The organism is Streptomyces vulcanius, from assembly GCF_042653945.1.
Classification (GTDB): Bacteria; Actinomycetota; Actinomycetes; order Streptomycetales; family Streptomycetaceae; genus Streptomyces; species Streptomyces mangrovi.
Genome location: NZ_JBHSFK010000057.1, coordinates 1 through 57671 on the forward strand (window position 1 = coordinate 1; position 57671 = coordinate 57671).

Genomic DNA, 57671 nt, shown 5'->3' on the forward strand with positions numbered 1-57671 from the left:
GGCCCTGATCGCACTCGCCCGGCGCAAGGTCAACGTCCTCTACGCCATCCTGCGTGACCGTCGGCCCTTCGAAGCCCGGCCAACTCTTCGTCTCGTGGCTTGACTTCAGCATTAGGCAGCGGCCTCCCTCGTGAGATACGTCTTCAGGGCGAGGGCGACGACGAGAATCACGCCCTGCACGATGAGCTGGTAGAAGGGCGAGATGCCCGTGAACAGCAGCAGGTTGGTCAGCAGGCCGATGACCAGCGCGCCGAGTACGGTGCCGCGCATCCGGCCGACCCCGCCGAAGAAGCTGATGCCGCCGAGCACCGAGGCGGCGATGGAGTTGAGCGTGTAAGGGGTGCCGATCGTCGGGTCGGCGGAGCCGGTCTGGATGGCCAGCCCGATCCCGGCGAGCCCGGTGAACGCGCCGGCCAGGGCGTACCCCGAGATCTTCACCGCCCGGGTGTGCAGCCCGCTGGCGTAGGCGCCGTGCTCGTTGCCGCCGACGGCGTAGAGCGCGAGCCCGTGCCGGGTGGTGCGCACCAGCTTCCAGACGACGAGCACGACGGCGACGGCCACGGCGGGGACGGCCACCCCGTTCCACCCGTTGTTGTACGCGTCCACCAGCCCGCCCGGCACCTTCCCGCCGGGCTGCGGCAGCACCACGAGGGTGACCCCGCCCCAGAGGAACGACGCGGCGAGCGTCACCACGATCGGGGGCAGTCCGGCGTACGCGACGAGCGCGCCGTTGACGGCTCCGGCGGCGACGGCCACGGCCAGGGCGAGCACCGCGGCCGTCGCCACCCCGCCCGCGCCCTGGGCGTCGTACGTCGCGAAGACGGCCATGGCGAGCCCGAGCACCGCACCCAGCGAGAGGTCGATCCCGCCGAGCAGCATGACCGTCGTCTGTCCGGCCGCGGCCAGGATCAGCGGCAGGAACTGCGCGGACAGGATGGTGATCGACGCGGGGGTGAGCAGGCTGGAGTCGTAGTGCTGGTAGGCGACCAGCAGCATCAGCAGCAGTGCCGCCAGGGCGAGGAGGTCGGTGTTGCCGCGCGCGGCAGCCGTGAGGCGCTCACGCACGGACCACGCTCCCGGTGCCCTCGGCTTCGGCCGTCCCCATGACCGACGACCTGACCAGGCGTTCCTCGGTCAGCTCGGGTCCGCTGAGGCGGTCCACGACCGTCCCCTCGTACAGGACGGCCACCTCGTCGCACAGGCCGACCAGTTCCATGGTGTCTCCGGAGGTGACGAGCACCGCGAGGCCGTCGTCGGCCAGGCGGCGCAGCAGATGGTAGATCTCGCGCTTGGTGCCGATGTCGATGCCCCGGGTCGGCTCGGCGAGCAGCAGGACGCGGGGTCCGGTCGGCAGCCACTTGGCCAGCGCGACCTTCTGCTGGTTGCCGCCCGAGAGCCGACGCACCTCCTGTGCGGGGGAGGCCGCCTTGACGCGCAGCCGCTCGATCAACTCCTCGACCAGCGCGGCCTCGGCACCACGCGAGACTGTGGTGAGCCGGCCGGCGGGGGCGAGGGCGCGCATGCTGGGCAGCGCGAGGTTGTCCCGCACACTGCGCACGGTGTGGACGCCCTCGACCTTCCGGTCCTCGGGCACGTACGCGATACGGTGCCGGATCGCGTCCCGCGGCGAGGACAACCGCACCGGCCGCCCGTCGAAGACGACCTCCCCGGTGTGCCGCACCAGCCCGAACAACGCCCGCAGCACCTCCCGCTGCCCCTGGCCCTGGAGGCCGCCGAGTCCGGTGATCCGTCCGGGGACCAGGTCGAGGTCGACACCGGAACAGGCACGGGGGACGGTGAGTCCGCGGACGCGGAGGAGGGGGGCGGGAGTGTCTGTCTTCTTGGCGCCGGTCTCCTTCTCGGCGCCGGTCTCCTTCTCGGTGGCGGGCGCCGGCTTCGCCGGGAACAGGTCCGACAGCTCCCGGCCCACCATCAGCCGCACGATGTCGTCGTGATCCGTGTGCCCGCGCTCCCGGGTCGCCATCACCGCGCCGTCCTTCAGGACGGTCAACCGGTCGCTGGCGGTGAAGAGTTCGGCCATGCGGTGGCTCACCAGGATCACCGAGCCGCCCTGGTCGCGGAGGGCGCGGATCACCCGGAAGACGGCGGCGACCTGGTCCTCGTCGAGTGCGGAGGTGGCCTCGTCGAGGATGAGCAGACGCGGCTCGCCCGCCAGCGCCTTGGCCAGTTCGACCAGTTGCTGCCGGCCCAGCGGCAGCCGCCCGGCCGGCGTGCGCGGGTCGACGTCGAGGCCGACCCGCGCGAGCAGCGGCTCGGCGCGGGCCGCGAGGTCCCGGCCCCGGACCAGCCCCCGCCGGGAGGGCCAGGACCCGAGGAAGACGTTCTCCGCGACGCTCTGGTGCGGGTTGAGGCTCAACTCCTGGTGCACGGAGCCGATCCCGGCGGCCCGGGCGCGGTGGGGAGACCACGCCCGGGCGACCGGAACGCCGTCGAAGACGACGCGGCCTGTGTCGGGTGTCAGGAGCCCGGTGATGAGGGAGAGCACGGTGGACTTGCCGGCCCCGTTCTCCCCGACGAGGGCCAGCACCTCCCCGGGCCCGACCTCGAAACTCACGTCCGTGAGCACCCGGTTGCCCGCGAACGACTTCGACACCTTCTCCACGCTCAGCAGCGCCACGGTCGTCACCCGCTCACTTGCCGATGAGCTTGTCGATCTCGGACTGGGAGATGTCGTTGATCGGGTAGGAGTCGTCCGGCTGGTCGGGCTTGGCGTACTGGGCGAGGTTGCTGTCGGTGATCTCGGGCAGCGGCACGGTGATGTCCTGGGGGACCGAGGCCCCCTCCCGCTTGGCGACGGCGGCTTCCAGGGCGATCACGGACAGGTAGTTGGGCTGGGCGGTGGCGATCGAGGAGAAACCTTCCTTCTGCTTGGTCTGCCACATCTTGAGGAAGCCGTTGTAGTTCTCGCCGGTGATCGGGACGAGCTTCTTGTCCTGCTTGACCAGCGTCTGGAGCGCCGCCGCCGACAGCGCGCCGCCCTGCGAGAAGACGCCGTCGATGTCCGGGTGGGCGGAGTAGGCGGAGGCGAAGGCCTGGGCGGCCGGGGCGAGGTTGTACTCGCTGTGCACATTGCTGACGATCTTGATGCCGGGGTACTTCTTGAACACCGCCTCGGCACCGGACCACCGGTCCTCGCTCACCGCGACCCCGGCGGGCCCGTTCATGGCGATGATGCTGCCCTTGCCGTCCAGCTTCTTGGCCAGCCAGGTGGCCATCATCGAACCCCAGGCCTTCTGGTCCGTGCCGACCCGGATCACCTTCGTGCTGGTCGGCAACGAGTCGAAGGCGACGACGGTGATCCCGGCGGCGACGGCCTGCTCGAGCGCCGGGTTGAGCGCGGTGGACGAGCCCGCGTCGACGAGGATCACGTCGTACTTCTGCTGGATCATGGCGCGGATCTGCGCGATCTGCTGCGAGGTGTCGCCGTTGGCGTTGAACGTCTTGAACGCGGACACCTTGCCGCTCGACTTCAGCTTGTCCACGTCGGTCTGCAGCATCTTCAGGGTCTGCTGCATCCACGACGGGGTGAGGTAGATGGTCGACCAGCCGACCTTGAGGTCCTTGGCCTGCGTGGCGTTCGCGGAGCCACTGGCGCCGGCCGCGGCCGTGCTGCTGTCGTCACTGTTCTGGACGTCGCAGGCGGTGACCCCGGCCAGCGCACAGAGGGAGGCGGCGACCGCCACCGCACCACGTACGGAACGTGCGTTCATCGAAGTTCCTCGAATCCCTCGAAGGTGCCCGGACGGCACCGGATGACAGGTGAGTTGGGGAGAGGGCAGGGCACCGGGTCCGCGCACGGAACATCACTGTTCCGGTCGTGGGAGGGCGGTTCGCCCGGTGAGGACCGGTCTGTTGAGAGGGGAACGTAGGAGGTACCCCCGGCCGGGCACCACGTCTGCAACACAAAATTTCGCATTGCACAACACGCGTGCTCGGGGGTCTGCGACGGCGGTGTCCGGGGTATCGCCGCGGCACCGTCGACCGGCACGACGGACACACCTGCCCCGCGGACCGGTCCGTGGGCCCAGGGGAGAAAGGAAAAGGGGGCAGGTAGTTCGGGACGGCGCGGGCAATGCGGCGGGTGCGAGAGTCAATTCACGGGAACTGAAAGTCACTTCCCCTGGAACGGGGCCGAACGGCGTGGCTGACAAACCGCAGTACGATCCCCGAGCTCGCGGGCCTCTAGAAGGACATCAAGTCCAAGGCCAAGGAGCCGGCCTTCTTCGTCGACATGCGCGACACCTCCAAGGGCCACGGGGCGTGCGGCTCCGACCCGTGGATCAACGAGGCCACGGGCTGACCCCCGGCATGGCTTTGCCATCTCTTTACAACCTGTCCCCCCGCCCCCTCGTCTCTCCGCTCGATCCGTCAACGGGCCGCTGACCAACGGCCCGTCGGCGATGGACCGACGAGAGAGAGCGACACATGCGATTCATGTCCCGAACCGGGCTCGCTGCCCTGGCCCTCACGGGTACCGCCCTGCTGGCGGGGGCGGCGCCGGCGTTCGCCGACGGGGGGACACCCACCCCCGTGCCCAGCAAGGTGGCCGAGGGCCAGTCCACCGCCCCCACGCCGGGCGCGGTGCCGGAGGGCGAGAGCACCGAGCCCGCGCGCGACCAGGTCAGTGTCGTCCCGCGGGGTGCCGCCGACACCGGTGTCACGCAGGAGTCGTCCGGCGGCAACGGCACGCTCGTCGGCGGCGGTGCCGCGGCCGCGGTGCTCGTCGCGGGTGGCGCGGGCCTCTTCGTCGTACGGCGCCGGAGGGCGACCGGCGCATGAGCCCGCTCTCCAGGCGCGCCCTGGGCGCCGTCGCCCTGACGGCTCTGCTGGTGGGCTGCGGCGGCCATCCCGCAGCGGACCCGGGAGACCGGGACCGGGCCACGACGGCCGCCGTCCGTGGACACAGCACCCCTGGTGCCGACAGCACCCCGTCCCCGGCCGCGCGTTCCCTCGCGCGGTCGGTGCCGGTCGGGTTGCGGATCCCCGCGATCGGGGTCGACACGTCCGTCATGCGGCTGGGGCTGGCCGCCGACGGCACGGTCGAGGTGCCTCCCGTCGAGGCGCACGACCGGGCGGGTTGGTACGAGAACTCGCCGACCCCGGGGCAGACCGGACCGTCGGTGATCCTCGCCCATGTCACGGTCGGCACGTACGGCGACGGCGTCTTCCGGCACCTGGATCAGCTGCGCGCGGGTGACCGGATCGCGGCGCGCCTGGAGAACGGCGGTACGGCCGAGTTCGCCGTCACCGGCGTGCGGACCGTCGACAAGGGCGAGTTCCCGACCGAGGACGTCTACGGGAACGTGGACCGGCCGGAACTCCGTCTCATCACGTGCGGCGGGCCCCGTACCGGGGACGGCTACCGGGACAACGTGATCGTCTTCGCCGCCCTCACCTCTGCGAGTTCTGCGGGAGAACGTTGAAACGGCCTTCTCGGTCCCGGGAGAGGGCGGCGTCCGAACTGTTCGCCGCCCTCTACCCGCGTCTCGCCGGCTGGTGCCGCCGGCTCGTCGACGACGACGGGACCGCCCACGAGATCGCCTCGGAGGCGTTCACCCGCCTCTGGGCCCGCTGGACCTCCGTCGCCGAACCCCAGGGCTTCCTCTATGTCACCGCCGCCAACCTGGTCCGCGACCACTGGCGCAAGCTGGAGCGCGAACGCAGGGCGATACGGCGGGTGACCGCCGAGGCCGCGGTGAGCCCGGACGCCCAGCCCGACGACCCCTCGGTCCGGCTGCTCGTGCAGTCGTTGCCGGACCGGCTGCGCGTCCCGATCCTGCTGCACTACTACGCTGACATGCCGATCCGGGAGGTGTCCGTGCTGACCGGGCGCAAGGAAGGAACCGTCAAGGCCGACCTGCACGCGGCCCGCGAACTGCTCCGCGCCCATCTGAGGAGAAGCCTTGATCACACCCGCTGACGACGACTTCGGCGACGGCGCGGACACCGGATACCGATACCGACTCGAACCCGACCACGCACCCGACCCCGACGACCCGCTCACCGTCGTCCTGCGGTCCACCCACGGCCATCTCGTCCCGCCCCCCGGACGGTACGAGGAGATCCGCCGCGGTGCCTCCCGTCGCCGCACCCTGCGGGCCGCCGCCGGAGCCGGACTGACCTGCGCCGTCATCGCGCTCGCCGTGCTGGTGCCGCTGCGGATGACGGCTCGCGACACCCAGGCGCCCCCGGCGGTCCCGCTCGCCCCGCCCCCCGCGAGCAGCCCGAGTGCCGGTGCGACCACCCCCGCCGAAGACTCGCCCCGCCCGGCGAAGCCCACCCCTACCGTGGGGACCGTGACCCCGGTCCCCGACACCCGCACGCCGGGTGCCCGCGACGACACCGCTGCCCCCAGCAAGGCCCCCTCCGAGCAGAGCACGGCGGCGGAACGCCGTACCGCCCCGACCACGTCCTCGGCGGCGGATACGCGCCGTTGAGGCCGATTCACGCACCGTAGCCGACTGTCGGTGGTCGCCCGTACCATGGAAGGCGCCGTCGGGGGAGGGTGGGGGACGTGTCACGCAGTACACCGCAGCCGTCGGGGCGTCGGCTGGAGGACTCGATCGCCTGGGCGGTCCGGAACGCGGACGGGGTCGTGGCCATCGCGGTCGCCCTGACCGTGGGCCTGCTGGACATCACGAACAAGAACTTCGACGACAACATCGTCACCGGCTCCGTGCTGCTCGTTCTCGCCGCGCTGGTCTACGGCTCGCTGACCGAGCGCCGGCGACGGATGGCCGACATCCGCGCCGCGACCGCCGCGACCGGCCGCGCGATCGAGGATCTGGCGATGGTCCGCACCCTGGCCGGCCCGGAGGTGGGGCTGGCGCACGAACAGGCCAGACGCTCCACCGGCCGCTGGGTGTTCAAGGGCGGCACCGGCACCTATCTGCGGGCCGTCACGCTCCCGCAGTGCGCGCTGGAGGCACAGCGGCAGCGCCGCGCCCTCAGCATGAAGATCGACATCGTCAACCCGGGCGACGACCGTGTCTGCGAGGCGTACGCCCGCTTCAGACGCACCTTCGGCCACGAGGGCGGCGCGGGCACCGCCGGCTGGACCACCGAGCGCACCCGCAAGGAGTCGTACGCCACCGTCCTGGCCGCCGGCTGGTACCGGCAGCGGCTGGACACCCTCGAGATCGACGTGCACCTCAACTCCGTGGCGCCGGCCCTGCGCTTCGACCTGTCCGACACCTGCCTGATCATCACCCAGGACGACCCGCGCCGCGTCAGCCTGTACGTGGAGCGGGACCGCCCTCTGTACGACTACTACGTCACCGAGTTGCACCAGAGCCGGGAACAGGCGGTCAAGCTCGACCTGCGGGACGCCACCCCGCTGAGCGAGGAACCCACCGTCGACGAGGTCAGACGCTTCCTGGACCGGCTCGGTCTGCCGCTGCCGACGAGCTTCACCGACCGCGACGTCGGCGACATCATCGACAAGGCGCTGCACGCGGAGGACCCCTACCGCAGGTGAGCGCCGCGGGGCGAACAAGGGCCAACAAGGGGGAGCGATGGACTATCCGGCCCTGGAACGGGCCGCCCGGCGGGGTGAGACCGCCGAGCTGGTGCGGCACGCCGCATCGGAACTGGAAGAGGTCGCCACCGGCCGCCGTGTGCTGCGCGCGGTGCGCCATCCACTGGGGTTCGTCTGCCTGCCCGTGCTGCGGGACGGCGCGGAGGGCGTCTGCGTGCACGTCTTCGGCCCGACGGACCGGCTGCTGACGGACCATCAAGTGCACTCCCACAGCTGGGACCTGATCAGCACCGTGCTCTACGGGCGGCTGAGCAACCGGCACATGGACGTCGAGGAGGGCGTCGGCGCCCCCACCCACCGGCTGTTCGAAGTGCACAGCGAACCGTCCGGAGTGGACGAACTGCGCCCCACCAGACGGCTGGTGCGCTGCTCGCCGGGCTCCGAACAGACCAGCTCCCGCGGCCAGACGTACGCCCTTCCGGCGGGGGCGTTCCACACCACCGTCGTCCCGGACGGCCGTCCGACCGCCACCCTCGTGCTGGGGCGGACCCTGCCGGGCCGGGCGGACCTCTCCCTCGGCCCCCTGCGCGCCCCCGGCCACCGGGTGGTGCGCAGGATGTGCGACGCGGCCCAGACCGCCCGGATCGCCCGGGCCGCCCTCAGGAGGATCCATGACCCCGACCCCGGATGACTTCCGCTTCGAGTGCCGTACGGCCGTGGCCGCCGCCGAGGCGGCGGGGGCCCTGCTGCGCTCCCGCTTCCCCGACGGTTTCACCGCCCGTCCCAAGGGCCCGCTCGGCGACGTCGTCACCGACCTGGACCTGCTGGCCGAGCGGCTGGTCGTCGACCGGATCCGCGCGGACCACCCGCACGACCGGATCCTCGCCGAGGAGACGGGCGAGCCCGCCGCGGGTGACGGAGACGGCGCCCGCACCTGGCTGGTGGACCCCCTCGACGGCAGCAACAACGTGGTGATCGGCCTGCCCGTCTACGTCGTCGGCATCGCTCTGTGCATCGACGGGGCACCGGTGGTCGGCGTGGTCCACGACCCGGTCACCGGCCGCACCTGGTCGGCCCGGCGCGGCGCGGGCACGTACGGCCCCACCGGGCGGCTGACCCCGTGCGCGCGCCCGTTGCCCTCCTCGGGCCCCCTCCTCGCCTGGACCCAGGGGCACGCCGTGGGCCGCGACGACCCCGCCGCCCGCGCCCTGCGCCACACCCTGGAACTCCGCTCCCGCCGACTGCTCCAGCTCTGGGCCCCGCTCGTCGCCTGGACCATGCTGGCCCGGGGCGACATCGACGGCTTCGTCGGCTACCGCGCCGAGGCCATCGACCTCCCGGCCGGCGCCCTGCTCGCCCGCGAGGCCGGGGTCACCCTGTGCCGCCCGGACGGCAGCGACTTCACCCCCACCCACACCGGCCCCGACACCGACCGCACCTTCGTCGCCGCCCGCCCGGAAACCCTGCCCACTCTCCTGGACCTGGTGGCCTGCGCACCCCCACTGCTCGGCGGGGTGCCGTAGCGACCGGGGCGGCGCGCGGCTTGCCGCAGGACCCCCGGGCCGGGCCCGGCGCCACCGCTCGGCGAGGTGCCGCCTGCTGTGCTGTTCGGCTGTGTGGCGGCGTCGGTGAGGGCCTCGCGGTCCGGGCAGGGGCGGCGGGCCGCGGGACCCGGGCTCCGGGGCGGGCCCGAGGCCGCCGACCGGCGGAGTGCCGCCGGTGGTGGGTCCGTGCCGGGTGGCCGGCTCCGGCCGGTCAGGTCGTGCCGCGTCGGCGACAGCGCCCGGCGGAGTGCCGCCGAGCCGGGTCCGCGGCGGGTGTCCGGTTCCGGCTAACGCGTGAGCGACAGCGCTGCCACCGATGCCGCTACCGAGGTCACCGCGAGTACCGCGCCCGTGGCCATCAGCCGGCCCATCGGAATCCGGACGCCGTACGCGACGCAGCGCTCGTACCAGAGCAGGGTCGCCAGGGAGGCCCACGGGGTGATCACCGGGCCCGCGTTGGTGCCGATCAGGAGGGCGAGCAGCTGGTCGTGGTTGGCGACGGGGACCGCGGACTCGCCGGCCAGGTAGACGGGCAGGTTGTTGAGGACGTTCGACAGCCCGCCGCCGACCGCCGCCGCGCGGAACTGGCCCAGCACGCCGCCGTCGTCGCCGACCGCGGCGGCCAGGAGGTCGTGCAGGCCGTGCGCGTTGACCGTCTCGACGACCAGGAACATGCCCGGCACCATCACCAGCAGCCGCCACGGCACCAGCGACCACCGCAGCGCCGGGCGGTCGCGCAGGGCGAACACGGCCACGGTCACCGCCGCCGCCGTCGCGGACGCCACCCACAGCTCCACGTCGGCGACCAGGATCGCCACGAGGAATCCCGCGCAGGCCAGGGCACAGACACGGAACAGCACGGGGTCGGCGGGGCGGTGTACTCCGGGCGGCTCGTAGCGGTCGGCGCCTTCCGGGCGCACGCCGTCCCGCCGCAGCACGCCGTCTTTGCGCTGTACGCCGTCCTTGCGCTGTACGGCGTCCGCCACCCGCACCGCCCCCGGTCCGTCCCCCGGCAGAACCGCCGACTCGGTCGTACGCCGCCCGCGCCGCCAGTAGAACCCCCACAGGCAGGCCATCGTCACCAGGATCGCCGCCAGCTGCGGTGCCCACATGCGACCGGCCAGCCCCAGCGAGGACAGTGCCACCCGGTCCGCGGCCAGCAGGTTCGTCAGGTTGGAGACGGGGAGGAGGAGGCTCGCGGTGTTGGCGAGCCACACCGTCGTCATCGCCAGCGGGACCACCGCGATGCCGACCCGGCCGGCCAGCGCCAGCATCACGGGCGTGAGGAGCACGGCCGTGGTGTCGAGGTTGAGGGAGATCGTCGTGACGGAGGCGAAGGCCACGCAGAGCAGGAACAGGAGCGCGTAACTTCCCCGGCCCGCCCGGGCCACCCGCGCCGCCACCACGTCGAAGACCTCGGCCCTGCTGGTCAGCTCGGCCAGCACGATCACCGTGCCCAGGAACGCCAGCAGCGGAGCGATCCGGGTCATCGCGTCGCCCGCGGACGCGGTCGGCAGCAGCCCCGAGGCCACACAGACCAGGCCGACCACGAGCAGCCCGATCGCCACCCGGTCCAGCACATGCAGACGCCTCAACACAAACACGCAGGGAAGGGTCGCACACTTGTCCTCGGCTGTGACCAGGGACTGCTGCGAAAACAGCCCATATCGCTGCCGACTCGATGCATCATGAATACGTGACACGGGGGACATGGGGGCGCGTCGGATGACCGGTGACACCGGGCCGTTGGACTTCTTCGTCAGTTACTCGCCCGCCGACGAGCGGTGGGCGTCCTGGATCGCCTGGACGCTGGAGGAGGCCGGGTACCGGACCGTCCTTCAGGCCTGGGACTTCGTGCCGGGGACGAACTTCGTGGACTTCATGGACCGGGGGGTGAGCGAGTCCGCGGCCGTCATCGCCGTACTGTCGAGGAACTACGAGCGGTCCCGGTACGGGCGGATGGAGTGGCAGGCCGCCCTGCGCGCCGACCCGGACGCGCCCGAGCGGCGGCTGATCACCGTGCGGGTCCAGGACATCCCGGTGGAAGGGCTGCTCGCCACCATCACCTACGTGGACCTGGTGCCGGTCGCCGATCCGGTCGCAGCCCGCGAGCTGCTCCTCACCCGGGTCCGGCAGGCGCTCGACGGGCGCGCCCGGCCCAGTCTGCGGCCCGACTACCCGGGCGGCAGCGGGCAGCCCGTGCCGCCCCCGCCGCCTCCGGCGCCCGCCGCGCCCTCCGCCGGACGGCCGCTCGGCCGTCCCGGGTGGGCCGGGCGGCGCAGGCCCGCCGCGCCGCCCGGGTATCCGCCGGTCGCCGGAGACCCGGCCGCCCGCGAGGCCGTCACCGTGCTGCAACTGGCCGGGCCCGCCTTCGGGCGGGGACAGGACCCGGCCGAGCTGCAGGCCGCCATCTGGGGGGATCTCGTCGAGCTGACGGACGCGGGCGCGCCCGCGCCCGACCTGCTCGTCGTCACCGGGGACCTCACCGCCTCCGGCAGCCCCCGCGAGTTCGACCAGGCCCTCGCCTTCCTCACCGGGCTGCGCGCCCTGCTCGGCCTCGAACCGCACCGGATCGCCCTCGTCCCCGGCGGCCGTGACGTCAACCAGGCCGCCTGCCGGGCCTACTTCAGCACCTGCGAGGCCGACGAGATGCCGCCCCGGCCGCCCTACTGGCCCAAGTGGCGCCACTTCGCCCGGCTCTTCCAGGAGCTGTACCAGGGGCTCGACGTCGTCTTCGACAGCGATCAGCCGTGGACCCTGTTCCCGGTGCCCGAACTGCACACCGTCGTCGCCGGCCTCAACTCCTCCCTGGCCTACAGCCATCGCCTCGACGACCAGTACGGCATGGTCGGGCCCGAGCAGGCCGCCTGGTTCGCGCAGGCCCTGCGGCCGTACGAGGAGGAGGGCTGGCTCAGGATCGGCGCGCTGCGGCACGCTCCCGGTGCCGCCCGGCCGGGAGCCGCCCCGCGCGGCGCGGCCCAGGACGGCTCCGGGCCGCTGCGCGACACCGAGGTGCTGACCCGGCTCACCGCACCCCGGCTGCATCTGCTGCTGCACGGCCCGGCCGGGTCCGGCGCCCACACCGCGCTCACCACCCCCGCCGGCGAACTCCCCCTGCTCGGAACCGCCCGGCACCAGTTGCTGCGCGTCGGCCGGGACGGACTCGCCAGCTGGCCGCGACCCGGCGAGCCACGGCGCAGCACCCTCGAATGGCGTCGCGCCCACCGCCTGTTCGCCCCCGACGAAGCCCCCGACACCGACACCGGCCCCGGTGGGCCGGCCGCGCCCACCCCGCAGGACGACGACCCCCGCGCCCTACAGTCCCCGGCCGAGTTACTGCTCGCCCGTGTCGCCGAGGTCTGCCGCACCCGGCACGAGGGCGCCCAGCTCCGCCCGGTCGCCGGACCCGTGCCCCAACTCCTCGTCACCTGGACCCAGTCGGGCTTCGTCCGCCAGCAGCGGGTCGCCGTGCACACCGGCACCCCGACCGCGCAGGACGTCGACCGGATCGTGGCCCTCGTGCACGCGGCGGACTCCGAGACCGAGGCGGAACTCGTCCACGACGGCCCGCCGCCCGCCCGCGAGCTGCGCGACCTGGCCCGCCGCCGGGGCGTCCGGGTGCGCAGCTTCACCGAGTTCCAGGGCCTGCTCGACCTGCGCGCCTACGTCGGCGCCCAGAGCGAACGCCTGCGCACCGACCCCCGCTACCCGCCGGGCATGTACCTGCCCCAGCGGTACCGGGAGATCGAGCGCCTCGACGCCGAGGACCGCGACGGCTTGGTCGACGCCATGCTCCGCCTCCTCGACTCCGACCAGGGCCGCTTCCTGCTGCTGCTCGGCGACTTCGGCCACGGCAAGACCTTCGCGCTGCGCGAGCTGGCCCGCCGGATCCCCGCCGAACTCCCGCACCTCGTCCCGCTGCTGGTGGAACTGAACGCACTCGACCGGGCCTACTCCTTCGAGGGGCTGGTCGCCGCCCACCTCGCCGCGCACGGCGTCGACAACATCGACCTGCGCGCCTTCCGCTACATGCTGCAGCAGGGCCGGATCGTGCTGCTCTTCGACGGCTTCGACGAACTCGTCACCCGGGTGACCTACGACCGGGCCGCCGAGCGCCTCCAGGTGCTCCTCGACTCCGCCGTCGACCACGCGAAGATCGTCGTCAGCAGCCGCACCCAGCACTTCCGCTCCCAGGGCCAGGTCCTCACCGCCCTCGGCGAACGCGTCGGGATGCTCCCGCACCGGCGCGTCCTCGCCGTCCAGGAGTTCACCCCGCAGCAGATCCGCGCCTACCTGCTCAACCGCTACGACGGCGACGAACGCGCCGCCGACCGCCGGGTACGCCTCCTGGACGCCATCCCCGACCTGCTCGCCCTGTGCCGCAACCCCCGGCTGCTCGGGTTCGTCGCCGATCTCGACGACGACCAGCTGCGCGCGGTCGCCGGAGCGGGCCGCGCCCTCAGCCCCGCAGGCCTCTACCAGGAGGTACTGACCGCCTGGCTGACCTACGAGCAGCAGCGCGCCGGCGGCGGAGCGGGCCGGGCCCCCGGACTCAGCCTCGACCAGATGTGGAACGCGGTCACCGCGCTCGCCCTGCGGCTGTGGCAGAGCGGCCAGGAGTCGCTGCGGCTCGACGAGCTCACCGATGTCGCCGAGACCCTCGCCGGGCTCGCCGACAGCCGGCTGTCCGTGGGGCAGGCCGCGCACGCCGTCGGCTCCGGGAGTCTGCTGGTGCGCGGCGAGGAGGGCGTGTTCCGGTTCATCCACGGCTCGGTGGTGGAGTGGCTGGTCGCCCGCGAGTGCGCGAGGAGGCTGGCCGAGGACGACACCGCACTGCTGGGCCGGCGGCAGCTCAGCCGGCTCGCCGTGGAGTTCCTGTGCGACCTCGCCGACCACCGCGCCTGCCAGCAGTGGGCCGAACGCGCGCTCACGCGTGAGGGCGAAGAGGCCGCCCACGCCAACGCCGTGAAGATCCTCTCCCGGCTGCGGGTGCCCTCCCACACCGACCTGCGCGGTGCCGCCCTCGCCGGGGAGGACCTCTCCTACCGCGACTTCTCCGGCGTCGACCTCACCCGCGCCGATCTCACCGACGCCCGGCTGATCGGTGCCAACCTCTCCGGCGCGGTCCTGCGCGACGCCCGGCTGACCGGTGCCCGTCTCGACGGCGCCGATCTCACCGGCGCCGATCTGCGCGGCGCCGACCTGCGGCGGGCCCGGCTGATCCGCTCCGACCTGACCGGTGCGCGGGTCGCGGGCGGGCGCTGGCAGCGGGCCGCGCTGATCGCCACGACCACCGGGCCCGGACTGCCCGACGCCCCCGAACTGGCCGCCGCCGCGCTCGCCCCCGGCATGGCCGTCGACTCCGGCTTCCGGCCCTCGGCGGTCGGGGTGCCGTACGGCTTCGACATGCGGACCAGCCGGCTGCCCGAACCCATCTCCTACAGCCCCGACGGCGAACTCCTCGCCGTGGGTGCCGAGGACGGCGGGGTGCTGGTCTGCGACGCCGTCACCGGCACCGCCCTGCGCACGCTCCAGGGCCACACCGACCGGGTCTACGCCGTGAAGTTCCGGGCGCGGGTGCTGGCCACCGGCAGTGCCGACGGGACCGTCCGGCTCTGGGACCCGGTCTCCGGCCGCTGCCGGCACGTGCTGGACGTCCATCCGCGCGGGGTCTGGCCCCTCGCCCTCGACGCGGACGGCTCCCTGCTGGTCACCGGCGACGCGGACGGCGTGATCACCGTCTGGGACACCGCCTCCGGCACCCCGCTGCACCGGCTGCCCGGCCACTCCGCGCCGGTGTACACCGTGGCCTTCGGGCCGGGCAACGCCACCCTCGTCACCGGCGACGCCTCCACCGCCGTACGCCTGTGGGACCTCGCCACCGGGCGGCGGAGCGGCGAACTGCCCGGCCACCGCGGCGCGGTGTACCGGGCCCGGTTCAGCCCGGACGGCCGTCTGCTGGCCACCGGCGACCGGGGCGACGGACAGCGGAACGGAACCATCCGGATCTGGGACCTCGGGAGCCGCGGCCTGCAGCACGAGTTCACCGGGCACTCCGGGCGCGTCTACACCCTCGACTTCCATCCCGGCGGCCGGTACCTGGTCAGCGGGGACACCGAGGGGGAGGTACGGCTGTGGGACCTGGCCACGGGGACCTCCGCCGGACTGCTCGGCGGCTGCCGGGGCGCCGTCTACCAGGTGCTCTTCGACCCGGACGGGACCCTGCTGGCCGCCGGGGACAGCCAGGGCGTGGTCCGGCTCTGGCGCGTCGCCCCCGAGCCGGCGCCGGGGGCCGCCGGGGCCGGAGAGCGGTCCACCGACCCCGTCGCCGCGTCCGGCGGGCCCTCGGCCGGCACGGTCGCCGTGTCGGGGCGGCAGTCCGAGCGCCGTTCCGCCCTGGTCGCCGTGCCGCTCACCCGGCAGCCCTCGGAACACCGCGGCTCGGTCTGGGTGTGCAAGTTCCGTCCGCCCGGCGTCGGCCCCGCCCCCGACACCGGCTCCCTCCTGGTGACCGGCGGCAACGACGGTGTCGTACGCATCTGGGACCCCGCCACCGGCCAGGGCCGGCGCATCCTGCGCGGCCACGGACGGCGGATCTGCACGCTCTCCTTCGACGCCGACTCCTCGATGCTCGCCGCCGGCGGCAACGACGGCGTGATCCGGCTGTGGGACACCGCCACCGGACGTCACCTGCGTGAACTGACCGGCCGCAGCGACCGGCTGGTCTCGGCCGTGTTCAGCCCCGGCGGCCCGCTGCTGGCCACCGCGAGCAGCGACGGCGACATGTACCTGTGGAACGCGGCCACCGGCGAGTACCAGCGCGAGATGGATGTCGAGACCGACCACGTCTGGGCCGAGGCCTTCAGCCCCGACGCCGAACTCCTCGCCACCGCGCAGGACGACGACACCGTGTGCCTCTGGTACAGGGCCACCGGAGCGCACGTCGTCACCATCGGCGAGCACTACGGCCGGGTCCGCTCCATCGCCTTCCGGCCCGACGGCGCGGCCCTCGCCACCGGCTGCGACGACCGCAGGGTGCGGGTGTGGGACCTGGCCGAGCGCCGGGTGACCGCCGTCCTCGACGGCCACACCGACCGGGTGTACGCCGTCACGTTCGCCCCCGACGGATCCTGGCTGGCCAGCGCCTCCTGGGACGGACACGCGGTGATCTGGCGGGACGGGGTGGCCGCGCACCGGCTGACCGGACACACCGGCAAGCTGTGGGCGGCCGCCGCGCACCCCCTGCGCCCGCTGCTCGCGACGGCCGGGGACGACCGGACGGTCCGGCTCTGGGACGCGCGCACCGGTCGCGGGACGGCCGTGCTGAGCGGCCACACGGGCCGGGTCCTCGCGGTCGCCTTCAGCCCGGACGGCGCCCTGCTGGCCAGCGGCGGCGAGGACGGCACGGTCCGGCTGTGGGACGTCCCCGCCGACGGCCCCCCGGCCCCGCGCGCCACCCTCGTCGGCCTGCCCGGCGGCTGGGCCGCGCTGGCGCCGTCCGGCGGCTACAAGTACGAGGGGGACGTCACCGGCGAGTTCTGGCACGCGGTCGGCATGTGCCGGTTCGAGCCGGGGGAACTGGACGGGCATCTGCCGGGGGTACGGAACGTGCCGCTGGAGGAGCCGCTGGCGTGAGGCTCAGCGGGCGCGCACGGTGAACGCCGCCGTGTGCACCGTGCCGCCCGCCTTGAAGTCCAGGAACAGCCGGTAGGTGCCCGCGCTGGGCGTGGTCGCGGCGAAGGAGATGTACGGGCCCGACGTACGGCCCTCCTCGGCCTCGTCGTGCGGATGGACGTGCAGATAGGCGAGGTCGCCGGAGCGCAGCGCGACCAGGTGGCCATAGGCGCCGAGGTAGGGCTGGAGGCTCTGCACCGGTTCGCCCGCCCGGCGGACGGTGAACGTCAGGTCGCTCTCCTCGCCCGCTTCGAGGCTCCCGCCGAGGGTGACGGTGTAGCCGTCGACGCTGGTCGTGGCGGAGGGCGGGGGCGGTGCGGCCGCGGTGTAGCGGCCGGTGACGGTGAGGTCGGAGCCCAGGGTGAGGCCCTCCGCCGCCCCGGCCGGGCGGAAGTCCGCGAAGACGCGGTAGGCGCCGGCGGCCGGGAGGTCGACCTGTGCGCTCCAGGTGCCGTCGGCGGCCCGGGTGGGGTGGAGGTGGCGGAAGGCCGTGAGCTCTCGGGAGGCCAGGATCAGGTGGAGCTTCTTGGTGTGCTCGGTCTCGTACGCGGTGACCGGGTCGCCGTGTGCGTCCCGGACGGTGAAGCGCAGGGTGCCGGCCCGGCCGGCGGGCAGCGTCCGTGTCGCCAGGTCGAGGGTGTAGCCGCCCTCGGAGACCTGGAGTCCGGCCGGGGTGAGGTGTATCGGTTCGGACTCCGCCGAGTGACCCTCCCCGTGGGCGGCGGCGGGCCGGGGTGGCGGCGAGCCCGGCCCGACCGCCGCGCCGATTCCGTAGGCGGCCCCGAAGACCGCGGCGAGCGCGGCGGTGAAGGCGGCGGTCTTCTGGAGGGGGTTCATCGCGGGCTCCCGTTCGCTGCCGGATACCTATGGGGGGTATGCAGCCGATGCTATACCCCTCGGGGGTATCACGCCATGCAGCCCAGCCACACACCCGCACCGGCTACTTGAGCGCGGCCATGATGATCCGGTTGACGACCGGGTTCACGTCCTCGCTCTTCGCGTCCGTGGAGTTGACCGAGTAGACGACGGTCCGGCTGAGGTCGCGGGTGGCGGCGACCGCCGAGTTGTAGCCGTACCGGCCGCCGGACTTGACCCAGTAGACCTTCCCGTCGGCCTCGAACCGCGTGAGTCCCGCGCTGTAGGCGGCGCCCTCGATGCCCGCCGGGACCGTGAACATCTCCTGGAGCTGCGGCTTCGGCACGATCCGGCCCCGGAAGAGCGAGGTGATCAGCCGCTCCAGGTCGGCCGTCGTGGAGATCATGTCCCCGGCCGCGAACCGGTCCGCCATGTTCCACTCGGTGACGTCCACGAACTCCGTCGTCCCGTCGGCCCGCTGCACCGCCTGGTAGCCGAGGTTGTGCGGGCCGAGTATGCGCGGATCGGTGCCCGGGAAGTACGTGTCCCGCATCCCGGCCGGCGCCAGCACCAGCCGGGTGGCCTGGGAGGCGTACGACCGCCCGGTCACCTTCTCGATCAGCAGGCCGAGGAACGTGTAGTTGATGTTGAGGTAGTGCTGCTTCTTCCCGGGGCGGAACTCCGGCTTCTTCGCCCCCGCCGACGCGGCGACCCGCTGCGGGGTGAGCGTCTCGAAGCGGTGGGCGTACAGCTCCGCGAAGCTGTCGCCGAGGCTCACGCCGACCGGGATGCCGCTGGTGTGGTTGAGCAGCTGCCGTACGGTGATCGGCCGGAACTGCTTGCCGAGCAGTCCGGGCAGATAGTGCTGGATGGGCGTGTTCAGGTCTATCCGCCCCTGGGCCGCCAGTCGCAGCACGGCCGCCGCCGTCACCACCTTCGTCGTCGAACCGGCCCGGAAACGGGCGTCCGGGTCCGCCGCCGCGCCGCTCGCCAGGTCGTGCACGCCCGCGCTGCCGCGCCAGGTGCCGTCGGTGCCGCCGACCCGGACGAGGGCGGCGGTCGCGTCGGCGTCGGGGAGGCCGGTCAGCGCGGCGGCGAGGGCCGCCGTGTCGAGCGCGCCCGCCCGTTGGACGGCCGCGGGTGCGGCGAACACGGGGGCGGCCAGCGGCCCGGCCGCCGTGAGGGTGAGGACCAGGGAGGCGGCGACGAGGGTGATGCGGCGACGAGCGCGCATACGAGGGCTCCAGGGATCGAAAGGCCGGATCGGGATCAGGACGATCCTCGCCGTGCGCAGGGGTGTTTTCATCAATCCCCTTGAAAACTGGGGGAGTTGAGAGGGATCCCCCCTAGGGGAGAAAAAGTGTTATCCCTGAGCCGCCGCACGCGTCCCCTCGGGTGTGATCTCCGACATTGCCAACAGCGGGGTCCCGGCTGAGAGGGTGCGGGCATGAGCACGTACGCCGACGCCGGTGCCGAGGCCGGGCGGCACTGGCGCGCCACCATCGCCGCCGCGCAGGCCGGTGACCGGAACGCACTGGACGACCTGGTGGCGGGCTGGCTCCCGCTCGTCTACAACATCGTCGGCCGCGCCCTGAACGGCCACGCCGATGTCGACGACGTCGTCCAGGAGACCATGCTGCGTGCCGTCGACAACCTCGGCTCCCTCCGCGACCCCGACGCCTTCCGCTCCTGGCTGGTGGCCATCGCCATGCGGCAGATCCGCGACCGGGCCCGCCGCCGGACCGACCGCCACCTCGACGAGAGCGCGGCCCACGACGGCACCGCCGACTTCGCCGAACTCACCGTCCTCAGGCTCCAGTTGGAGGGGCAGCGGCGGGAGGTCGCGGAGGCGGCGCGCTGGCTGGACGCGGAGGACCGGCAGCTGCTGTCCCTGTGGTGGCTGGAGGTCGCGGGCGAACTCACCCGCCGGGAGCTGGCCGCGGCCGTCGGCATCAGCAGACAGCACGCCGCCGTGCGCGTCCAGCGGCTGAAGGAGCGGCTGGAGGTCTCCCGGGGCATCGTGCGCGCCCTCGACGGCGCCTGCCCCGACCTGCGCGATCTGACCGCCGCCCGCTGGGACGGCCGCCCCGACTCCGTCTGGCGCAAGCGGCTGGCCCGGCACATCCGGGGCTGCGGCTACTGCGGCGACACCCCCGAGTCGGTCGTCCCGGCGGAACGGCTGCTCGTCGGCATCGCGCTCGTACCCGTCCCGGTCGGCTTCACCCTCGCCCTCGGCCTCGGCGGCAAGACGGCCGTGGCCGCGGTGGGCACCACCTCCGTGGGCTGGTCCGCGAAGGTGCTCGGCGCGCTGACCAAGCCCGCCGTCGCGGTGACGGCGGGGGCCACCCTCGTGGCGGGCGGCGCCTACGTCGCCGTACGCCCGCCCGAGCGTCCGCAGCCGCGTGCGGTGATCACTCCGACGGCGGCGGCGAGCACGACCCTGCGGCCATCGACGCCTTCACCGTCTGCGTCTGCGTCCGGGTCCCCGTCCCCCTCCCCGTCCGAGACCGTGCGGAAGACGGCCGAGTACGGCAGTGTCGTCGACGCCGTCGACACGGCGCCGGATCCCGGCACCCCGCCCGCCGCGCTTCCGCACCGGCCCGCGTCCGGGATCACCAGCACCGGCGGCGCGCACGCCGTGATGAACCACCGCGGGGACGCCGTGACGCTCAATGGGCAGGGCTATGCCCTCGTGCGCTGGCAGATCTCGCCGCAGTACCGGGCCGGCAGCCTGGTCATGCCGTCCTGGACCGGTCTGAAGGGCAAGCTCTTCCATGTGGCCTCGGGCGGCGGACGCCGGATGGACGACCCGGTGAGCGCCACCGACAGCACCGCCACCGGCATGGGCAGCGCGGCCACCGGGTACGCCCTCCCGCCGTCCGGCACCCAGCAGATGTGGCAGAACGAGTACTTCTACGTCGACGGCACCGTCACCCTCACCGTGAACGAGCGGGGCGCCGACTACGGCGTGAGCGTCTTCCCGACCACCTGGGACGCCGTCGAGCAGGACGTCACCACCGGCCCCGCCCAGGGCGCCGGGCGCTACGGCCTGGTCCGCGACACCGGCGGCGACGACACCCCGGTCCCGCAGTACGTCACCCGCGAGAGCCCGGCCGACCCGGCGACGGTGCCCCAGAGCTCACGCGTCTAGCGTGTCGCGCACGGCGCAGAGGACGTCGATGCGGTTGGTGGTGATCGAGTCGACGCCCAGGGCGGCGAGCCGGCGCATGGCGCGGCGGGTGTCGGGGGTCCACACGGACAGGAGATGGCCGCCGCGGTGGACACGGGCGGCGAGCTCCCGGTCCACCAGGGAGAAGCGGTAGTTCAGCCAGCGCGGCTTCACCGCGTCGAGCAGGACCGGGCGCGGAGGCGCCAGGCTGGTGCGGGTCAGGGCGATCTCGGCCGACGGGTCGGCCGCGCGGACGGCGAGCATCTCCTCGGCGCCCGCGCAGTAGTAGGCGCGGTCGGCCGCCCCCGCCTCCCGTACGGCGTCCACCACCCGGCGCGCGGCCCGCACGTCCGAGATCCCCGGCAGGTCCACCATCACCCGGCTGCCCCCGGTCGCCGCGAGGGCCTCCGCGAGCGTCGGCACGCCGCCCGCCGTGAGCCCGCGCACCTCGGCCGCCGACAGCGACCGCAGTGGCCGGTCCAGCTCCCACAGCCGCTTCAGCGTCGCGTCGTGCAGCAGCACGGGCACACCGTCCCTGGTGAGCCGTACGTCGAACTCGACGGCGTCCGCACCCCGGTCGAGCGCGGAACGCAGCGAGCCGAGGGTGTTCTCACGGAAGCGGTAGGGGTCGCCGCGATGGGCCACGGCGGTCAGCGTCTGCATGGGCTCATTGTGTCCGGGTCAGGCACTGAGCCATGCGGCGGTGTACGTGTCGATCTCGTCGCGGATCCGGCCCTTGCCCGCCTCGTCCAGGAAGGACGCCTCGACCGCGTTCTTCGCCAGGTCCGCCAGGCCGCGCTCGTCGAGGCCGAGCAGGCGGGCGGTGACCGCGTACTCGTTGTTGAGGTCGGTGCCGAACATCGGGGGGTCGTCCGAGTTGATCGTGACCAGCACACCGGCCTTCACGAACTCCCTGACCGGGTGCTCGTCGAGGGTGCGCACCGCGCGCGTGGCGATGTTGGAGGTCGGGCACACCTCCAGCGCGATCCGCCGCTCCGCGAGGTGCGCGAGGAGCTTCTCGTCCCGCGCCGAGCCGGTGCCGTGTCCGATGCGCTCGGCGCGCAGGTGGGTCAGCGCGTCCCAGACCGTCTCCGGGCCTGTCGTCTCGCCCGCGTGCGGGACGGACCGCAGCCCGGCGGCGATCGCCCGGTCGAAGTACGGCTTGAACTGCGGACGCGGTACGCCGATCTCGGGACCGCCGAGCCCGAAGGAGACCAGCCCCTCGGGGCGCACCCGGTCCTCGGTCGCGAGCCGCGTGGTCTCCTCGGCGGCCTCGAGACCGGCCTCGCCGGGTATGTCGAAGCACCACCGCAGCACGGTCCCGAACTCCGCCTCGGCCGCCTTGCGCGCGTCCTCGATCGCGTCCATGAACGCCAGTTCGTCGATGCCGCGCCTCGTCGAGGAGAACGGGGTGATCGTCAGCTCCGCGTACCGCACCTGCTGCCGGGCCAGGTCCCGGGCCACCTCGTACGTCAGCAGCCGGACGTCCTCCGGGGTGCGGATGAGGTCCACGACGGACAGGTACACCTCGATGAAGTGGGCGAAGTCCGTGAACGTGAAGTAGTCGGCCAGGGCCTCGGGGTCGGTGGGGACCGTGGAGTCGGGGTGCCGGGCGGCGAGCTCGGAGACGATCCGCGGGGAGGCGGAGCCGACGTGGTGGACGTGCAGTTCGGCCTTGGGCAGTCCGGCGATGAAGGCGTTCAGTTCGGTCAAGGGGTCCTCCCCGGGACGGCGTCCCCTGCCGTGCTCGGGCGGACGGGGCGCGGGTGATCGGCTGATCGGTGGGTCAGGATCATCGTAGGCGAGCGCCCCTCACCGCCGTCCCGGGCCGTAGCATGACGCAACGAACGAGGACGGAATGTTCGACTAGGGGGTCCCCTGCATGTCCGACGACGCACCGAATCCGACCGGTGACGCCGGCCGCGATGTCTGGCCCGAGCCCGCGCCCGCTTCGGACGAGGACGCGGTGACCCAGGTGCCGTTGGACAAGGGCGGCGACCTCAACCCCTGGGCCGCGCCGGGCGACGCCGAGCAGTCCGGTCCGGGCCACACCGTCGTCTCCGGGGAGCCGGTGAGCCCGGCCGCCCGGGCCACCCCGCAGGACCAGGTCCCGCAGGACCAGGCTCCGCCTCCCTCCGTCCACGACCAGCGCACCGTCGTCTCCCTGCCCGACGCGTCGTCGCCGCCCGCCGACAGCACCCCGCCGGCCTGGGCGAGCCCCTTCGCGCCGCCGGTGAACGGTGCCCTCGGCTCCTACCCGCCGCCGAACCCCGCGACCGCCGCCGGTGGTCCGCCGCCCCCGAACCCCTTCGCGCCCCCGGCCGTCCACCAGACCGGCCCGGTTCCGCCGCCGCCCATCTCCCCGGACGGCCCCGGCCAGGTCCCCTACGGCTACCCCGGCGGCTACGGCTACCCCGCCCACCCGCAGGTCCCGTACGGCTGGCCCGGCGCGCCGCGCGTGGAGCAGAACGGGATGGGGATCACCTCCATGGTGCTCGGGATCGTCTCGGCCGTCGGCTTCTGCCTGTGGCCGCTGGCGATCGTCCTCGGCATCCTGGCGGTCGTCTTCGGCGTGATCGGCCGCAAGAAGGCCAAGCGGGGCGAGGCGAGCAACCCCGGACAGGCCCTGGCGGGCATCATCTGCGGCGCCGCGGGGTTCGCCCTCGGCGCCGGACTGATCTCCCTGATCGCCTTCCTGCCGTCCTAGACCACGGACCCTCGGGGCGGCCCTAGGAAACGACCTGGGTGCCGTCCTCACGGAGGTGCCGGCGCGCCTCCATCAGCGCGAATCCCAGCAGATTCGCCCCGCGCCACCGCTCGGGGTCCTGCGCCGCCTCGTCGTTCGCCGTGAGGCCGATGCCCCATATGCGGTCCATGGGGCTCGCCTCCACCAGAACGCGCTCGCCCGTGTTGAGCAGGAACGCGCTCAGCTCCGGGTCCGAGCGGAACTTGTGGATGCTGCCCTCGACGACGATCCGGAACCGCTCCCGCTGCCACGTGTCGTCGTCGAAGCCACGGACCAGCCGCCCCGCCTTCTTCGCCTGGGAGGGGTGTCCGGCGGCCAGCGCCCGCTTCTCCGCCTCCGGGTCGCCGAAGAGACGGGCCTTCTCCGCCATCATCCAGTGCTCGGCCGTCGCGTAGGTGACGCCCCCGACCACGAACGGTGACGGCCACCACTGGCTCAGACAGCTCGCGCCCACCCGCCCGTCCGGCAGCGGCCTGTGCCCCCAGAAGTGCAGATACCTGACCGACACCCCCGCCCGAACGGCCCTGACCAGGGTGTCCAACGAATCGATCTTCTCCATGCACGCCAGCATGGCAGGCACCACTGACAATCCGTCCTGCCTTTACCGCCGTTCCTCGACACCTGGTCGACAGATTCCGTCGCGTAACCAAAAGGCAACAACGGAATCACTTGTTGGTGTGCCTTTGCTCTGTCAGGATCGGCACTCAAATCAGGTCGAAGCTACGCCACCCACCCCCACGAGCAGGGGGCGAAGGCGGAGGAGAGCGACATGCAGGACCGGTTCCCCGCACAGGAACGTTTCGCGGACGGCGCCCAGTACATCGAGGGCCGCCTCACCCGGGGCACCTCGGGCCGTACCCATGCCGTCGTCGACCCGGCCACCGGCGAAGAGGTGTACACCTACGAGCTGGCGTCCACCGCCGACGTGGACGCGGCCGTCGCCGCCGCCCGCGCCGCCTTCCCGGCCTGGGCCGGCGCCACGCCCGCCGAGCGCTCGGACGCCCTGCACCGCTTCGCCGCCGTCCTCGCCGACCGTGCCGGGGAGTTCGCCCGTGCCGAGTCGCTGCAGTGCGGCAAGCCGCTGAAGCTGACCCGCGAGTTCGACGTCCCGGGGACGATCGACAACACCGCGTTCTTCGCGGGCGCCGCCCGCCACCTCGCCGGGCAGTCCGCGGGGGAGTACTCCGGCGACCACACCTCCTATGTGCGTCGCGAGCCCATCGGCGTCGTCGGCTCCATCGCCCCCTGGAACTACCCGCTCCAGATGGCCGCCTGGAAGATCCTCCCGGCGATCGCCGCGGGCAACACGATCGTCCTGAAGCCCGCCGAGCTCACCCCGCTCACCTCGCTGCTCTTCGCGCAGGCGGCTACCGGGGCGGGCCTCCCCGACGGTGTCGTCAACATCGTCACCGGCACCGGGAGGGAGGCGGGTGAGCATCTCGTCGGTCACCCGGACGTCGTCATGACCTCCTTCACCGGCTCCACCGCCGTCGGCAGGCGCGTCGCCGAGATCGCCACCGCCACCGTCAAGCGCCTGCACCTGGAGCTCGGCGGCAAGGCGCCCTTCGTGGTCTTCGACGACGCCGATCTCGACGCCGCCGTCAACGGCGCCGTCGCGGGCGCGCTGATCAACACCGGTCAGGACTGCACGGCCGCCACGCGCGCGTACGTGCAGCGACCTCTGTACGAGGCGTTCGTCGAGCGCACCGCCGCCCTCATGGAGACCGTCCGGGTCGGCGACCCCTTCGCCGCCGGTACCGACCTCGGCCCGCTGATCTCGCACGCCCAGCGCGACCGGGTCGCCGCCTTCGTCGACCGGGCGCGCGGCTACGCGCGCGTGGTGACCGGCGGCGAGGCGCCGCAGGGGGACCTGAAGAAGGGCGCGTACTACCTGCCCACCCTGATCGCGGACGCGGCCCAGGACAGCGAGGCCGTCCAGTCCGAGATCTTCGGCCCGGTCCTGGTCGTCCTGCCCTTCGACAGCGACGACGAAGGGCTGCGGCTCGCCAACGACACCCCCTACGGTCTCGCCGCCTCCGCCTGGACGCGGGACGTCTTCCGGGCCAACCGGGCGACCCGCGAGATCGGGGCCGGGTGCGTGTGGATCAACGACCACATCCCGATCATCAGCGAGATGCCCCACGGGGGTTACAAGGCCTCCGGCTTCGGCAAGGACATGTCGGCGTACTCGTTCGAGGAGTACACCCAGATCAAGCACGTTATGTTCGATAACACGGCGGTTGTCCGGAAGCCCTGGCACCGCACCGTCTTCGGGGACGCGTAAGCGACGACAGCGAAGGGCAGCACGCGCATGGAGCACCAAGAGCCCGAACGCCTGTCCCCGGCCCAACTGGCCGCGATCAGGCGCAGCTTCCGCAGCGGCAGGGCCGCCATGACCCGCAGGTCGCTGCTGCGCGCCTCCGCGGGCGGCGCGCTCACCGTGGGCGGCCTCGGGGCGCTGAGCGCCTGCGGGATCCCCGCGGCAGGCCAGGCCAAGGGCGGCACGTCCGCCGAGGACCACTCGGCCAAGGAGAAGACCGTCGACTTCTCCAACTGGACCGAGTACATGGACGTCGACGACAGCGGCAAGCGCCACCCCACCCTCGACGCCTTCACCAAACGCACCGGCATCAAGGTCAAGTACACCGAGGACATCAACGACAACAGCGAGTTCTTCGCCAAGATCAAGCCGCAGCTCGCCGCGGGCCAGGACACCGGCCGCGACATCATCGTGCTCACCGACTGGATGGCCGCCCGTCTCATCCGCCTGGGCTGGGTCCAGAAACTGGACGCGTCCAACCTGCCGCACGCCTACGCCAACCTCTCGGAGCAGTTCCGCAGCCCCGACTGGGACCCTGGCCGGGCGTACTCGTATCCCTGGCAGGGCATCTCCACGGTCATCGCCTACAACAAGAAGGCGCTCGACGGCGTCGAGGTGAAGTCGGTCTCCGACCTCCTCGACAACCCCAGGCTCAAGGGCCGCGTCGGCTTCCTCACCGAGATGCGCGACAGCATCGGCATGACCCTGCTCGACATGGGCAAGGACCCGGCGAACTTCACCGACGACGACTACGACGCCGCGATCGCCCGCCTCCAGAAGGGCGTCGACAACGGCCAGATCCGCCGCTTCACCGGCAACGACTACACGTCCGACATCACCAGCGGCGACTTCGCGGCCTGTATCGCCTGGGCCGGCGACGTCGTACAGCTGAAGGCGGACAGCCCCGACGTCGACTTCGTCATCCCGGACTCCGGCTACATGACGTCCAGCGACAACATGCTGGTCCCCAACAAGGCCCGGCACAAGACGAACGCCGAACGGCTCATGGACTACTACTACGAGCCCGAACCGGCGGCCGAACTCGCCGCGTACATCAACTACGTCTGTCCCGTCGACGGGGTGCAGGCGGCGCTGGCGAAGATCGACAAGGACGCGGCGGACAACCCGCTGATCATCCCCGACAAGGCCATGCAGGCGAAGTCCCACGCCTTCCGCTCGCTGAGCACGAAGGAAGAGACGGCCTACGAGGCGAAGTTCGCGAAGCTGACTGGGGCGTGACGACGATGAAGACCACCGACAGCGGCAGCGGCGACGTTCGCCTCACCGGGATCAGCAAGACCTACGGCTCCTTCACCGCCGTGCAGCCGCTCGACCTGACCGTCCCACAGGGCTCGTTCTTCGCCCTGCTCGGCGCCTCCGGCTGCGGCAAGACCACCACCCTGCGCATGATCGCCGGTCTGGAGGAACCTTCCTCCGGCACCGTCCACCTCGGCGACCAGGACGTCACCGCCCTGCCGCCCTACAAGCGCCCGGTGAACACCGTCTTCCAGTCCTACGCCCTCTTCCCGCACCTCGACATCTTCGAGAACGTCGCCTTCGGCCTGCGCCGACGCGGCATCAGGAGTGTGAAGAAGCAGGTCGAGGACATGCTGGAGCTGGTCCAGCTCGGCGAGCAGGCCCGTAAGAAGCCGCACCAGCTCTCCGGCGGCCAGCAGCAGCGCGTCGCCGTCGCCCGCGCGCTGATCAACACCCCCAAGGTGCTCCTGCTCGACGAGCCCCTCGGCGCCCTCGACCTCAAGCTGCGCCGCCAGATGCAGCTGGAGCTCAAGCGCATCCAGACCGAGGTCGGCATCACCTTCGTGCACGTCACGCACGACCAGGAGGAGGCCATGACGATGGCCGACACGGTCGCCGTGATGAGCGCGGGACGCGTCGAGCAGCTCGGCTCCCCGGCCGACCTGTACGAGAACCCGCAGACCACGTTCGTCGCCAACTTCCTCGGCACCTCCAACCTCATCGAGGCCGAGGTCGACACCAAGAGCGGCGACGACATCGTGCTGAAGGCGGGTGGCGGCAAGCTGGTCCTGCCCGAGGCGCGATGTTCCGCGCCCACGGCCGCCGGCGGCAAGGTGCTGGTCGGCGTCCGCCCGGAGAAGATCTCCCTGGTCCACGCCGACGCCGCCGGCGAGATCCCCGAGAACCGCAACCGGATCACCGGGAAGATCGCCGACTCGTCGTTCATCGGCGTCTCCACGCAGTACGTCATCGACAGCGCGGTCTGCCCCGAGTTCGAGGTCTACGTACAGAACGTCGACCGGGACACCCGGCTGGTCCCCGGCGCCGACGTCGTCCTGCACTGGGCGCCCGCCCACACCTTCGGCCTCGACGCCGCGCAGGACATCGACGCCGGCATCGACGAACAGGTGGCGCTCTGATGGCCACGCTCACCGAGGCGCCCCCGCCGCTGACCCCGGCCGCGCCCGAGAAGAAGCCACCGCGCAGACGCGGGCGCATGACGCCGTACTGGCTGCTGCTGCCCGGACTGCTCTGGCTGATCGTGTTCTTCGCGCTGCCGCTGATCTACCAGGCCTCCACGTCCGTGCAGACGGGCTCCCTGGAGGAGGGCTACAAGGTCACCTGGCACTTCGCGACCTACTGGGACGCGCTGAGCGAGTACTGGCCGCAGTTCTTCCGCTCGGTCCTCTACGCCGCCGCCGCGACGATCCTCTGCCTGATCCTGGGCTATCCGCTGGCCTACGTGATCGCCTTCCGCGCCGGGCGCTGGCGGAACCTGATCATGATCCTGGTGATCGCGCCGTTCTTCACCAGCTTCCTGATCCGCACCCTCGCCTGGAAGACGATCCTCGCGGACAGCGGCCCGGTCGTCGAAGTCCTCAACACCCTGCACGTCCTGGACGTCACCAACTGGCTCGGCTGGACCGCCGGCGACCGTGTCCTCGCCACCCCACTGGCGGTGGTCTGCGGTCTGACGTACAACTTCCTGCCGTTCATGGTCCTGCCGCTCTACACCTCGCTGGAACGCATCGACGGACGGCTGCACGAGGCGGCCGGCGATCTGTACGCCAAGCCGATCACCACCTTCCGCAAGGTCACCTTCCCGCTGTCGATGCCCGGCGTCGTCTCCGGGACGCTGCTGACCTTCATCCCGGCGGCCGGCGACTACGTCAACGCCGAACTCCTCGGCTCGACCGACACCCGCATGATCGGAAACGTCATCCAGACACAGTTCCTGCGCGTACTGGACTATCCGACGGCGGCGGCGCTCTCCTTCATCCTCATGGCCGCCATTCTGCTCATGGTCACCTTCTACATCCGCAGGTCCGGGACGGAGGAGCTGGTCTAAATGCCCGTCGTGATGTCTTTCGTCAAATGGTTCAGACGCAATCTCGTCGTCATCGCGGGACTTCTCACCCTCGGCTATCTGCTGCTGCCCAACGTCGTCGTCACGGTGTTCTCCTTCAACAAACCGAAGGGCCGCTTCAACTACGAATGGCAGCAGTTCTCCACGGACGCCTGGAAGGACCCGTGCGGAGTCGCCGGAATGTGCGGCTCGCTCTCGCTCAGCCTCCAGATCGCGATCTGGGCGACCATCGGCGCGACCCTGCTGGGCACGATGATCGCCTTCGCCCTGGTCCGCTACCGCTTCCGCGCGCGGGGCTCGGTCAACTCGCTGATCTTCCTGCCGATGGCGATGCCCGAGGTCGTCATGGCCGCCTCGCTGCTCACCCTGTTCCTCAACCTGGGTGCACAGTTGGGTTTCTGGACGATCCTCATCGCGCACATCATGTTCTGCCTCAGCTTCGTCGTGACGGCCGTCAAGGCGCGCGTCATGTCGATGGACCCGCGCCTGGAACAGGCCGCCCAGGACCTCTACGCCGGACCGGCGCAGACCTTCCTGCGCGTCACCCTGCCCATCGCGGCCCCCGGAATCGCCGCGGGCGCGCTGCTCGCCTTCGCGCTCTCCTTCGACGATTTCATCATCACCAATTTCAACGCGGGTTCGACCGTCACCTTCCCCATGTTCGTCTGGGGTTCGGCACAGCGCGGCACTCCCGTGCAGATCAACGTCATCGGAACGGCCATGTTCCTGGTCGCCGTCCTGCTCGTCCTGATGTCGATGGTCATCGGCAACCGCCGTAACCGACAAAAAGCGTAGGGAGTTGAAATCATGGCCCCAAGCGCCATGAGCCGTTGGACAAAGGCACTTTCCGAAGCCCAGCCGGTCCCGTACTGGCTGGAGGACCCCGGCAAGCCCCGCCCCGAGCCCGCGCTCACCGGCGCCGAGACCTGTGACCTGCTGGTCGTCGGCGGCGGCTACAGCGGACTGTGGACCGCGCTCGTCGCCAAGGAGCGCGAACCGCAGCGGGACGTGCTGCTGCTTGAGGGCCGCGAGGTGGGCTGGGCCGCCTCGGGCCGCAACGGAGGCTTCTGCGCGGCCTCCCTCACCCACGGGCTGCCCAACGGTCTGGCCCGCTGGCCCGACGAGATCCACACCCTCCAGGAGCTGGGCCACCGCAATCTCGACGAGATCGAGGCGGCGATCGCCCGGCACGGCATCGACTGCGACTTCGAACGCACCGGCGAGATCGACGTCGCCACCGAGACCTACCAGGCGTGGGAACTGCGCGACTGGTACGAGGAACTCGACCGCAGGGGCCTCGCCGACGGCGTCGAGTTCCTCGACACCGACGCCGTCCGCGAACAGGTCGCCTCGCCCACCTTCGAGGCCGGCCTGTACGACCGCCGGGGGGTGGCCATGCTCCACCCCGCCAAGCTGGCCTGGGGCCTGAAGCAGGCGTGCGTGCGGCTCGGCGTCCGGGTGTACGAGCACACGCCCGCCCTGGACCTGAAGCCGTACGGCGCCGGGATGGCCGTACGCACGCCCTACGGGCAGGTCCGCGCCCGCCAGGTCGCGCTCGGCACGAACATCTTCCCCAGCCTGGTCAGACGCGTGCGGGCGTACACCGTCCCGGTCTACGACTACGCGCTGATGACCGAGCCGCTCGGCGCCGAACAGCTCGGCGCGATCGGCTGGAAGAACCGCCAGGGCCTGGGCGACTCCGCCAACCAGTTCCACTACTTCCGGCTGTCCGCCGACAACCGGATCCTGTGGGGCGGCTACGACGCGGTCTACCCGTACGGCGGCCGGGTCCGGGCCGAGTACGACGACCGGCCCGAGACCTACGCCAAACTCGCCGGGCACTTCTTCACCTGCTTCCCGCAGCTGGAGGGCGTCCGCTTCACGCACGCGTGGGGCGGCGCGATCGACACCTGCTCGCGCTTCTCGGCGTTCTTCGGCACCGCCCACCAAGGGAAGGTCGCCTACGCGGCCGGGTACACCGGTCTGGGCGTCGGGGCCACCCGGTTCGGCGCCGAGGTGATGCTGGACCTCCTCGCGGGGGAGAGCACCGAGCGGACCCGGCTGGAAATGGTCCGCAGGAAGCCGCTTCCCTTCCCGCCGGAGCCGTTCGCCTGGACCGGGATCGCGCTCACCAAGTGGTCGCTGGCCCGCGCGGACGCGCACGGCGGCCGGCGCAACCTCTGGCTGAGGACGATGGACCGACTGGGACTGGGTTTCGACAGCTGAGGGCTGCCGGCGGCGGGTGAGCCGGGTCACTCCAACGAGGCGTCCGAACCCGCGTAATGCTCGCCCCCGACCTCCCTCTCCCCCGTGACGCGACGACCGCGTCCACGAGAGAGGGAGGTCTTCTCATGGCTGGGGCGAAGACGGCTGTCGAATGGCTGACATCCGTCGCACCGGATCCCGAGGCCTGCCGCTGGGAATGGGAGCGCAACCCCGCGGGGGTCGCGCTGCTGCCGGCGGGCAGGGCCTGGGACGTACTCATCCTGCCGGGCGAACTCGGCGGTCGGACGCTCGACGTGCTCACCCGCATCCTCGACCAACCGGGGCCCGTGCTCGTCGACTTCGGCGAGAACCGCATGGGCTTCCTCGTACCGGCGGGCACCGCCGCCCACTGGATCGGCACCGGTGTCCGCACCGCCGGGGCCGGCACCTGGATCGTCGTGCCGTACCCGGGCCGCTCCACGGGCCGCGTCCGCTGGCTGGTCCCGCCCGACGGCTCCGGCACCCTCACCGACCCGGCGCTCCTCGAACTCGCCATGCACGAGGCGGCGGCGGGCCTGGCCACCGGAACCATCGACTAGGACCAGTCCGGGCGAGCGGACGTCCCCCATCCCGACGCTCCCGACGCTCCCGACGCTCCCGACGACGCCGGCCGCCCGTGCGGCCGGCGCGGCCTACTCCGGCGCCGTCGCCTTCAGCGCCAGCCACAACTCCATGCGGACGTCCGGATCGTCGAGCGAGCGGCCCAGGATCTCCTCCACCCGGCGCATCCGGTAGCGCAGGGTGTGGCGGTGGACGCCCAGGTCGGCCGCCGCCGCGTCCCACTGGCCGTGCCGGGAGAGCCAGGCGCGCAGGGAGGCGACGAGATCACCGCGGCCGGTCGCGTCGTGCTCGCGCAGCGCCCGCAGCAGACCGTCCGCGAACGCCTGCACCGCGTCGTCCGCGAGAAGCGGCAGCACCGAACCGGCCGCCAGCCGCTCGTGCTCCACGAGGACCCGGCCCCTGCGCCGCGCCACCGACAGCGCCTGCTGGGCCTGCTTGTACGCCGCTGCCGCCGCGATCGGCCCGGCCGGTGCCGAAAGCCCGACGACCAGCCCCTCGTCCGCGCGCTCCTCACCAGGCGTCCCCTCCCACTCCGCCGCATACCGGGCGCACGCCGCCACCGCCGCACCGCCGTCCGCGACCAGCACCACCAGCCGCTCCCCTTCGGGCACCACCAGGACCGCCTCCCCGGCCCGCGCGGCAGCCGACTCGAAGACTTCGGCGAGACCACCGAGGGGGTCGCCGGCCTGTCCGGGAGCGGTGGACGCCGGTTCGGCCACGATCACCCGGAAGGGGGCGTCGAGGAGTTCGCCGTACAGGTCGCCCGCGACCGCTCGGGCGTGGTCGGGTTCGCCGGCCAGGAGCATGCGCAGGACGGCCGCGCCGAGGCGTTGTTCCGCCGCGCGCAGGGAGCGGGAGCGTTCCGTGGTGAGGGTGAGCAGGGCGATCGCCGAGTGGACGGCGTACCGCTCCGCCGTGCCGGGGGCGGCCGCCGTGCCGACCGCGAGGGTCGCGCGCGGGCGGCGGCCGGTGCCCAGGGTGTGCAGTTCGATCCGGTCGGCGTTCTCGGCCGAGTCGGCGGAGTGCGCCCCCGCGACCACCGCCGACGCCGGTGCCGGACGGTCCCGCAGCCGCTCCACCTCCGTGGTGAGCCGTGCCGCCCGCCGGCCCGCCCACTCCGGCGCCGCCGCGACGACGGCGCCCGAGGCGTCGTACAGCGCCGCCCACCCGTCGACCTGCGTGGCGAGCGCGGCCAGCAGCCCCTCCGGGCCGTCCGTCAGCGCCTGCCTGGTCAGCTCCCGCTGGGCCGCGAACCCCGCCGTCACCGCCCGGTACTGGTCGGCCGCGATGGCCGCCGACACCGCCTTGCTGATCGCGAGGAAGGGGGTGCGGCGCGGCACCTCGAGCAGGGGGAGGCCCTCCCGCTCGGCGGCTTCGAGGAGGGCCTTCGGGATGTCGTCGTAGTTGACGCCGACCGCGAAGCCGAGCCCGACCACCCCCGCCCCCACCAGCCGCTTCACATAGCGCCGCATGGTGTGCGGGTCCTCCGCGTCCAGCTTCAGCGCGGTGATCAGCAGCAGCTCCCCGCCCTCCATGTACGGCACCGGGTCCGCGAGCTCGCTGACATGCGCCCACCGCACCGGCACGTCCAGGCGGTCCTCGCCCGCCCGCACGGTCAGCTTCAGCGCGGAATGGTGGACGAGCGAGGCGAGCGTGGGAGGCATGGGCCGTCAGTGCCTTCGAAGAGGGGAGATCTCTTGGCCGTCGCGTATGAACGGCCACAGCCGATTCTGCCTCACCGGCGAGATCCCCCGCGTCCCTTCAGCCCCGCAGGTCCACCAGCAGCGGCGGCGCGTGCTCGCCCCCGACGGTCGTCAGCGACAGCACCGCGTGGCCCGGCGGAACCTCGTGCGCCAGCTGGGACGGCGACCACCGCTCCCGTTCGACCTGGCGCACGGTCACCGCGTCCGTGGTCACCGCCTTGCCCGTGACCAGTTTGCGCAGGGCGTGGATGGCCCGGGTCATCGGCTGGTCGGCGAACACCGTGTGTTTGGCGACCTCCGTGGTCTCCACCCACTCGGTGCCCCAGGCCTGCGCGAACCGGCCGCCGTCCCAGGTGGTGATCCCCGAGAAGGCCATCCGGCAGCCCACCGCCCCGTACAGCGGACCGTGCAGCGCCTCCGGTACGTCCCCTATGGTGCGCAGCGCCAGCACCACGCCCGCGTTCTGCGAGCGCAGCCGCTGGATCCGGCGCACCGAGTCCACGGTCACCGCCCCGGTCGCGTCGTCCAGCACCAGACAGGCGAAGTGGGCGCGCCGCCCCTCCCGTACGACGGCGTGGAACTGGGCGAGGACCAGCCGGGTGATCAGCCGTCCGGCCTCCTCGTGCCCGCGCTCGGGCAGGTCGACGCGGACCCGCAGGGGGTGGTGGGCGACGGAGCGCAGCGAGAACGCGCGATGGGTCTGACCGGCACCGCCGCCGAAGAAGTCGGCGAACACCGGCCGGTTCAGCAGCGCAAGCCGGTCGGCGAGGGCCCGCCCGGGGTCGCCCGGCGCCCCGCTCTGCCGTACGCGCGCCTCCAGTTCCCGGCGCATCACGTCGTCCCCGGCGACGGCGGCCCGCAGCTCGCCCAGCGCCCCCGGCTCGCCCTCCAGGAGTTCGCGCAGCTCGGGCAGCGCGGGGAAGCGGCCGTGCACGGCCCGGTAGGGGCCGAGGAGCTGGGCGAGCGCGGTGGCGGCGCCCTGTCCGCTCACCGTGTCCACGTCGCCGACCAGCGCCTCGGCGAGGATCGCGGCGGCCTCGTCGGGGTCGTCGCACTCGGCGTACGGGTCGAGGTCGTACACGGACGACGGATCGCCGATCCGGACGATCACGTCGAAGGACGCGTCGGCGCCGAGCCGTCCGCCGCCCGGCGCCGACACCGCGACGACCGCGCAGCCGCCGGTCAGCGCCTGCAGGGCCAGCGCCTCCGTCAGCGGCTCGACCAGCGTGCGAGTCTTGCCCGCGCCGGACGGGCCGACGGCGAGCAGCGAGGTGCCCAGCACCTCCGGGCCGAGCGCGGCGCCCGCGTCGTGGTGGGTGAGCGGGGTGCGCTCGGACGCCACCCAGCGGCCGATGCGCACCTGCCCGTCGAGCAGGTCGTGGCGCGTGGTGCGGTGGGGCAGGTCACGGGCGCCGGACGGGTGGGTCCAGGCGGCGCCGCCCTGGCGCAGCACGGTCTCCCGGAAGTCGGGCAGACCCACCGTCCAGGCCCGGCGCACCCGTGCGCAGTCCACGTCGTTCATCCGTCCGGCGGCCACCTCGCCGGTCAGCAGCTCGGCCGCCTCGTACTGCCCGGCGTCCCGCAGCTCGGGCCACTGGGCGCGCGGTCGCTCGACGACGGGGGCGGCGGCCTCGGGGCGGCCACGGGAGGCGAGTCGTTCCTTCGCGTACGGCAGCCAGCCGCCGACCTTCGCGAACGGCCACACCACCAGCGCGGTGACGACCGCGTACAGGGTGTCCGTGAACAGGACGGAGGAGAACAGCTCGTAGCTGCCGGAGACCAGCACGACCAGGGAGAACAGCGGGTCGACCACCGGCAGCGCGTCCCAGCCGGCCCCGAAGGCGCCGGGGAACACGACGCTCAGCGCGGCCAGCGCGCACAGCAGGGCCAGCAGCGCGCGGGCGGGCTGCGGCCGACGGCCGACGAAGTGCCGCAGCGCGTCCGGCCAGCCGCCCAGCCGGCCCATGAAGAGGACGAGGACCGCGAAGAACACACCGTCGTAGACGACCCGGGCCTCGGCGCCCTCCATGGTCTTCGCGGAGGCGATCGTGCCGCCCCACCACCAGTCGTCCGGGGTGAACAGCCGCAGCAGCGTGAACTGGTAGGGCAGGCTGCCGCGCCGCCACAGCGACCACAGCACGAGCGCCACCACCAGCGGCACCAGCATCCCGACCACCGTGACCGGCGAGAGCCGCCCGGTGGGCCGGTCGGCCTTCGGCAGCCGGTACCCGAACCGCCAGATCCCCGGCTTGGCCTCGGGCCGGGGCGCGTCGAGCCAGTCGGCCACGGCCGAGGCGGCCGGCGCGGGCGGCGCCGCGGGCCGGGGCGGTACCTGCGGGGGCCCCGCAGGGCGCGGCACAGGGTTCGCATGCGTACCGCGTACGTCCCGCGTGCCGTCGCCGTCCATCGCCCTTGCCCCCTGAGCAGCCGTTCCGTCCGTCATCAGCGAGCAATCTAACGCGCCCGCATGGGGAGTTCACCGCTTACGCGGCCGGGCCTGCGGTGATGCCTCCGCGGGCCGCTATGTCCAAGGCGGACAAGCCGCCCGCGCGACACCGCCCACATGGAGCATGCCCACCCTCCGCCCCCGGTCCTAACCTGCGAGAAGAGAGAAAAAGGCGTCCGCAAGACCCCCTGAAGACCCAGGAGCCCGCCATGACCGCCCTTCCGCAGGAGCGCCGGATCGTCACCGCCATCCCCGGCCCGAAGTCGCAGGAGCTGCAGGCCCGCCGTACCGCCGCGGTCGCGCAGGGCGTGGGCTCCGTGCTGCCGGTGTTCACCGCGCGCGCGGGCGGCGGCATCATCGAGGACGTCGACGGCAACCGTCTGATCGACTTCGGCTCCGGCATCGCCGTGACGAGTGTCGGCGCCTCCGCCGAGGCCGTCGTACGCCGTGCCGCGGCGCAGCTCGCCGACTTCACCCACACCTGTTTCATGGTCACCCCCTACGAGGGCTACGTGGAGGTCGCCGAGGCCCTCGCCGAGCTCACCCCGGGTGACCACGCCAAGAAGTCCGCGCTGTTCAACAGCGGCGCGGAGGCCGTCGAGAACGCGGTGAAGGTCGCCCGTGCCCATACGAAGCGGCAGGCGGTCGTCGTCTTCGACCACGGCTACCACGGCCGGACGAACCTCACCATGGCGCTGACGTCGAAGAACATGCCGTACAAGCACGGCTTCGGGCCGTTCGCGCCCGAGGTCTACCGTGTCCCGGTCGCCTACGGCTACCGCTGGCCGACCGGCCCGCAGAACGCGGGGCCCGAGGCCGCCGCGCAGGCCATCGACCAGATCACCAAGCAGGTCGGCCCGGACAACGTGGCCGCGATCATCATCGAGCCGCTGCTCGGCGAGGGCGGCTTCATCGAGCCCGCCAAGGGCTTCCTTCCGGCCATTCGTGACTTCGCCGCCGCCAACGGCATCGTCTTCGTCGCCGACGAGATCCAGTCCGGGTTCTGCCGCACCGGCCAGTGGTTCGCCTGCGAGGACGAGGGCATCGTCCCGGACCTGATCACCACCGCCAAGGGCATCGCCGGCGGCCTCCCGCTCGCCGCCGTGACCGGCCGCGCCGAGATCATGGACGCCGCGCACGCGGGCGGCCTGGGCGGCACCTACGGCGGCAACCCGGTCGCCTGCGCGGGTGCGCTCGGCGCGATCGAGACGATGCGGGATCTCGACCTCAACGCGCGGGCGAAGGCCATCGAGGTGACGATGAAGGCCCGGCTGACCGCCATGGCCGAGAAGTTCGAGGTCATCGGTGACGTACGCGGCCGTGGCGCGATGATCGCCATCGAGCTGGTCAAGGACCGCACCACCAAGGAGCCGGCCCCCGAGGCCACCGCCGCGCTCGCCAAGGCCTGCCACCAGGAAGGTCTGCTGGTCCTTACCTGTGGCACCTACGGCAATGTGCTGCGTTTCCTGCCCCCGCTGGTCATCGGCGAGGACCTCCTGAACGAGGGCCTCGACATCATCGAGCAGGCCTTCGCGCGTATCTGAGCAGCCTGCCGCCAGTGCTGACGCACAGCTGACTCCTACGGTCAGCAGGCCGTGTGAAGAAGGTGTGCGGGGTGCATGGCGGGACGCGAATCCGTCTGTCGCACCGCCTGTCACTGCCGTACGTTCTACCCAGATGAGAGATACACCCCGCCCACAGGGGACTGTGGGCGAACCCCAGGCCGGGGCCTCCCCAGCTTCGACCTGGTCGTGCCCTCGCGCACACAATCGGAGCCCCAGGCTCCGGAATCTCCTCACCGATCGGACGGTCGCCCGCCCCAAACCCCCCGGGGCGGCCGGCGTCCCGATCCGGACGGCCGCCCCGGAACCACCCCCCCTGTTCCGGGGCGGCCGACCTCCTTCTCCGGTGCAGACCACTGACCCCGCATTTTTGCCGGGGTCTTTTTTTCGAGCAGACAGCGATACGATACGTCTCGTCTCGTGTTTTCGTCGGAGGAGTGCCCATGGACCGCTACGTCGACGCCGCCCCCGGCGTCCGCCTCTGGACCGAGGCCCACGGTCCCGCCGACGCGCCCCCGCTCCTGCTGATCATGGGCGCTCAGGCACCCGCCCTCGGCTGGCCGGACGAGTTCGTCGGCCTGCTCGCCCGCCGGCACCGCGTGATCCGCTACGACCATCGCGACACCGGCCGCTCCACCTGGGGGTACGACGAGCGGCCGTACCCCGTCACCGCGCTCGCCGAGGACGCCGTCGCCGTCCTGGACGCCTGGGGCGTCGACCGCGCGCATGTCGTCGGCATGTCCCTGGGCGGGATGCTGGCCCAGCTCCTCCTCGCCGATCATCCCGAGAGGCTGCGCACCGCCACCCTGATCGGCACGGGATCCCTGAGCTCCGCCGCGTTCCGGCGCCCGGACGGCACGTCCGTCCCCGCCGAGCAGCTGCCGGGGCCCGACCGCGCACTGCTGGAGTTCTGGAGCCGCCCGGTACCGGACGACATCGACCCGGCGGCCGAGCTGGACCGCCGCGTCGAGCACTGGCGTCTGCTGGGCGGAGACGTGCTCCCCTTCGACGCCGACGACGCCCGCGACAGGGAACGCCGGATCATCGCCCAAACGGGCCGGTATCGCGCCGGCAGCGCACACGCCCGCGCCGATGTCTCCGGCATGGACCGTACCGGGGCGCTGGCCCGCAACGACGTGCCCGTTCTCGTCGTCTCGGCTCCAGCTGACCCCGTTTACCCGCCGCCCCACCCCGAGCACCTCGTCCAGACGATCCGGGGCGCCCGGCTGATCGAGGTCCCCGGCATGGGGCACGCCCTGCCCCGGACGGTGCACGCCCCGCTGGCCGAGGCGATCCTGGAGCACTCGGACGACTGGAGCTGACGGGAAATCAACTGTTCACAAGTGGAGGGGAGTTGAACTCTTTGCGTCGGCGTTAAACGACAGGTAAAACTGTGGCCAAGCTGTCCTGAACAGTTCCTGGGGGGGAATTGGTGTCGGAACCCACAGTCACAGTCGTCATCGGCGCGTACAATGCGATGCCCTATCTGACTCGCTGTCTGGAGTCGGTGGTCGAGCAGTCGCCGGGCGCCTACACAATCGAGTGCCTGGCCGTCGACGACGGGTCCACGGACGGCACCGACAAGGAACTCGACCGCTTCGCCGCCGGGCATCCCGGCCTCGTGCGCGTCGTCCACCAGCCGAACTCCGGAGGGCCGAGCGGCCCGCGCAACGTCGCTCTCGGACTGGCCCGGGGCCGCTACGTCTTCTTCCTCGACGCCGACGACCACCTCGGCCCGCACGCCCTGCGCCGGATGATCGACATGGCCGAGCGCAACCACTCCGACGTGGTGCTCGGCAAGTATGTGGGCGTCGACTGCAACGTGCCCACCTCCATGTTCGAGGCCGACCAGGACGTCGTCGACCTGGCGACCTCCCGCGTCTGGAACGCCCTGGCGCCGCACAAGCTCTTCCGGCGTTCGTTCCTCGACGAACGCGGGCTGCGCTTCGACGAGGACATCCGCATCGGCGAGGACCGTCTCTTCGTCACCAAGGCGTATCTCCAGGCCTCCACGATCTCCGTGCTCGCCAGCGAGGACTGCTACTACAAGGTCAAGCGCGACGACCAGGGCAACATCACCAGCGGCTTCAGCGACCTGATGAAACGTTTCGAGGTCGGCCGGCGCCTGATGGCCGCGATCGCCGTCCACAGCGAACCCGGACCCGTGCGCGACGCCGCGCTGCTGCGGACCTTCAGGGGCGGCTTACTGGACTCCTTCTCCTGGCGCTTCCCCCTGCTGGACGAAAGCGACCGGCGCGAGGCCATGGACATGGTCAAGGAGCAGCTGGACGCCTTCTACACCCCGGAACTCGATGCGCGGATGACGGCGCCGCACCGCCTCTTCGCCCACTGCGCACGGCACGGACTGCACCGGGAGCTGCTCGAGATCATCGAGTTCCTGAAGGAGGAGCGGAGCCGGCGCCGGCCGGCACCCGCAGTGATCGTGGACGGCGGGCGCGCCTACGCGGCCTACCCCTACTTCCGCGACGGAACGGCCGGCATCCCCGACTCCTGCTACGACATCACCGGCGAATTACGCCAGGACGACCGGCTGGACGCCGTGGAATGGCGCCGGATCCGGCGCGGCGGCGTACTCCGGCTGCGCGGCTACGGCCGCATCGAGAACGTACCCACCACTGAGCCGGCCACCGAACTGGTGCTGCGACTGCGCGACGACGGCCGCGAGGTGCGCCTCCCCACCCGCCCCGCACCGCTGCCCGACGCCGCCCCGGGCCACGCCCTCGACGACGCGCTCGCGGGCTTCACCGCCGAGATCGACCTCACCAGGGCCCTGGACGGTGCCCCGCTGCCGAAGGGCGTGTGGGACGTGTACCTGAACGTCCGCACCCAGGGCCTGAGCACGCGGCGCAGATTCGGCGCCCGCAAGGCGGACGGCGCCGCCGCGGCCACCGGCGGCCGCAGCGGAGGCCTCCAGGTCAAGCCGTACTACACCCTGGGTTACGGCAACCTCAGCCTGGACGTCACCGCCGCCTCGCGGGGCCGGCGGGAGAAGTGGCTGCCGAAGCGGCTCAGGCGGCAGATGCGCAGAAGGCTGGGCGGCCTGGGCCGCCGCCTCGGCGGCCGGAGCCTCGGCCGTTCCTGACAAGCTGGAGCGCATGCCGACCCGCCCCGACCAGCAGACCGAGGACGCGCCCCCCGCACAGGGCGCCCCGGCCCCGCGCGCCCTTCTCCTCGGTCTGCCCCTGCCCCTGCTCCTCTTCGTGCTGATCACCTGGCAGGTCGCCGTGGACGGGCCGCTGCTGCGGCTGGACACGCGGGCCAGCCGGGCCCTGGTGCATCCCGACCGGTTCTCCGAGCTGCTGTCCGACCTGGGGAACGTGCAGATCGCGGTGCCGATACTGGTGGCGGTCGCGGTGTACGTCGCGTGGCGGGGGCAGGCGGCGGGCGCGGTGCGCTGGTGGGTGCCGCCCGTCGCCGCGTTTCTGCTGATGACGCTGGTGCCGCTGATCGTCGTACCCCTGAAGGAGTGGACCGACCGGCCCGGCACGCCCGCCGTGCCGCCCGCCACCGGGTACTACCCCTCCGGACACACGGCGACGGCCGCCATCGCGTACGGCTCCGCCGTGCTGATCCTGCTGCCCTGGCTGCGGTCCGTTCGTGACCGGCGGATCGCGTTCGGCACGGCGGCGGTGCTCGTCCTCGCCGTGTCCTACGGGCTCGTACGGCGCGGCTACCACTGGCCGCTGGACGTCGTGGCCAGCTGGTGCCTGTGTGCGGTGCTGCTCGGTGGGCTGTGGCTGCTCCTGCGGAGCGCGGGCGCCGACCGCGCCAATCCGTAGTGTGACGGGTGTCCATCCGTACGACTCGGACAAACGTCCGCGCGCCGTACCGCGCCTACCGTGGACCACGAAAGCCACCGCACATCCCTCTGATGAGGAAGGGCCGGGAACTCGACAATGACTTCGACTCACGCCTTCTGGCTCGCCGGCCGCCAGGTCGCCGGCGAGGACACCTTCGACGTCACCTCCCCGTGGGACGGACGTCTCGTCGGCAAGGTCGGCGTACCGACGGACGCGCAGGTCGAGGAGGCCGTGGCCGCCGCGTACGCGGTGCGCGAGGAGTTCGCCGCCACCCCGGCCCACGTCCGCGCCGCCGCACTCGACCTGGCCGGCAAGCGGCTCGTCGAGCGCACCGAGGAGATCGCGCGGCTCATCTCCGCCGAGAACGGCAAGCCGATCAAGTGGGCGCGGGGCGAGGTCGGGCGCGCCGTCTCCGTGTTCCGGTTCGCCGCCGAGGAGGCCCGGCGGTTCAACGGCGGTGAGGCCCAGCGGCTCGACACCGACCTCGGCGGCCAGGGGCGGCTCGCGCTCACCCGCCGCTTCCCCAAGGGCGTCGTCCTCGGCATCGCGCCCTTCAACTTCCCGCTGAACCTGTGCGCCCACAAGATCGCGCCGGCCATCGCGGCCGGGGTGCCGATCATCCTCAAGCCCGCCCCGGCCACCCCGCTCTCCGGCCTGCTCATCGGCGAACTGCTCGCCGAGACCGGGCTGCCCGCCGGTTCCTGGTCGATCCTGCCGGTCGCCAACGACCGCATGCCCTCCCTCGTCCAGGACGAGCGCCTGCCGGTCATCTCCTTCACCGGCTCCGAGAAGGTCGGCTACGCGATCATGGACTCGGTGCCGCGCAAGCACTGCACCCTGGAGCTGGGCGGCAACGGCGCGGCCGTCGTCCTCGGCGACTACGCCTCCGACGCCGACCTCGACTGGGCCGCGACCCGCATCGCGACCTTCTCCAACTACCAGGGCGGCCAGTCCTGCATCTCCGTGCAGCGGGTCATCGCGGACGCGTCCGTGTACGACCGGCTGCTGCCGCGTATCGTCGCCGCCGTCGAGGCCCAGGTCACCGGCGACCCGGCCGACGACAAGACCGACGTCGGGCCGCTGGTCAGCGAGGAAGCGGCCAAGCGCGTCGAGACCTGGGTGGACGAGGCCGTCGCGGCGGGCGCGTCCCTCCTGGCCGGCGGCAAGCGCGACGGAGCCTCCTACGCGCCGACCGTCCTCACCGACGTACCGGCCGACACCACCCTCGCCTGCGAGGAGGTCTTCGGACCGGTCCTCACCGTGCAGCGGGTGGACGGCGAGGCCGCCGCCTTCGCCGCCGTCAACTCCTCCAAGTACGGCCTCCAGGCGGGCGTGTTCACCCACGACCTCCAGGCCGCCTTCCGCGCCCACCGCGCGCTGGAGGTCGGCGGTGTCGTCGTCGGCGACGTGCCCTCCTACCGCGCCGACCAGATGCCGTACGGCGGAGCCAAGCAGTCGGGTGTGGGCCGCGAGGGCGTGAAGTTCGCGATGGAGGACTACACGTACGAGCGGGTGCTGGTCCTGACGGGCCTCGCGCTCTAGTAAACGGTAACCATTTTCATATAGTCTCGTGCTCGGCGCTCACACGCCGTCCCCGAAGGGGTCCGGCACCGATGCCTTCCGGTGCCGGGCCCCTTCCTGCCGTCGGCCTCTCGGACCCTCAGCCGGAGAAGCCGACGTGCGCGAGCCGTAGCGGGCCGCGCAGTCCGATGCGCAGGTCGTGTACGCCCCGGGCGGCGAAGGGCGCGTCGAGGGTGACGTAGTCGTAGGGTCCGGGAGTCGGCGTGTCGAGGGTCAGCCGGGCCGTGGCCGCGCCGCCGCCGAGTGACAGCTCCACCGTGCCCTCCCCGGCCACCGTCACCGTCACCCCCGTCGTATCGGCGCCGAAGTCGCAGGCGCGGTAGACCAGTTCGCCCGAGTCGCCGGCCGCGGGCGTCACCGCGTCGCCGGACACCTTCGTCAGGTCGACCAGCTCCGTACCGCTCTGCTCGTCGAAGTCGGCTGCCGCGAGGGCGCGTCGACGGACCGGGCGCGGGGTGGCCGGTTCGCCGCCGAGGACGACGGTGCCGCGCAGCCGGACGTCCTCGCTCGATCCGCCGACCAGGACGTCGTAGGGGCCGGGCTCCAGGCGCCATGCCTGCCGCGCCACGTCCCAGAACGCGAAGGCGGACAGCGGGACTTCGAAGGTCAGCGCGGCCGTGGCGCCGGGGGCGAGGGTGAACCGGCGGTGGTCGAGCAGCTCACGGCGCGGGCGGGTGACCGACGGGTCCACGGCACGGGTGTAGAGCTGGGCGACCTCGTCGGCGGTCATGTCCCCGGTGTTGGTGACGGAGAACGAGATCCGGGCCGTCTCCTCCCCGACCTCCACCGCCAGGCCGGCGTACCCGAAGGAGGCGTACGACAGGCCGTGCCCGAAGGGGAAGAGGGGACGGCCCTCGAAGTACAGGTACGTCTGGCGGGCGCCGATCACGTCGTAGTCGAGCAGGTCGGGGAGGTCGGAGTCGTCGGCGTACCAGGTCTGCGGGAGGCGGCCGGCGGGGGAGACGTCACCGGCGAGGACCCGGGCCAGGGCGGTGCCCGCCGCCTGGCCGCCGTGGGCCGTCCACAGGACCGCGCTCAGCGGGGCCGGTGCGAAGGCGTACGGGTACGCCGACACCAGCGCCAGCACCGTGCGCGGGTTCGCGGCGCGTGCCGCCTCCAGGATCCGCTCCTGCTGGGCGGGGAGCCGCAGCGTCGTGCGGTCCTCCGTCTCCCGGCCGCCCAGGTGCGGGTCGTTGCCCGCCACCACCACGACCACGTCCGCCGCGGCCGCGATCCGGGCCACCGCGGCCTCGCCGCGCTCGACGACGACCAGTTCGAGAACCTCCGGATTCTCGTCGTCCGATGAGGCAACCTTCACGCCGTCGGCGGCGACAGAGACGTGGTGATCCGTGCCCAGATGCCTCAGGAGGTGACCGTTCCCGTGGGGTTCAGACCCTTGGGGTTCCAGGCGGAACGTCTCCTGGACGATCCAGCCGCCCGGCTGGTCGGCGGAGGCGCGCAGGTAGCCGTCCTCGGCTACGGAGAGGTAGCGGCCGTCGGGCGCGCGCAGTGTCAGCACGCCCTCGCCCCAGTCGACGAGCGCGAACTCGGTGCCGGTGGCGTCCGTGGTCAGCGGCGGCAGGTCGGTACGGCCGGCCAGCAGCGCCGGGTCCAGCGCGCCCTCGGCGCCGCGCGCCTCGTCGGCGGCCTCGGGGGCGGGCGGGACCTTGAGGAACACACCGGCGGACGTGCGCAGCCGGACGCGGTCCACGCCCTCCGCGAACTCCACGCGCTCCGCGCCGAACCGCTCGTACAGGCCCTCCAGGGGAGTGGAGCGGTGGATCAGGGTGCCGCTGTACCAGTCGAGCTTGCACTCGTCGGCGAGCAGTCCGACCACCGCGATCCGGGTGTCGGCGGCCAGCGGCAGCACACCGTCGTTGCGCAGCAGGACGACCGCCTGCTCGGCGGCCTCCCCGGCCAGCACCCGGTGGGCCGGGGTGTCGAACTCGCCGGTACCCGCGTGCGGATCGTAGTGCGGGTCGAACTCGCCCAGCCGGAAGCGCACCGAGAGCTGGCGACGGACCGCCGTGTCGACGTCGGCCTCCGTCAGCAGTCCCTGTTCCAGGGCCCCCTTGACCCGGCCAGTGATCTTCGAGCCGTCCGTGCCGTGGTCGGTGAAGCTGTCGACGCCGGCTTGGAGCGCCGCCGCCGTCGCCTCCTCGTGGGTGCCGAAGTAGTGCTCGGAGTCGACCAGGTTGGAGGGCGCGCCCGCGTCCGAGCAGACCAGCAGATCCTCCTCCGTCCAGGCCCGCAACTGCTCGCGCAGATACGGGGAGACATGGTTGGGGCGGCCGTTGACCAGGTTGTACGCGGGCATCACCCCGGCCACCGCGCCCGCCTCGACGGTCGCGCGGAAGGCCCGCAGGTCGTACTCGTGCAGCACGCGCGGGCGGACCGAGGAGGAGGTGACGTCCCGGCCGGTCTCGTTGTTGTGGGCCAGCCAGTGCTTGAGCACCGGGGCCGTGCGCCAGTACGTCGGGTGCTCGCCGCGCAGGCCGTGCGTGTACGCGGTGGCGATGGCCGAGGTCAGCCTCGGGTCCTCGGAGTAGCCCTCCTCGTTACGGCCCCACAGCGGGTGGCGCAGCAGGTTCACGGTGGGGGACCAGACGTTGAGGCCCACCCGCTCGTCGCGGGCGCGCATCGCCCGGGCCTCCCTGGACACCGCCTCGCCGACCCGTCGTACGAGATCGGTGTTCCAGGTCGCGCCCAGCCCGACCGCCTGCGGGAACACCGTCGCCGGGCCCATCCACGCCACCCCGTGCAGGGCTTCCTGGCCGGTGCGGAACGCGGCGACGCCGAGCCGTTCGACGGCGGGCGCGAACTGGTGCAGGAAGGAGACCTTCTCGTCCAGGGTCAGGCGCGACAGCAGGTCGTCGATGCGCTTCGCGAACGGCAGGTGCGGATCGCGGAAAGGCGGCGTGGGCGGCGTGGGTGCGGTCACGTGGGGATCCCTTTGCGCTGGAGCGAGGAGGGCTCTTTCGAAGCGCTTCGATGCTCATTCGACAGCGGGGTGGGTGTCAAGAGACCTCACCGCTATTTCAAGTGGCGTATAAGAACAGGTCACCCCCGATGCATCGGAGGAATCTTGGATACGACCCTTGTGCGCCCCCTCCCCTTCACTTAACCTCGCAGCAACATCGAAGCGCTTCGACGAAGAGCCCCGAGGACAGTCAGGTCTGGGGCGGAGAATCGCTTCAGCTCAGCCAGATCCACTCGAGACACCGCAGCCGACGGCCACCGCCGGGTGTCCTGGTGCGCCATGAAGGGTTGACGCAATGACGCCGAACGCCGCTTCCGCCTCTTCGGGCTCCGGCCCGAGCCGGAGAAGCTTCCTCGCCTCCACGGCGGTCGCCACCGCAGCGGTGGCGGGAGGGATGCCGCTGCTGTCCGCCTGCGGTGGCACGGACAGCGGCTCGCGCGACGGCACCACCTCGGGCAAGGACGCCAAGAAGATCCTCCCGGTGTACGTCGCCTCCAACGTGGTGACGCCCGACATCCCGTCCAAGAACGGCTCCGCGGTCGGCTTCATGAGCAAGCTCGACCTGGCCGGCCTGAAGACCTCGGTGCCCAAGAAGCTCGGCAAGGGCGGCAAGGTCACCATCATGTCGCCGTTCTGGGGCTCGCCGCCGAAGGACGGCAACCCCTACTACACGGCGATGAACAGCCTCATAGGCGTCGACGTCGCCTGGCAGAACCAGGACGGCAACACCTACGACCAGAAGCTCGGCGCGGTCCTCGCCTCCAGCGACGTTCCCGACGTGGTGGTCGTCCCCGGCTGGAACATGGGCGGCAAGATACCCAGCGCCATCCTCAGCAAGTTCGCCGACCTGGGCCCCTATCTGTCCGGCGACAAGGTCAAGGAGTACCCGAACCTCGCGGCGATCCCGACCGACGCCTGGCAGCGCTCGATCTTCGGCGGCAAGCTGCGCGGCCTGCCGATGCCGTCCCCGTACGTCACCAACATCGTGCCCTTCTACCGCAAGGACCTCTTCGACAAGGAGGGGTACGAGGTCCCGACGACGACGGACGAGTTCACGGCGCTGGCCAAGGACATCACCAACGCCAGGGCCAAGGTGTGGGCCTGCGGCGACATGAAGTGGACCGCTTTCAACAGCTTCGGGGTGCCGTCCGGCGGCGAGAAGCCGCTCGGCTGGATCCTTGAGGGCGGCAAGCTGGTCAACCGCATCGAGCTGGACGCCTACCTCGAAGCGCTGGAGTGGACCCGCAAGCTGTTCGCCGCCGGGTATGTGCACCCCGACTTCAAGCTGGGCAAGAGCCAGGCCGTCGACCCGAGCACCAAGTTCGCCGCCGGTGAGTTCCTGATCTACAACAACGACATCTCCAGCTGGTGGGGGCAGCAGGCCTCGCAGGCCGCCCAGAACCCCGACTTCCAGATCTGGGGCATGGACATCTTCGGCCACGGCGGCGCCGACCCGGTCATCTACGCCACCCAGCCGGCCAACATCTTCGCCTTCGTCAACAAGAAGGCCTCCGAGTCGGTCATCCGTGACGTGCTGGCCGTCGCCAACGTCACCGCCGCCCCGTACGGCACCAAGGAGTACATGCTCACCAACTACGGGGTCGAGGGCACGCACTACACCGTCAAGGACGGGGTGCCCGTCAAGAACGACAAGGGCAACCAGGAGGTCGCCAACGCCTTCGTGATGGTGGCGGGCCCGGCGCCGACCATCGCCCACCCCGACTTCCCGGACATCACCAAGGGCGCGGTCGAGTGGCAGCAGCGGATGGGCGCCTTCACCAAGAAGTCCGCCTTCTACGGCATGCAGATCACCGAGCCCAACCGATGGACCAACCTCTCCAACGACTTCGAGCAGCTGGAGGACGACATCGTCCGCGGCCGCAAGAAGGTCAGCGACATGCAGCAGGCCGTCTCCGACTGGAAGAGCAAGGGCGGCGACCAGCTGCGCGCCTGGTACCAGAAGCTGCTCGACGACAACGGCACGGCGACGAGCTGACGGCAGCGAGGCGAGGAGAACGGCCGTGTCGCACAGCACGGTGCCTCGGAGCAGGGCCGAGGCCGACGAGACGGACAAGACCCCGGTGGCGTCCGGCGGCGCCACCGGCCCCGGGGGGAAGAAGAGGAAACGGTCCTCCGGGAAGCTGAGTCTGCGGATCAGGTTCAGACGCGACCGCGTCCTGCTGCTGATGACGCTGCCCGCGGTCGCCCTGCTCCTGCTCTTCAACTACCTGCCGATCCTCGGCAACGTGGTCGCCTTCCAGGACTACGACCCCTACATCAGCGACAACGGGATCGTCTCCATCCTCCACAGCCCCTGGGTGGGGCTGGAGAACTTCCAGCGGCTCTTCGAGGACTCGGCCTTCTGGAGTGCCGTCCAGAACACCCTCGTACTGTTCTTCCTCCAGCTCGTGCTCTACTTCCCGATCCCGATCGGGCTCGCGCTGCTCATCAACAGCGTGGTCAGGCCCCGGGTGCGGGCGGTGTCGCAGGCGATCCTCTACCTGCCGCACTTCTTCTCCTGGGTACTGGTCATCGCCGTGTTCCAGCAGCTGTTCGGCGGCGCGGGCATCCTCTCGCAGCTGCTGCGGCAGCACGGGTACGACGGCATCGACATCATGACCGACCCGGAGACCTTCAAGTTCCTGATCACCGCACAGAGCGTCTGGAAGGACGCCGGCTGGGGCATCATCGTCTTCCTCGCCGCGCTGGCCTCGGTCAACCCCGACCTGTACGAGGCCGCCGCGATGGACGGCGCGAACCGCTGGCGCCGCATGTGGCACGTGACGCTTCCGGCCCTGCGTCCGGTGATCGCGCTGCTGCTGGTGCTGCGGGTGGGTGACGCGCTGACGGTCGGCTTCGAACAGATCCTGCTCCAGCGCGACGCGGTCGGGCCAGGGGCGTCGGAGGTCCTCGACACCTTCGTGTGGTGGAACGGCGTCCGCAACCAGGACTTCGGCTACGCGGCCGCCGCCGGTCTGATCAAGGGCGTCATCAGCCTCGGCCTGGTGCTCGTCGCGAACAAGGTGGCCCATCTCATGGGCGAGCAGGGGGTGTACAAGAAATGACCGCCGTGATCGACAAGCCCGTGCCCACACCCAACCGGTGGGCCCCGCCGCCGCGGCCCGCGTGGGAGGAGGAGCCCAGCAGGGCCGGCCTCGCGGGCAAGGGCATCGCCCTGGCCTTCGCCTGTCTGGCGATCCTCTTCCCGCTGTGGATCGTCGTCGTCACCAGCCTCTCCCCGCGGAAGACCATCGACGAGGCCGGCGGCCTGGTGATGGTGCCCAAGGGGATCACCTTCATCGCCTACCGGGAACTGCTCAGCGGCGGACAGGTCACCCGTGCCGCGCTCATCAGCGTCCTGATCACCCTTGTCGGCACGCTCTTCTCGATGGGCGTCTCCGTCCTGTGCGCCTACGGCCTCTCCCGCACGGGATCCCTCGGCCACCGCTGGATCCTGATGGTCCTGCTGGCGACGATGTTCTTCAGCGCCGGCCTGATTCCGACCTATCTGCTGGTGCAGTCGCTCGGCCTCACGGACTCCTACCTCGCGCTGATCCTCCCCAGCGCGATCAGCGTGTTCAACATCCTCGTCCTGCGGGGCTTCTTCATGGGGATCTCGCAGGAGCTCATCGACAGCGCGCGGATCGACGGGGCGGGGGACTTCCGGATCCTCTGGCAGATCGTCATGCCGCTGTCGAGGGCGGTCCTGGCCGTCATCACGCTGTTCTACGCGGTCGGGTACTGGAGCGCCTGGTTCAACGCGTCGCTGTACCTCAACGACCAGGACATGATGCCGCTGCAGAACGTCATGATCCAGCTGGTGCAGAAGCAGGAGGCGCCGGTCGGGCTGGGGCAGGCGATCAAGACGGGGCAGCTGTCGGGGCTGGCCGTGCAGATGGCGGTGATGGTGATGGCACTGCTGCCGGTCGCCGTGCTGTCGCCGTTCGTCCAGAAGCACTTCAAGAAGGGGATGCTCACCGGGGCGGTCAAGGGCTGAGTCCCGGCTGCGGGCCGGTGGGGGCTGGTCGCGCCCACGCGGCGGAGCCGCATGTCGAGAACAGCCCCGCGCCCCTTGGGTACTCAGCTGCGGGCAGTCGTGCCTCCCCCAGTGCCTTAAGGGCCTGGGGGGACCCCCAGGCGGCACGGGTGGGCGCAGCGGTACCCCGCCGGCGCGGGCGAGCGCACCCCCCTCAGCGCAACCCACGTTCACTTTCTACGACCCCCCGAGGTACCCCCATGCACGTCACCCGCCGCACCGTCCTCGCCGGTACCGCTGCCGCCGCCGCACTCACCGCCCTCCCCGCCGCGCAGGCAACCGCAGCCACCACCGGAGGCACCCCCGCCTACCGCTGGCGCAACGCGGTCATCGGCGGCACCGGCTTCGTCACCGGCGTCCTCTTCCATCCCACGGTCCGCGGCCTGGCCTACGCCCGCACCGACATCGGCGGTGCCTACCGCTGGGACGAGAGATCCGCCCGCTGGACCCCCCTCACCGACCACCTCGGCTGGGACGACTGGAACCTCCTCGGCGTGGAGGCCCTCGCCGTCGACCCCGCCCACCCCAACCGGCTCTACCTCGCCCTCGGCACCTACGCCCAGTCCTGGGCCGGAAACGGCGCGGTCCTCCGCTCCGAGGACCGCGGCGCCACCTGGACCCGCACCGACCTCACCGTGAAGCTCGGCGGCAACGAGGACGGCCGGGGCACGGGAGAGCGCCTCCTCGTCGACCCGCGGGACAGCGACACGCTGTGGCTGGGGACGCGGCACGACGGACTGCTCAAGTCGACCGACCGGGGCGCCACCTGGGCGGCAGCCGACGGCTTCCCCGCCACCCCGAGCGCGAGCGGACAGGGCGTCACCCTCCTCGTCGCCGCCGGCCGCATCCTCTACGCCGGCTGGGGCGACTCCGACGGCACGGCGGGGTCCGTGAACCTCTACCGGACCGCCGACGGCGGCACGACCTGGGAAGCCGTCCCCGGACAGCCGACCGGCACCTCCGCCAAGGTCCCGGTCCGCGTCGCGTACGACTGCCATACCCGCGAGCTGTACGTGACGTACGCGAACGCCCCCGGCCCCAACAACCAGGCGGACGGCAGCGTGCACAAGCTGGCGACCACGAGCGGCAAGTGGACCGACGTGACCCCGGTCAAGCCCGCGGGCAGTGACACCTTCGGCTACGGAGGCGCCGCCGTGGACGCCCGCCGCCCCGGCACGGTCGTCGTCTCCACCAACAACCGCTGGTCGGCGGTCGACACCCTGTACCGGACCACGAACGGCGGCCGCACCTGGACGTCCCTGAAGGACTCGGCGGTCCTCGACGTGTCCGAGACCCCGTTCCTGACCTTCGGCGGCGACGAGGCCAAGTTCGGCTGGTGGATCCAGGCCGTCGCCGTCGACCCGTACGACTCGAAGCACATCGTCTTCGGCACCGGCGCCACCCTCTACGGCACCCGGGACCTGAAGCACTGGGCCCCGCAGATCCGCGGCCTGGAGGAGACCTCCGTACGTCAGCTGATCTCGCCCCCCACCGGGGAGGCACACCTGATCAGCGGTCTCGGGGACGTCGGTGTGATGTACCACGAGCGGCTCACGGCCTCGCCGTCCCGGGGCATGGCGTCCAACCCCGTGTTCGGGACCGTGACCGGCCTCGCCCAGGCCGCCGCCAAGCCCTCGTACGTCGTGCGCACCGGCTGGGGCGACCACGGCAACGGCGCCTGTTCGAACGACGGCGGGAAGAGCTGGGTGCCCTTCGCGGCGCAGCCCGCCCTCGCCAAGGACGCCCCCGGGCCGATCGCCACCAACACCGACGGCAGCGTGCTGCTGTGGACCTTCGTGCACTGGGACGGCACCAAGTACCCCGCCCAGCGCTCCACGGACAACGGAGCGACCTGGTCCGAGGTCTCCTCCTTCCCCAAGGGCGCCACCCCGCTCGCCGACCCGGCCGACCCGACGCGCTTCTACGCCTACGACACCGACACCGGAACCCTGTTCGCCAGCACCGACAGCGGCCTCACCTTCACCGGGCGCGCGAGCGGACTGCCCGCCGGCGACAGCCAGTTCCAGCTGGCCGCGGCCCCGGGGCGCTCCGGTGACCTGTGGCTGAGCACCAAGTGGAACGGCCTGTACCGGTCCACCGACGGCGGCGCGAGCTTCACCGGGCTGACCAGCTGCTGGGCCTCGTACACCCTGGCCTTCGGCAGGGCCGCCGACGGCGCCGGCTATCCGGCGGTCTACCAGGTCGGCGCCACGGAGGCGATCACCGCCGTGTACCGCTCCGACGACGGCGCGAAGAGCTGGGTGCGGGTCAACGACGACCAGCACCAGTGGGGCTGGATCGGCGCGACCATCGCCGCCGACCCGCGGCTCTACGGCCGCGTCTACGTCGCCACCAACGGCCGTGGCATCCAGTACGGGGAGCCCGTGTAATGCCCGGCCGCGGAAAGCCGAGCCTCGCCGACGCCACCCGTGGCCGCATCCTCTTCGGCGGCGACTACAACCCCGAGCAGTGGCCCGAGGAGACCTGGCACGAGGACGCCCGCCTGATGCGCGACGCCGGCGTCAACTCCGTCACCCTCGGCGTCTTCTCCTGGTCGAAGCTCGAACCCCGGCCGGGAGCACGGGAGTTCGGCTGGCTGGACCGGCTGATGGACCTGATGCACGACAACGGCATCGGCGTCGTCCTCGCCACCCCCACCTCCTCGCCGCCGCCCTGGCTGGGCCGTCTCCACCCCGACTCCCTGCCCCGCACCGAGGACGGCCGTGTCGAGTGGTGGGGCGGCCGGCAGCACTTCTCCCACTCCAGCGCCGCCTACCGCAGCCACGCCCGCGTCATCACCGAGGAACTCGCCGCCCGCTACGCCGGACACCCCGCCCTCACCATGTGGCACATCAACAACGAGTACTGCACGGCCGACCACGGCGACGAGGCCGCCGTCCGCTTCCGCCGCTGGCTGCGCGCGCGGTACGGCACCCTCGACGCCCTCAACACCGCCTGGGGAACGGCGTTCTGGAGCCAGGGCTACGACACCTGGGACGGCATCCTGCCGCCCCGCACCCCGCACTACCTGAGGAACCCCACCCAGGTGCTGGACTTCCGGCGCTTCACCTCCGACATGCTCCTGGAGTGTTACACCGCCGAGCGGGACATCGTCGCCCGGCACACCCCGCACATCCCGGTCACCACCAACTTCATGCCGCTGTTCTTCGGCCAGGACGCCTGGCGCTGGGCCGAGGAGGAGGACGTCGTCTCCGTCGACCTCTACCCCGATCCGCGCGACCCCCTCGGCGCCCAACACGGCGCCCTCGTCCAGGACTTGACCCGCTCGCAGGCGCGCGGTCCCTGGATGCTGATGGAGCAGGCGGCCGGACCGGTCAACTGGCGCGGGGTCAACCACCCCAAGCCGCGGGGCCTCAACCGTCTCTGGTCCCTTCAGGCCGTGGCCCGCGGCGCGGACGCCGTCTGCTACTTCCAGTGGCGCCAGTCCCGCCAGGGCGCCGAGAAGTTCCACTCCGGGATGGTCAGCCACGCGGGGGAGCAGGGCCGTACCTTCCAGGAGGTCAAGCGACTGGGCGCGGAACTCGCCCGCATCGCAGGCGAGGTGACGGGCAGCCACATCCATGCCGACATCGCGGTCCTGCACGACTGGCACGCCTGGTGGGCCGCCGCCCAGGACGGCCGCCCCTCCACCCGCGTCGACCACCCGGCCGTACTCCACGCCTGGCACCGCGCCCTGTGGGAGGCCCACCTCACCACCGACTTCGCCCACCCCGAGCACGACCTCACCGGCTACCGGCTGGTCGTCGTACCGCAGTTGTACGCGCTGACGGACGCGGCGATCGACAACCTCCTCGGGTACGTCCGGGGCGGCGGCACCCTCGTCGCCGGCTTCCTCACCGGCGTCGCCGACGAGGACGACCGGGTCCGCCCCGGCGGCATGGACCCCCGGCTGCGCGAGCTGTTCGGCATCCGGGTCCTGCACGAGTGGTGGCCGCTGGAGGCGGAGGAGAGCATCGAGGCCGAGGGCTTCCGCGGGACCCTGTGGTCGGAGGAGATCGAGAAGACCGAGGAGGCCGCCGTCGAAGCCGCGTACCGGGGCGGCGAACTCGACGGCCTGCCCGCCGTACTGCGCCGCGACCGCGCCTGGTACGTCTCCACCCTCCCCGAGCCCGACGCGCTGCGCGGCCTCCTCGTCCGGATCGCCGCCGGGGCCGGGGTCCGCCCGGTTCTCGACGCTCTGCCGGAGCGGGTCGAGGCGGTCCGGCGCGGTGAGCTGCTCTTCCTGCTGAACCACGGCCGCGAGCCGGTGACCGTCGACGTCCCGGGCACCCACACCGATCTGCTCACCGGCGACAAGATCACCGAGCGGGCCACCCTCGACCGGTACGGCGTGGTGGTGTTGCGACCATGACCAACGCCCCCACGACCGACGAGGCCACTACTCATCCCGTGCACGGCACCTGGGAGCCCCACCCCGCCACCCGCTGGGAGGACGCCTACCTCAGCGGTAACGGCCACCACGGCACCCTCATGTTCGGCGAACCGAACGACGAACGCGTCATCGTCACCCATCACACCCTGGTCCGCCCCAACGGCGCCGAACACGCCCGCCCACCGCGGCTCGCCGACGAACTCCCCGCCCTCCAGGACAGATTGCTGGCCGGCGACCTCACCGCCGCCGAGAGCTTCACCGATCACCGCCCCCTGCAGTGGGTCCAGCCCTTCCACCCCGCCTTCCAGGTACGACTGCGCTCCGCCGCCCGGAAGCACGACGCGCACCGCTACCACCGCGCCGTCGACTTCACCACCGGCGAGACCACCGCCACCCGCGCCGGCCGGACCAGCCGGGTCTTCGTCTCCCGCGCCGACGACGTGATCGTGCAGCAAGTCACCCTGGGTGACACCGACTTGGAGATCTCCCTCGACCACCGGCTGCCCGGCGCCCCCGCCGACCTGGCCGTCGGCCACAGCGCGGCGCGTACCGCGGACGGCGCGCTGCTCACCCTGCGCGCCCGCTACCCCGGCAGCGACCGCGCGTACACGGGCACCACCCTCGTCGTGGTCACCGGCGGTCGCACCGACCTCACGCTCCCGGGCCTGCGGGTCACCGGAGCCGAGTCGGTCCTCCTCCTCACGAGGGTGCGCCGGCACACCGGCGAACTGGACGTCACCGAGGAGCGGCGCGCCCTCACCGGCCTGCCGCCCTCCTACGACGACCTCCTCGCCCGGCACCTCCCCCTCCACCGCACGGCCTACCAGCGCGTCACCCTCGACCTGCGCGCCGACCCGGCCGAACGCGCCCTGTCCGGCTCGGAGTTGCTCAAGCGTCCGCGCAGTACGGCCCTCCTGGAGCGCCTCTTCGCCGCCGGCCGCTACCACCTGCTCTCCGCGAGCGGCCTCAACCCGCCCCGCCTGACCGGCCTGTGGACCGGCGACTGGGACACCGCCTGGTCCGGGGGGTTCACCAACGACGCCAACCTCAACCTTCAGACGGCCTCCGCGACCGCCGCCGCACTTCCCGAAGTCACCGTGGCACTGGCCTCTTTGATTTATCGTCAGGCCGACGACTGGCGGGAGAACGCCCGCACGGTCTTCGGGACCCGGGGCACGGTCGCTCCCGCGCACAGCGACGGCGAGTCCGGGTTGTCGTACCACTTCAGCCGTGAATACCCGCTGCACCTGTGGACCGCCGGCGCCGACTGGCTGCTCAAACCCCTGGTCGACCACGACGAGACGCATGGCACCCGCGATCCGCACACCGCCGCCGCGCTCGCCGAAGTCGCCCTGTTCTACGAGGACTTCCTGACCCGCACCGACCCGGACGGCCACCTCGTCGTCGTCCCCTCCTACTCACCGGAGAACCGCCCCGCGAACGCGAGTTGGGGCGCGGTCGACGCGGCCATGGACCTCTCCGCCGCCCGGCACGCGCTGCTCACGGCGGCCGACCACCACCCGGCGGAGGCCGCCCGATGGCGCGCCCTCGCCGACCGTCTCCCGCCGCACCGCGTCAACGCCGACGGCGCCCTCGCCGAATGGGCCAGGACCGGCCTCGACGACACCTACGACCACCGCCACCTCAGCCACCTCTACGCCGTCTGGCCGCTCGACGAGATCAACCCCTACGACACCCCGCGCCTGGCCGCCGCCGCCCACCGGGCCCTCGAACTGCGCGGCGCCGAGAACGACTCCGCGCACGGCCATCTCCACCACGCGCTGATCGCCGCCCGTCTGCGCGACGGCCACCGGGTCGCCCACGCCCTCGCGCAGGTCCTCGACGGCGACTTCTTCCACGCCTCCCTGATGAGCGCCCACTACCCCCACCGCGACGTCTACAACGCCGACGCCGCGCACACCCTGCCCGCCGTGCTGATCGAGGCGCTCGTCCACTCCACCCCCGACCGGCTGGTACTGCTCCCCGCACTCCCGCCCGCACTGCCGGCGGGTGAACTGCGGGGCGTGCGCACCCGGTTCGGCGCCCAGGTCGACCTCTCCTGGAGCCCCGACCGTGCCACGGCCGTCATCCGGCCCACCCGCACCCACCGCATCGAAGTCCGGACTTCCGCCGGCGACGCGGAGCCGCTCGACCTCGTCGCCGGAGAAGACCGCGTCCTCACCCTGGGGTCGCGGTAGCCCAGCTTCCTCCCCCCACCCATGGAAAGGGACCCCATGGCAACACGCACGCTCGGCAGGGTCGCCAAGGCCCTGCTCGCCCCCGCCCTGGCCCTCGGCGTCACCGTCGGCCTCGCCTCCTCGCCCGCCTCGGCCGCCGTCTGGAACTCCTGCGACCAGTGGGGCAACACCAGCCTGAACGGCTACACCCTCTACAACAACATCTGGGGCTCCGGCGCCGGCAGCCAGTGCATCTGGGCCAACTCCGGTACCAACTGGGGAGTGTGGGCCAACCACCCCAACACCGGCGGCATCAAGTCGTACCCCAACTCCAAGAAGGTGGTCAACAAGACGATCACCTCGCTCGGTTCGCTCTCCAGCAGCTACAACGTCACGGTCCCGTCGTCGGGCGCGTACAACACGTCGTACGACATCTGGGACACGGACTACGACTACGAGATCATGCTCTGGGTGAACTACAACGGCGCCGTCGGTCCCCTCGGCACCTCCCAGGGGACCGTCACCCTCGGCGGTCACACCTGGACCGTCTACAAGGGCAACAACGGCGCGAACGAGGTGTTCTCGTTCCTGCGCACGTCCGACTCGTCGTCCGGCACCGTCAACATCCTTCCGATCCTCAAGTGGATCAAGGACACGAAGGGCTGGTTCGGCAACGAGACCATCGGTGACGTGCAGTTCGGCTTCGAGATCACCTCGTCCTCCGGCGGCCTGGACTTCCAGGCCAACAGCCTGACCGTCAGCAGCAGCTGACGTCGGCGCCGAGGTCGGCCGGTGCCCCTACGCCCGGTCGACCTCGGCGCGCAGCGCGTTGTAGTCGGCGAACGCCGTGTCGACGTCGGCGCGGGTCAGACCGTAGCGGGCCAGGTCGTAGCGGTGCGGCCGGGTGCCCGCGGGGCGGGCGGCGACCTCGGGGAGCCGGGCCGCGTCGGCCTCGGTCCAGCGGGCGCCGACGGCGTCGTAGAGCTTGGGGGCGCCC

At 72.1% G+C, this 57671-nt stretch carries 42 protein-coding genes and 1 pseudogene (1 of these 43 running past the window's edge); 30 read left to right on the forward strand and 13 right to left on the reverse strand.

What is annotated here, in order from left to right; translation table 11 throughout:
* Positions 1-111: 111 nt before the first annotated feature.
* The 3 genes from ACFPIH_RS50205 to ACFPIH_RS50215 are packed head-to-tail and all read right to left on the reverse strand — an operon-like array spanning position 112 to position 3731.
* Positions 112-1065 (reverse strand): ABC transporter permease, encoded by a 954-nt coding sequence (locus tag ACFPIH_RS50205; protein WP_381186102.1) that lies wholly within the window; start codon positions 1063-1065, stop codon positions 112-114.
* Positions 1058-2647, reverse strand: coding sequence for a sugar ABC transporter ATP-binding protein (locus ACFPIH_RS50210; RefSeq protein ID WP_381186103.1), 1590 nt, complete (start codon positions 2645-2647; stop codon positions 1058-1060). Before ACFPIH_RS50210 ends, ACFPIH_RS50205 begins: the two co-directional genes overlap by 8 nt.
* A gap of 4 nt (positions 2648-2651) precedes the next feature.
* On the reverse strand, positions 2652-3731 hold the full coding sequence (locus tag ACFPIH_RS50215; protein WP_381186106.1) for an ABC transporter substrate-binding protein: 1080 nt from the start codon (positions 3729-3731) through the stop codon (positions 2652-2654).
* A 724-nt stretch (positions 3732-4455) separates the two neighbouring features.
* On the opposite strand from ACFPIH_RS50215, the gene ACFPIH_RS50220 reads away from it, so the two are divergent.
* From ACFPIH_RS50220 to ACFPIH_RS50250, 7 genes are all read left to right on the forward strand, one after another.
* On the forward strand, positions 4456-4800 hold the full coding sequence (locus tag ACFPIH_RS50220) for a sortase-dependent protein (RefSeq protein WP_381186108.1): 345 nt from the start codon (positions 4456-4458) through the stop codon (positions 4798-4800).
* Positions 4797-5444 carry a class F sortase gene (locus tag ACFPIH_RS50225; protein WP_381186110.1) on the forward strand — a complete coding sequence of 216 codons (648 nt, stop codon included), beginning with the start codon at positions 4797-4799 and terminating at the stop codon, positions 5442-5444. The genes ACFPIH_RS50220 and ACFPIH_RS50225 overlap by 4 nt, the downstream gene beginning before the upstream one ends.
* Positions 5441-5941 carry an RNA polymerase sigma factor gene (locus tag ACFPIH_RS50230; protein ID WP_381186113.1) on the forward strand — a complete coding sequence of 167 codons (501 nt, stop codon included), beginning with the start codon at positions 5441-5443 and terminating at the stop codon, positions 5939-5941. The genes ACFPIH_RS50225 and ACFPIH_RS50230 overlap by 4 nt, the downstream gene beginning before the upstream one ends.
* Positions 5925-6458, forward strand: a complete 534-nt coding sequence (locus ACFPIH_RS50235) for a hypothetical protein (protein ID WP_381186116.1) — start codon at positions 5925-5927, stop codon at positions 6456-6458. The genes ACFPIH_RS50230 and ACFPIH_RS50235 overlap by 17 nt, the downstream gene beginning before the upstream one ends.
* A 77-nt stretch (positions 6459-6535) precedes the next feature.
* Positions 6536-7498: a hypothetical protein gene (locus ACFPIH_RS50240; protein ID WP_381186118.1), complete on the forward strand. Its 963-nt coding sequence runs from the start codon at positions 6536-6538 to the stop codon at positions 7496-7498.
* Positions 7499-7535: 37 nt separating this feature from the next.
* A complete protein-coding gene (locus tag ACFPIH_RS50245) occupies positions 7536-8189 on the forward strand; it encodes a hypothetical protein (RefSeq protein ID WP_381186120.1) in 654 nt (217 codons plus the stop codon).
* The gene (locus ACFPIH_RS50250) at positions 8170-9021 is read left to right on the forward strand and encodes an inositol monophosphatase family protein (RefSeq protein WP_381186122.1); all 852 of its coding nucleotides are present in this window, start codon (positions 8170-8172) and stop codon (positions 9019-9021) included. The genes ACFPIH_RS50245 and ACFPIH_RS50250 overlap by 20 nt, the downstream gene beginning before the upstream one ends.
* Positions 9022-9329: 308 nt before the next feature.
* Here ACFPIH_RS50250 and ACFPIH_RS50255 read toward each other — a convergent pair whose 3' ends face one another.
* Positions 9330-10646, reverse strand: a complete 1317-nt coding sequence (locus tag ACFPIH_RS50255; RefSeq protein ID WP_381186124.1) for an ArsB/NhaD family transporter — start codon at positions 10644-10646, stop codon at positions 9330-9332.
* 121 nt (positions 10647-10767) lie between these two features.
* On the opposite strand from ACFPIH_RS50255, the gene ACFPIH_RS50260 reads away from it, so the two are divergent.
* Positions 10768-16677 (forward strand): WD40 domain-containing protein, encoded by a 5910-nt coding sequence (locus ACFPIH_RS50260; protein WP_381186126.1) that lies wholly within the window; start codon positions 10768-10770, stop codon positions 16675-16677.
* Positions 16678-16680: 3 nt separating this feature from the next.
* Here ACFPIH_RS50260 and ACFPIH_RS50265 read toward each other — a convergent pair whose 3' ends face one another.
* Positions 16681-17553 carry a hypothetical protein gene (locus ACFPIH_RS50265; protein ID WP_381186128.1) on the reverse strand — a complete coding sequence of 291 codons (873 nt, stop codon included), beginning with the start codon at positions 17551-17553 and terminating at the stop codon, positions 16681-16683.
* 103 nt (positions 17554-17656) lie between these two features.
* Complete coding sequence (locus ACFPIH_RS50270) at positions 17657-18805, reverse strand: serine hydrolase domain-containing protein (protein WP_381186131.1); 1149 nt, start codon at positions 18803-18805, stop codon at positions 17657-17659.
* A gap of 213 nt (positions 18806-19018) precedes the next feature.
* Here ACFPIH_RS50270 and ACFPIH_RS50275 point away from each other — a divergent pair, with 213 nt between their 5' ends.
* Positions 19019-20722, forward strand: a complete 1704-nt coding sequence (locus tag ACFPIH_RS50275; RefSeq protein WP_381186134.1) for an RNA polymerase sigma factor — start codon at positions 19019-19021, stop codon at positions 20720-20722.
* Here the strand turns inward: ACFPIH_RS50275 and ACFPIH_RS50280 are convergent.
* Positions 20711-21403: a glycerophosphodiester phosphodiesterase gene (locus ACFPIH_RS50280; RefSeq protein ID WP_381186136.1), complete on the reverse strand. Its 693-nt coding sequence runs from the start codon at positions 21401-21403 to the stop codon at positions 20711-20713. The two genes, ACFPIH_RS50275 and ACFPIH_RS50280, sit on opposite strands and share 12 nt — an antisense overlap.
* A gap of 18 nt (positions 21404-21421) precedes the next feature.
* Positions 21422-22519 (reverse strand): adenosine deaminase, encoded by a 1098-nt coding sequence (locus tag ACFPIH_RS50285; protein ID WP_381186236.1) that lies wholly within the window; start codon positions 22517-22519, stop codon positions 21422-21424.
* A 103-nt stretch (positions 22520-22622) separates the two neighbouring features.
* Here ACFPIH_RS50285 and ACFPIH_RS50290 point away from each other — a divergent pair, with 103 nt between their 5' ends.
* The gene (locus tag ACFPIH_RS50290) at positions 22623-23447 is read left to right on the forward strand and encodes a DUF4190 domain-containing protein (protein WP_381186139.1); all 825 of its coding nucleotides are present in this window, start codon (positions 22623-22625) and stop codon (positions 23445-23447) included.
* A gap of 22 nt (positions 23448-23469) precedes the next feature.
* Here the strand turns inward: ACFPIH_RS50290 and ACFPIH_RS50295 are convergent, their stop codons facing one another.
* Positions 23470-24045 carry an NADAR family protein gene (locus tag ACFPIH_RS50295; RefSeq protein ID WP_381186142.1) on the reverse strand — a complete coding sequence of 192 codons (576 nt, stop codon included), beginning with the start codon at positions 24043-24045 and terminating at the stop codon, positions 23470-23472.
* Between the two features lie 210 nt (positions 24046-24255).
* On the opposite strand from ACFPIH_RS50295, the gene ACFPIH_RS50300 reads away from it, so the two are divergent.
* From ACFPIH_RS50300 to ACFPIH_RS50330, 7 genes are all read left to right on the forward strand, one after another.
* Positions 24256-25770, forward strand: a complete 1515-nt coding sequence (locus ACFPIH_RS50300) for a gamma-aminobutyraldehyde dehydrogenase (protein ID WP_381186144.1) — start codon at positions 24256-24258, stop codon at positions 25768-25770.
* Between the two features lie 27 nt (positions 25771-25797).
* Complete coding sequence (locus tag ACFPIH_RS50305; RefSeq protein ID WP_381186147.1) at positions 25798-27045, forward strand: ABC transporter substrate-binding protein; 1248 nt, start codon at positions 25798-25800, stop codon at positions 27043-27045.
* Positions 27042-28202: an ABC transporter ATP-binding protein gene (locus ACFPIH_RS50310; RefSeq protein WP_381186150.1), complete on the forward strand. Its 1161-nt coding sequence runs from the start codon at positions 27042-27044 to the stop codon at positions 28200-28202. The genes ACFPIH_RS50305 and ACFPIH_RS50310 overlap by 4 nt, the downstream gene beginning before the upstream one ends.
* Complete coding sequence (locus tag ACFPIH_RS50315; RefSeq protein ID WP_381186153.1) at positions 28202-29131, forward strand: ABC transporter permease; 930 nt, start codon at positions 28202-28204, stop codon at positions 29129-29131. The genes ACFPIH_RS50310 and ACFPIH_RS50315 overlap by 1 nt, the downstream gene beginning before the upstream one ends.
* 12 nt (positions 29132-29143) lie before the next feature.
* Positions 29144-29944, forward strand: a complete 801-nt coding sequence (locus tag ACFPIH_RS50320) for an ABC transporter permease (RefSeq protein ID WP_381186239.1) — start codon at positions 29144-29146, stop codon at positions 29942-29944.
* A 12-nt stretch (positions 29945-29956) separates the two neighbouring features.
* Entirely contained in the window at positions 29957-31375 is a 1419-nt protein-coding gene (locus ACFPIH_RS50325; RefSeq protein ID WP_381186155.1) for an NAD(P)/FAD-dependent oxidoreductase, read from the forward strand.
* Positions 31376-31500: 125 nt separating this feature from the next.
* On the forward strand, positions 31501-31953 hold the full coding sequence (locus ACFPIH_RS50330; RefSeq protein ID WP_381186158.1) for a bifunctional DNA primase/polymerase: 453 nt from the start codon (positions 31501-31503) through the stop codon (positions 31951-31953).
* Positions 31954-32046: 93 nt separating this feature from the next.
* Here the strand turns inward: ACFPIH_RS50330 and ACFPIH_RS50335 are convergent, their stop codons facing one another.
* The gene (locus ACFPIH_RS50335; protein WP_381186161.1) at positions 32047-33639 is read right to left on the reverse strand and encodes a PucR family transcriptional regulator; all 1593 of its coding nucleotides are present in this window, start codon (positions 33637-33639) and stop codon (positions 32047-32049) included.
* A 97-nt stretch (positions 33640-33736) separates the two neighbouring features.
* Entirely contained in the window at positions 33737-36085 is a 2349-nt protein-coding gene (locus ACFPIH_RS50340) for a type IV secretory system conjugative DNA transfer family protein (protein ID WP_381186242.1), read from the reverse strand.
* Positions 36086-36333: 248 nt separating this feature from the next.
* Here ACFPIH_RS50340 and gabT point away from each other — a divergent pair, with 248 nt between their 5' ends.
* The 6 genes and pseudogenes from gabT to ACFPIH_RS50370 all read left to right on the forward strand — a co-directional run bounded on the left by gabT (position 36334) and on the right by ACFPIH_RS50370 (position 43049).
* Positions 36334-37668: a 4-aminobutyrate--2-oxoglutarate transaminase gene (gabT, locus tag ACFPIH_RS50345; RefSeq protein ID WP_381186164.1), complete on the forward strand. Its 1335-nt coding sequence runs from the start codon at positions 36334-36336 to the stop codon at positions 37666-37668.
* 133 nt (positions 37669-37801) lie between these two features.
* Positions 37802-38019 (forward strand): annotated as a pseudogene (locus ACFPIH_RS50350) (phosphatase PAP2 family protein); the annotation flags it as partial.
* Positions 38020-38129: 110 nt separating this feature from the next.
* Positions 38130-39008: an alpha/beta fold hydrolase gene (locus ACFPIH_RS50355; RefSeq protein ID WP_381186167.1), complete on the forward strand. Its 879-nt coding sequence runs from the start codon at positions 38130-38132 to the stop codon at positions 39006-39008.
* Between the two features lie 110 nt (positions 39009-39118).
* Positions 39119-40789: a glycosyltransferase family 2 protein gene (locus ACFPIH_RS50360; RefSeq protein WP_381186170.1), complete on the forward strand. Its 1671-nt coding sequence runs from the start codon at positions 39119-39121 to the stop codon at positions 40787-40789.
* Positions 40790-40802: 13 nt separating this feature from the next.
* Entirely contained in the window at positions 40803-41486 is a 684-nt protein-coding gene (locus ACFPIH_RS50365; protein ID WP_381186173.1) for a phosphatase PAP2 family protein, read from the forward strand.
* A 117-nt stretch (positions 41487-41603) separates the two neighbouring features.
* Positions 41604-43049 carry an aldehyde dehydrogenase family protein gene (locus ACFPIH_RS50370; RefSeq protein WP_381186176.1) on the forward strand — a complete coding sequence of 482 codons (1446 nt, stop codon included), beginning with the start codon at positions 41604-41606 and terminating at the stop codon, positions 43047-43049.
* 118 nt (positions 43050-43167) lie between these two features.
* On the opposite strand, the gene ACFPIH_RS50375 is transcribed toward ACFPIH_RS50370, so the two are convergent.
* Positions 43168-46029 (reverse strand): glycoside hydrolase family 3 C-terminal domain-containing protein, encoded by a 2862-nt coding sequence (locus ACFPIH_RS50375; protein ID WP_381186178.1) that lies wholly within the window; start codon positions 46027-46029, stop codon positions 43168-43170.
* A 334-nt stretch (positions 46030-46363) separates the two neighbouring features.
* Here ACFPIH_RS50375 and ACFPIH_RS50380 point away from each other — a divergent pair, with 334 nt between their 5' ends.
* The 7 genes from ACFPIH_RS50380 to ACFPIH_RS50410 all read left to right on the forward strand — a co-directional run bounded on the left by ACFPIH_RS50380 (position 46364) and on the right by ACFPIH_RS50410 (position 57445).
* Complete coding sequence (locus ACFPIH_RS50380) at positions 46364-48064, forward strand: extracellular solute-binding protein (RefSeq protein WP_381186181.1); 1701 nt, start codon at positions 46364-46366, stop codon at positions 48062-48064.
* Positions 48065-48089: 25 nt separating this feature from the next.
* Entirely contained in the window at positions 48090-49133 is a 1044-nt protein-coding gene (locus ACFPIH_RS50385) for an ABC transporter permease (RefSeq protein WP_381186184.1), read from the forward strand.
* A complete protein-coding gene (locus tag ACFPIH_RS50390; RefSeq protein ID WP_381186187.1) occupies positions 49130-50065 on the forward strand; it encodes a carbohydrate ABC transporter permease in 936 nt (311 codons plus the stop codon). The genes ACFPIH_RS50385 and ACFPIH_RS50390 overlap by 4 nt, the downstream gene beginning before the upstream one ends.
* 239 nt (positions 50066-50304) lie before the next feature.
* A complete protein-coding gene (locus ACFPIH_RS50395; RefSeq protein WP_381186190.1) occupies positions 50305-52494 on the forward strand; it encodes a WD40/YVTN/BNR-like repeat-containing protein in 2190 nt (729 codons plus the stop codon).
* The gene (locus ACFPIH_RS50400; protein ID WP_381186193.1) at positions 52494-54476 is read left to right on the forward strand and encodes a beta-galactosidase; all 1983 of its coding nucleotides are present in this window, start codon (positions 52494-52496) and stop codon (positions 54474-54476) included. Before ACFPIH_RS50395 ends, ACFPIH_RS50400 begins: the two co-directional genes overlap by 1 nt.
* Positions 54473-56695, forward strand: coding sequence for a glycosyl hydrolase family 95 catalytic domain-containing protein (locus ACFPIH_RS50405; RefSeq protein WP_381186196.1), 2223 nt, complete (start codon positions 54473-54475; stop codon positions 56693-56695). The genes ACFPIH_RS50400 and ACFPIH_RS50405 overlap by 4 nt, the downstream gene beginning before the upstream one ends.
* A 36-nt stretch (positions 56696-56731) precedes the next feature.
* On the forward strand, positions 56732-57445 hold the full coding sequence (locus ACFPIH_RS50410; RefSeq protein WP_381186200.1) for a glycoside hydrolase family 12 protein: 714 nt from the start codon (positions 56732-56734) through the stop codon (positions 57443-57445).
* Between the two features lie 27 nt (positions 57446-57472).
* Here the strand turns inward: ACFPIH_RS50410 and ACFPIH_RS50415 are convergent, their stop codons facing one another.
* A protein-coding gene (locus ACFPIH_RS50415) for a sulfotransferase family protein (RefSeq protein WP_381186203.1) crosses the window boundary here: on the reverse strand, positions 57473-57671 show its end. It continues 983 nt past the right edge of the window; 199 of the gene's 1182 nt are visible here — the last part of the coding sequence; its start codon lies beyond the right edge, outside the window; it ends in the stop codon at positions 57473-57475.

What these genes read in the sequence shown, in the direction of transcription:
- ACFPIH_RS50215 (WP_381186106.1), bottom strand. Translation starts at nt 3,731, where the DNA reads ATGAACGCACGTTCCGTACGTGGTGCGGTGGCGGTCGCCGCCTCCCTC.
- ACFPIH_RS50220 (WP_381186108.1), top strand. Translation starts at nt 4,456, where the DNA reads ATGTCCCGAACCGGGCTCGCTGCCCTGGCCCTCACGGGTACCGCCCTG.
- ACFPIH_RS50225 (WP_381186110.1), top strand. Translation starts at nt 4,797, where the DNA reads ATGAGCCCGCTCTCCAGGCGCGCCCTGGGCGCCGTCGCCCTGACGGCT.
- ACFPIH_RS50245 (WP_381186120.1), top strand. Translation starts at nt 7,536, where the DNA reads ATGGACTATCCGGCCCTGGAACGGGCCGCCCGGCGGGGTGAGACCGCC.
- ACFPIH_RS50250 (WP_381186122.1), top strand. Translation starts at nt 8,170, where the DNA reads ATGACCCCGACCCCGGATGACTTCCGCTTCGAGTGCCGTACGGCCGTG.
- ACFPIH_RS50260 (WP_381186126.1), top strand. Translation starts at nt 10,768, where the DNA reads ATGACCGGTGACACCGGGCCGTTGGACTTCTTCGTCAGTTACTCGCCC.
- ACFPIH_RS50265 (WP_381186128.1), bottom strand. Translation starts at nt 17,553, where the DNA reads ATGAACCCCCTCCAGAAGACCGCCGCCTTCACCGCCGCGCTCGCCGCG.
- ACFPIH_RS50270 (WP_381186131.1), bottom strand. Translation starts at nt 18,805, where the DNA reads ATGCGCGCTCGTCGCCGCATCACCCTCGTCGCCGCCTCCCTGGTCCTC.
- ACFPIH_RS50275 (WP_381186134.1), top strand. Translation starts at nt 19,019, where the DNA reads ATGAGCACGTACGCCGACGCCGGTGCCGAGGCCGGGCGGCACTGGCGC.
- ACFPIH_RS50280 (WP_381186136.1), bottom strand. Translation starts at nt 21,403, where the DNA reads ATGCAGACGCTGACCGCCGTGGCCCATCGCGGCGACCCCTACCGCTTC.
- ACFPIH_RS50290 (WP_381186139.1), top strand. Translation starts at nt 22,623, where the DNA reads ATGTCCGACGACGCACCGAATCCGACCGGTGACGCCGGCCGCGATGTC.
- ACFPIH_RS50295 (WP_381186142.1), bottom strand. Translation starts at nt 24,045, where the DNA reads ATGGAGAAGATCGATTCGTTGGACACCCTGGTCAGGGCCGTTCGGGCG.
- ACFPIH_RS50300 (WP_381186144.1), top strand. Translation starts at nt 24,256, where the DNA reads ATGCAGGACCGGTTCCCCGCACAGGAACGTTTCGCGGACGGCGCCCAG.
- ACFPIH_RS50305 (WP_381186147.1), top strand. Translation starts at nt 25,798, where the DNA reads ATGGAGCACCAAGAGCCCGAACGCCTGTCCCCGGCCCAACTGGCCGCG.
- ACFPIH_RS50315 (WP_381186153.1), top strand. Translation starts at nt 28,202, where the DNA reads ATGGCCACGCTCACCGAGGCGCCCCCGCCGCTGACCCCGGCCGCGCCC.
- ACFPIH_RS50320 (WP_381186239.1), top strand. Translation starts at nt 29,144, where the DNA reads ATGTCTTTCGTCAAATGGTTCAGACGCAATCTCGTCGTCATCGCGGGA.
- ACFPIH_RS50325 (WP_381186155.1), top strand. Translation starts at nt 29,957, where the DNA reads ATGGCCCCAAGCGCCATGAGCCGTTGGACAAAGGCACTTTCCGAAGCC.
- ACFPIH_RS50330 (WP_381186158.1), top strand. Translation starts at nt 31,501, where the DNA reads ATGGCTGGGGCGAAGACGGCTGTCGAATGGCTGACATCCGTCGCACCG.
- ACFPIH_RS50335 (WP_381186161.1), bottom strand. Translation starts at nt 33,639, where the DNA reads ATGCCTCCCACGCTCGCCTCGCTCGTCCACCATTCCGCGCTGAAGCTG.
- ACFPIH_RS50340 (WP_381186242.1), bottom strand. Translation starts at nt 36,085, where the DNA reads ATGGACGGCGACGGCACGCGGGACGTACGCGGTACGCATGCGAACCCT.
- gabT (WP_381186164.1), top strand. Translation starts at nt 36,334, where the DNA reads ATGACCGCCCTTCCGCAGGAGCGCCGGATCGTCACCGCCATCCCCGGC.
- ACFPIH_RS50355 (WP_381186167.1), top strand. Translation starts at nt 38,130, where the DNA reads ATGGACCGCTACGTCGACGCCGCCCCCGGCGTCCGCCTCTGGACCGAG.
- ACFPIH_RS50365 (WP_381186173.1), top strand. Translation starts at nt 40,803, where the DNA reads ATGCCGACCCGCCCCGACCAGCAGACCGAGGACGCGCCCCCCGCACAG.
- ACFPIH_RS50370 (WP_381186176.1), top strand. Translation starts at nt 41,604, where the DNA reads ATGACTTCGACTCACGCCTTCTGGCTCGCCGGCCGCCAGGTCGCCGGC.
- ACFPIH_RS50380 (WP_381186181.1), top strand. Translation starts at nt 46,364, where the DNA reads ATGACGCCGAACGCCGCTTCCGCCTCTTCGGGCTCCGGCCCGAGCCGG.
- ACFPIH_RS50390 (WP_381186187.1), top strand. Translation starts at nt 49,130, where the DNA reads ATGACCGCCGTGATCGACAAGCCCGTGCCCACACCCAACCGGTGGGCC.
- ACFPIH_RS50395 (WP_381186190.1), top strand. Translation starts at nt 50,305, where the DNA reads ATGCACGTCACCCGCCGCACCGTCCTCGCCGGTACCGCTGCCGCCGCC.
- ACFPIH_RS50400 (WP_381186193.1), top strand. Translation starts at nt 52,494, where the DNA reads ATGCCCGGCCGCGGAAAGCCGAGCCTCGCCGACGCCACCCGTGGCCGC.
- ACFPIH_RS50405 (WP_381186196.1), top strand. Translation starts at nt 54,473, where the DNA reads ATGACCAACGCCCCCACGACCGACGAGGCCACTACTCATCCCGTGCAC.
- ACFPIH_RS50410 (WP_381186200.1), top strand. Translation starts at nt 56,732, where the DNA reads ATGGCAACACGCACGCTCGGCAGGGTCGCCAAGGCCCTGCTCGCCCCC.